Origin of the sequence: Subtercola sp. YIM 133946 (genome assembly GCF_036553535.1) — a bacterium.
Classification (GTDB): Bacteria; Actinomycetota; Actinomycetes; order Actinomycetales; family Microbacteriaceae; genus Subtercola.
This window is the reverse complement of sequence record NZ_JAZHPE010000015.1, coordinates 1-56,668: the sequence shown is the minus strand read 5'-3', so window position 1 is coordinate 56,668 and position 56,668 is coordinate 1. Positions and strand designations below refer to the sequence as shown.

General features: G+C 67.6%; 58 protein-coding genes (1 of these 58 cut by a window edge). 48 read left to right on the top strand and 10 right to left on the bottom strand.

What is annotated here, in order from left to right; all coding sequences use genetic code 11:
- Positions 1-246: the 5' portion of a 30S ribosomal protein S20 gene (gene rpsT, locus V3W46_RS04855; protein ID WP_331781962.1), read on the bottom strand. 15 nt of this gene lie to the left of the window's left edge; only the first 246 of its 261 coding nucleotides appear in the window; it begins with the start codon at positions 244-246; its stop codon lies beyond the left edge, outside the window.
- A gap of 145 nt (positions 247-391) precedes the next feature.
- Between rpsT and V3W46_RS04850 the strand changes: the two genes are divergently transcribed.
- Entirely contained in the window at positions 392-1,546 is a 1,155-nt protein-coding gene (locus V3W46_RS04850; protein WP_331781961.1) for a pyridoxal phosphate-dependent aminotransferase, read from the top strand.
- Between the two features lie 167 nt (positions 1,547-1,713).
- On the opposite strand, the gene V3W46_RS04845 is transcribed toward V3W46_RS04850, so the two are convergent.
- Positions 1,714-2,613 (bottom strand): NAD-dependent epimerase/dehydratase family protein, encoded by a 900-nt coding sequence (locus V3W46_RS04845; RefSeq protein WP_331781960.1) that lies wholly within the window; start codon positions 2,611-2,613, stop codon positions 1,714-1,716.
- Positions 2,614-2,719: 106 nt separating this feature from the next.
- Between V3W46_RS04845 and lepA the strand changes: the two genes are divergently transcribed.
- The gene (lepA, locus tag V3W46_RS04840; RefSeq protein ID WP_331781959.1) at positions 2,720-4,570 is read left to right on the top strand and encodes a translation elongation factor 4; all 1,851 of its coding nucleotides are present in this window, start codon (positions 2,720-2,722) and stop codon (positions 4,568-4,570) included.
- A gap of 7 nt (positions 4,571-4,577) precedes the next feature.
- On the opposite strand, the gene V3W46_RS04835 is transcribed toward lepA, so the two are convergent.
- Together V3W46_RS04835 and V3W46_RS04830 are read right to left on the bottom strand one after the other, a co-directional pair.
- Positions 4,578-5,762 (bottom strand): hypothetical protein, encoded by a 1,185-nt coding sequence (locus V3W46_RS04835; RefSeq protein ID WP_331781958.1) that lies wholly within the window; start codon positions 5,760-5,762, stop codon positions 4,578-4,580.
- Positions 5,752-6,291, bottom strand: a complete 540-nt coding sequence (locus V3W46_RS04830; protein WP_331781957.1) for an RNA polymerase sigma factor — start codon at positions 6,289-6,291, stop codon at positions 5,752-5,754. Before V3W46_RS04830 ends, V3W46_RS04835 begins: the two co-directional genes overlap by 11 nt.
- 114 nt (positions 6,292-6,405) lie before the next feature.
- Between V3W46_RS04830 and V3W46_RS04825 the strand changes: the two genes are divergently transcribed.
- Together V3W46_RS04825 and V3W46_RS04820 are read left to right on the top strand one after the other, a co-directional pair.
- Positions 6,406-7,071: a DUF1990 family protein gene (locus V3W46_RS04825; RefSeq protein WP_331781956.1), complete on the top strand. Its 666-nt coding sequence runs from the start codon at positions 6,406-6,408 to the stop codon at positions 7,069-7,071.
- 47 nt (positions 7,072-7,118) lie between these two features.
- Positions 7,119-8,408 (top strand): coproporphyrinogen-III oxidase family protein, encoded by a 1,290-nt coding sequence (locus V3W46_RS04820; RefSeq protein ID WP_331782044.1) that lies wholly within the window; start codon positions 7,119-7,121, stop codon positions 8,406-8,408.
- A gap of 54 nt (positions 8,409-8,462) precedes the next feature.
- Here the strand turns inward: V3W46_RS04820 and V3W46_RS04815 are convergent, their stop codons facing one another.
- Both V3W46_RS04815 and V3W46_RS04810 read right to left on the bottom strand, forming a co-directional pair.
- Complete coding sequence (locus V3W46_RS04815) at positions 8,463-8,921, bottom strand: DUF4870 domain-containing protein (protein ID WP_331781955.1); 459 nt, start codon at positions 8,919-8,921, stop codon at positions 8,463-8,465.
- Positions 8,922-8,936: 15 nt separating this feature from the next.
- Positions 8,937-9,356 carry a DUF4870 domain-containing protein gene (locus tag V3W46_RS04810; protein ID WP_331781954.1) on the bottom strand — a complete coding sequence of 140 codons (420 nt, stop codon included), beginning with the start codon at positions 9,354-9,356 and terminating at the stop codon, positions 8,937-8,939.
- 156 nt (positions 9,357-9,512) lie between these two features.
- On the opposite strand from V3W46_RS04810, the gene hrcA reads away from it, so the two are divergent.
- From hrcA to V3W46_RS04760, 10 genes are all read left to right on the top strand, one after another.
- The gene (gene hrcA, locus V3W46_RS04805) at positions 9,513-10,535 is read left to right on the top strand and encodes a heat-inducible transcriptional repressor HrcA (RefSeq protein WP_331781953.1); all 1,023 of its coding nucleotides are present in this window, start codon (positions 9,513-9,515) and stop codon (positions 10,533-10,535) included.
- A 77-nt stretch (positions 10,536-10,612) separates the two neighbouring features.
- Entirely contained in the window at positions 10,613-11,728 is a 1,116-nt protein-coding gene (gene dnaJ, locus V3W46_RS04800) for a molecular chaperone DnaJ (RefSeq protein WP_331781952.1), read from the top strand.
- Complete coding sequence (locus tag V3W46_RS04795) at positions 11,728-12,519, top strand: 16S rRNA (uracil(1498)-N(3))-methyltransferase (RefSeq protein ID WP_331781951.1); 792 nt, start codon at positions 11,728-11,730, stop codon at positions 12,517-12,519. The genes dnaJ and V3W46_RS04795 overlap by 1 nt, the downstream gene beginning before the upstream one ends.
- Positions 12,520-12,561: 42 nt before the next feature.
- Positions 12,562-12,942: an HIT domain-containing protein gene (locus tag V3W46_RS04790; protein WP_331781950.1), complete on the top strand. Its 381-nt coding sequence runs from the start codon at positions 12,562-12,564 to the stop codon at positions 12,940-12,942.
- Entirely contained in the window at positions 12,917-14,095 is a 1,179-nt protein-coding gene (locus V3W46_RS04785; RefSeq protein WP_443069932.1) for a PhoH family protein, read from the top strand. The genes V3W46_RS04790 and V3W46_RS04785 overlap by 26 nt, the downstream gene beginning before the upstream one ends.
- Entirely contained in the window at positions 14,092-14,559 is a 468-nt protein-coding gene (gene ybeY / locus V3W46_RS04780) for an rRNA maturation RNase YbeY (RefSeq protein ID WP_331781949.1), read from the top strand. Before V3W46_RS04785 ends, ybeY begins: the two co-directional genes overlap by 4 nt.
- Positions 14,556-15,926, top strand: a complete 1,371-nt coding sequence (locus V3W46_RS04775) for a hemolysin family protein (protein ID WP_331781948.1) — start codon at positions 14,556-14,558, stop codon at positions 15,924-15,926. The genes ybeY and V3W46_RS04775 overlap by 4 nt, the downstream gene beginning before the upstream one ends.
- Positions 15,923-16,837 carry a GTPase Era gene (era, locus tag V3W46_RS04770; RefSeq protein ID WP_331781947.1) on the top strand — a complete coding sequence of 305 codons (915 nt, stop codon included), beginning with the start codon at positions 15,923-15,925 and terminating at the stop codon, positions 16,835-16,837. Before V3W46_RS04775 ends, era begins: the two co-directional genes overlap by 4 nt.
- Before the next feature lie 259 nt (positions 16,838-17,096).
- Entirely contained in the window at positions 17,097-18,074 is a 978-nt protein-coding gene (gene dapA, locus V3W46_RS04765) for a 4-hydroxy-tetrahydrodipicolinate synthase (RefSeq protein ID WP_331782042.1), read from the top strand.
- Between the two features lie 43 nt (positions 18,075-18,117).
- Positions 18,118-19,794: a ribonuclease J gene (locus tag V3W46_RS04760; RefSeq protein WP_331781946.1), complete on the top strand. Its 1,677-nt coding sequence runs from the start codon at positions 18,118-18,120 to the stop codon at positions 19,792-19,794.
- Between the two features lie 229 nt (positions 19,795-20,023).
- Here the strand turns inward: V3W46_RS04760 and V3W46_RS04755 are convergent, their stop codons facing one another.
- On the bottom strand, positions 20,024-20,458 hold the full coding sequence (locus V3W46_RS04755) for a hypothetical protein (protein ID WP_331781945.1): 435 nt from the start codon (positions 20,456-20,458) through the stop codon (positions 20,024-20,026).
- A gap of 342 nt (positions 20,459-20,800) precedes the next feature.
- On the opposite strand from V3W46_RS04755, the gene V3W46_RS04750 reads away from it, so the two are divergent.
- The 12 genes from V3W46_RS04750 to dapF all read left to right on the top strand — a co-directional run bounded on the left by V3W46_RS04750 (position 20,801) and on the right by dapF (position 32,805).
- Positions 20,801-21,289: a hypothetical protein gene (locus V3W46_RS04750; protein WP_331781944.1), complete on the top strand. Its 489-nt coding sequence runs from the start codon at positions 20,801-20,803 to the stop codon at positions 21,287-21,289.
- A 73-nt stretch (positions 21,290-21,362) separates the two neighbouring features.
- Positions 21,363-21,848: a hypothetical protein gene (locus V3W46_RS04745; protein ID WP_331781943.1), complete on the top strand. Its 486-nt coding sequence runs from the start codon at positions 21,363-21,365 to the stop codon at positions 21,846-21,848.
- A 66-nt stretch (positions 21,849-21,914) separates the two neighbouring features.
- Positions 21,915-24,911: a DNA translocase FtsK gene (locus V3W46_RS04740; protein ID WP_331781942.1), complete on the top strand. Its 2,997-nt coding sequence runs from the start codon at positions 21,915-21,917 to the stop codon at positions 24,909-24,911.
- 5 nt (positions 24,912-24,916) lie between these two features.
- A complete protein-coding gene (gene pgsA / locus V3W46_RS04735; protein ID WP_331781941.1) occupies positions 24,917-25,573 on the top strand; it encodes a CDP-diacylglycerol--glycerol-3-phosphate 3-phosphatidyltransferase in 657 nt (218 codons plus the stop codon).
- On the top strand, positions 25,570-26,070 hold the full coding sequence (locus V3W46_RS04730) for a CinA family protein (protein ID WP_331781940.1): 501 nt from the start codon (positions 25,570-25,572) through the stop codon (positions 26,068-26,070). Before pgsA ends, V3W46_RS04730 begins: the two co-directional genes overlap by 4 nt.
- A gap of 173 nt (positions 26,071-26,243) precedes the next feature.
- Positions 26,244-26,549 (top strand): helix-turn-helix domain-containing protein, encoded by a 306-nt coding sequence (locus V3W46_RS04725; RefSeq protein WP_331781939.1) that lies wholly within the window; start codon positions 26,244-26,246, stop codon positions 26,547-26,549.
- 81 nt (positions 26,550-26,630) lie between these two features.
- Positions 26,631-26,855, top strand: coding sequence for a DUF3046 domain-containing protein (locus tag V3W46_RS04720; RefSeq protein ID WP_331781938.1), 225 nt, complete (start codon positions 26,631-26,633; stop codon positions 26,853-26,855).
- A 349-nt stretch (positions 26,856-27,204) separates the two neighbouring features.
- Positions 27,205-28,290, top strand: coding sequence for a recombinase RecA (recA, locus tag V3W46_RS04715; RefSeq protein WP_331781937.1), 1,086 nt, complete (start codon positions 27,205-27,207; stop codon positions 28,288-28,290).
- 3 nt (positions 28,291-28,293) lie between these two features.
- The gene (locus V3W46_RS04710) at positions 28,294-29,013 is read left to right on the top strand and encodes a regulatory protein RecX (protein ID WP_331781936.1); all 720 of its coding nucleotides are present in this window, start codon (positions 28,294-28,296) and stop codon (positions 29,011-29,013) included.
- Between the two features lie 149 nt (positions 29,014-29,162).
- On the top strand, positions 29,163-30,830 hold the full coding sequence (miaB, locus tag V3W46_RS04705) for a tRNA (N6-isopentenyl adenosine(37)-C2)-methylthiotransferase MiaB (protein WP_443069931.1): 1,668 nt from the start codon (positions 29,163-29,165) through the stop codon (positions 30,828-30,830).
- 124 nt (positions 30,831-30,954) lie between these two features.
- The gene (miaA, locus tag V3W46_RS04700; RefSeq protein ID WP_331782040.1) at positions 30,955-31,914 is read left to right on the top strand and encodes a tRNA (adenosine(37)-N6)-dimethylallyltransferase MiaA; all 960 of its coding nucleotides are present in this window, start codon (positions 30,955-30,957) and stop codon (positions 31,912-31,914) included.
- Positions 31,915-31,923: 9 nt separating this feature from the next.
- Positions 31,924-32,805: a diaminopimelate epimerase gene (dapF, locus tag V3W46_RS04695; protein ID WP_331781935.1), complete on the top strand. Its 882-nt coding sequence runs from the start codon at positions 31,924-31,926 to the stop codon at positions 32,803-32,805.
- A gap of 144 nt (positions 32,806-32,949) precedes the next feature.
- On the opposite strand, the gene V3W46_RS04690 is transcribed toward dapF, so the two are convergent.
- Complete coding sequence (locus V3W46_RS04690; RefSeq protein ID WP_331781934.1) at positions 32,950-33,567, bottom strand: class I SAM-dependent methyltransferase; 618 nt, start codon at positions 33,565-33,567, stop codon at positions 32,950-32,952.
- 40 nt (positions 33,568-33,607) lie between these two features.
- On the opposite strand from V3W46_RS04690, the gene hflX reads away from it, so the two are divergent.
- Positions 33,608-35,143, top strand: coding sequence for a GTPase HflX (gene hflX / locus V3W46_RS04685; protein ID WP_331781933.1), 1,536 nt, complete (start codon positions 33,608-33,610; stop codon positions 35,141-35,143).
- Positions 35,144-35,262: 119 nt separating this feature from the next.
- On the opposite strand, the gene lexA is transcribed toward hflX, so the two are convergent.
- On the bottom strand, positions 35,263-35,928 hold the full coding sequence (gene lexA, locus V3W46_RS04680; RefSeq protein ID WP_331781932.1) for a transcriptional repressor LexA: 666 nt from the start codon (positions 35,926-35,928) through the stop codon (positions 35,263-35,265).
- 279 nt (positions 35,929-36,207) lie between these two features.
- Between lexA and V3W46_RS04675 the strand changes: the two genes are divergently transcribed.
- The 6 genes from V3W46_RS04675 (at position 36,208) to V3W46_RS04650 (ending at position 40,609) form a co-directional block, all read left to right on the top strand.
- Complete coding sequence (locus tag V3W46_RS04675) at positions 36,208-36,534, top strand: LysM peptidoglycan-binding domain-containing protein (protein WP_331781931.1); 327 nt, start codon at positions 36,208-36,210, stop codon at positions 36,532-36,534.
- 28 nt (positions 36,535-36,562) lie between these two features.
- Complete coding sequence (locus tag V3W46_RS04670) at positions 36,563-37,645, top strand: histidinol-phosphate transaminase (RefSeq protein ID WP_331781930.1); 1,083 nt, start codon at positions 36,563-36,565, stop codon at positions 37,643-37,645.
- A 61-nt stretch (positions 37,646-37,706) separates the two neighbouring features.
- Positions 37,707-38,315 (top strand): imidazoleglycerol-phosphate dehydratase HisB, encoded by a 609-nt coding sequence (gene hisB / locus V3W46_RS04665; RefSeq protein ID WP_331781929.1) that lies wholly within the window; start codon positions 37,707-37,709, stop codon positions 38,313-38,315.
- Positions 38,312-38,944 (top strand): imidazole glycerol phosphate synthase subunit HisH, encoded by a 633-nt coding sequence (gene hisH, locus V3W46_RS04660; protein WP_331781928.1) that lies wholly within the window; start codon positions 38,312-38,314, stop codon positions 38,942-38,944. The genes hisB and hisH overlap by 4 nt, the downstream gene beginning before the upstream one ends.
- 61 nt (positions 38,945-39,005) lie before the next feature.
- Positions 39,006-39,743: a bifunctional 1-(5-phosphoribosyl)-5-((5-phosphoribosylamino)methylideneamino)imidazole-4-carboxamide isomerase/phosphoribosylanthranilate isomerase PriA gene (priA, locus tag V3W46_RS04655; RefSeq protein WP_331781927.1), complete on the top strand. Its 738-nt coding sequence runs from the start codon at positions 39,006-39,008 to the stop codon at positions 39,741-39,743.
- A 68-nt stretch (positions 39,744-39,811) separates the two neighbouring features.
- Positions 39,812-40,609, top strand: coding sequence for an SseB family protein (locus tag V3W46_RS04650; protein ID WP_331781926.1), 798 nt, complete (start codon positions 39,812-39,814; stop codon positions 40,607-40,609).
- Between the two features lie 84 nt (positions 40,610-40,693).
- Here V3W46_RS04650 and V3W46_RS04645 read toward each other — a convergent pair whose 3' ends face one another.
- A complete protein-coding gene (locus V3W46_RS04645) occupies positions 40,694-41,026 on the bottom strand; it encodes a DUF1844 domain-containing protein (protein ID WP_331781925.1) in 333 nt (110 codons plus the stop codon).
- Positions 41,027-41,319: 293 nt separating this feature from the next.
- Between V3W46_RS04645 and infC the strand changes: the two genes are divergently transcribed.
- The 15 genes from infC to tyrS all read left to right on the top strand — a co-directional run bounded on the left by infC (position 41,320) and on the right by tyrS (position 56,281).
- Positions 41,320-41,943, top strand: a complete 624-nt coding sequence (gene infC / locus V3W46_RS04640) for a translation initiation factor IF-3 (protein WP_331782039.1) — start codon at positions 41,320-41,322, stop codon at positions 41,941-41,943.
- Between the two features lie 29 nt (positions 41,944-41,972).
- On the top strand, positions 41,973-42,167 hold the full coding sequence (rpmI, locus tag V3W46_RS04635; protein WP_331781924.1) for a 50S ribosomal protein L35: 195 nt from the start codon (positions 41,973-41,975) through the stop codon (positions 42,165-42,167).
- A 32-nt stretch (positions 42,168-42,199) separates the two neighbouring features.
- Positions 42,200-42,592 (top strand): 50S ribosomal protein L20, encoded by a 393-nt coding sequence (gene rplT / locus V3W46_RS04630; RefSeq protein ID WP_331781923.1) that lies wholly within the window; start codon positions 42,200-42,202, stop codon positions 42,590-42,592.
- Positions 42,593-42,620: 28 nt separating this feature from the next.
- Positions 42,621-43,421 (top strand): TrmH family RNA methyltransferase, encoded by an 801-nt coding sequence (locus V3W46_RS04625; protein ID WP_331781922.1) that lies wholly within the window; start codon positions 42,621-42,623, stop codon positions 43,419-43,421.
- Positions 43,422-43,436: 15 nt separating this feature from the next.
- Complete coding sequence (gene pheS / locus V3W46_RS04620; protein ID WP_331781921.1) at positions 43,437-44,483, top strand: phenylalanine--tRNA ligase subunit alpha; 1,047 nt, start codon at positions 43,437-43,439, stop codon at positions 44,481-44,483.
- A gap of 2 nt (positions 44,484-44,485) precedes the next feature.
- Positions 44,486-47,023, top strand: coding sequence for a phenylalanine--tRNA ligase subunit beta (gene pheT, locus V3W46_RS04615; RefSeq protein ID WP_331781920.1), 2,538 nt, complete (start codon positions 44,486-44,488; stop codon positions 47,021-47,023).
- 122 nt (positions 47,024-47,145) lie between these two features.
- The gene (argC, locus tag V3W46_RS04610) at positions 47,146-48,192 is read left to right on the top strand and encodes an N-acetyl-gamma-glutamyl-phosphate reductase (protein ID WP_331781919.1); all 1,047 of its coding nucleotides are present in this window, start codon (positions 47,146-47,148) and stop codon (positions 48,190-48,192) included.
- Between the two features lie 28 nt (positions 48,193-48,220).
- Positions 48,221-49,378 (top strand): bifunctional glutamate N-acetyltransferase/amino-acid acetyltransferase ArgJ, encoded by a 1,158-nt coding sequence (argJ, locus tag V3W46_RS04605; protein ID WP_331781918.1) that lies wholly within the window; start codon positions 48,221-48,223, stop codon positions 49,376-49,378.
- Complete coding sequence (gene argB / locus V3W46_RS04600) at positions 49,378-50,298, top strand: acetylglutamate kinase (RefSeq protein WP_331781917.1); 921 nt, start codon at positions 49,378-49,380, stop codon at positions 50,296-50,298. Before argJ ends, argB begins: the two co-directional genes overlap by 1 nt.
- Positions 50,295-51,521 (top strand): acetylornithine transaminase, encoded by a 1,227-nt coding sequence (locus V3W46_RS04595; RefSeq protein ID WP_331781916.1) that lies wholly within the window; start codon positions 50,295-50,297, stop codon positions 51,519-51,521. The genes argB and V3W46_RS04595 overlap by 4 nt, the downstream gene beginning before the upstream one ends.
- 55 nt (positions 51,522-51,576) lie before the next feature.
- Positions 51,577-52,563 (top strand): ornithine carbamoyltransferase, encoded by a 987-nt coding sequence (gene argF / locus V3W46_RS04590; RefSeq protein ID WP_331781915.1) that lies wholly within the window; start codon positions 51,577-51,579, stop codon positions 52,561-52,563.
- A gap of 2 nt (positions 52,564-52,565) precedes the next feature.
- Positions 52,566-54,017 carry an argininosuccinate lyase gene (gene argH / locus V3W46_RS04585; protein WP_331781914.1) on the top strand — a complete coding sequence of 484 codons (1,452 nt, stop codon included), beginning with the start codon at positions 52,566-52,568 and terminating at the stop codon, positions 54,015-54,017.
- Positions 54,014-54,238: a hypothetical protein gene (locus V3W46_RS04580; protein WP_331781913.1), complete on the top strand. Its 225-nt coding sequence runs from the start codon at positions 54,014-54,016 to the stop codon at positions 54,236-54,238. Before argH ends, V3W46_RS04580 begins: the two co-directional genes overlap by 4 nt.
- Positions 54,239-54,294: 56 nt before the next feature.
- Positions 54,295-54,909, top strand: coding sequence for a DNA-3-methyladenine glycosylase (locus V3W46_RS04575; RefSeq protein ID WP_331781912.1), 615 nt, complete (start codon positions 54,295-54,297; stop codon positions 54,907-54,909).
- Positions 54,910-54,973: 64 nt separating this feature from the next.
- Positions 54,974-56,281 (top strand): tyrosine--tRNA ligase, encoded by a 1,308-nt coding sequence (tyrS, locus tag V3W46_RS04570; RefSeq protein WP_331781911.1) that lies wholly within the window; start codon positions 54,974-54,976, stop codon positions 56,279-56,281.
- Positions 56,282-56,668: the final 387 nt, after the last annotated feature.

The window sequence follows — 56,668 nt, the reverse complement described above, 5'->3', positions numbered from 1 at the left end:
GCTCTTCGCGATGGCCGACTTGCGGTTCGCTGCCTGGTTCTTGTGGATGACGCCCTTGCTGGCGGCCTTGTCGAGCTTCTTGCCCGCGAGCGCCAGAGCGGCGGTGGCCTTCTCCTTGTCACCAGCGGCAACGCTCGACTTCACCGAGCGGATGACCGTCTTGAGCTCGCTCTTGACGGCCTTGTTGCGCTCGTTGGCCTTCTTGTTGGTGCCGATTCGCTTGATCTGGGACTTGATGTTTGCCACTGAAATACCTTCTGTATCGATTGTGATGAAAACTGGGTGAAGTTTGTGATGGGTGGCGCGGTCAGATGCACGCAAGCCAACAGGCAACATTACCAGCTGACCGCCCGAACAACAATCTCGGCGCGTGTCGTCTAGCGTTTATCGCATGCCCAGTCTCGCACCGCACATGGATTCGGTTCCGCCGTCAGGCATCCGCCGCATCTTCGAGCTCGCCCAGTCGCTCGACGACGTCGTCTTCCTGGCGGTCGGTGAGCCAGATGTTCCGGTCGCAGAGCATATCCTGGCCGCGGCCGCCGAGGCCTGGCAGGCCGACCAGACGAACTACACACCCAACGGCGGCATACCCGAGCTGCGTGCGGCGATCGTCGACAAGCTGGCCACCCAGAACGGCATCACCGTCGACACCGAGCAGGTGTGGGTGACGAACGGGGGCATGCACGCCCTGTTCCTCGCCATGACGCTGGCCCTCGGGCCCGGTGATGAGGTACTGATTCCCGACCCGGGCTACTCGACGTTCGCCATGAACGCCCGCATGATCTCTGCCGTTCCGGTGCCGTACACACTGCGATCATCCGGTGGCTTCCTGCCCGACCTCGACGAACTCGAACGCCTGGTCACGGCCAGAACGCGCATGATCATCGTCAACTCACCGTCGAACCCGCTCGGCGCCATCTTTCCGAAGCCCGTCATCGAGAGCCTTCTGGCGTTCGCCAAGAAGCACGACCTGTGGATGCTCAGCGACGAGGTCTACGAATGCTTCACCTATGGCGCCCTGCACACCAGTGTCGCCTCGCTCGACACCGACGACCGGGTGTTCTCAGTGTTCTCGCTCTCGAAGACCTACGCTCTCACCGGGGCCCGCGTCGGCTACCTCGTCACCCCGCCCGGACTCGCGCCGCTGATGCGCACCACGCAGGAGGCGATCGTGAGCTGCATCAACACGCCCGCACAGCTCGCGGCGGTGGCCGCCATCACCGGCCCGCAAGACCACGTGCTGGCCGCCGCCACGCACTACCGCGAGAACCTCGCCGTGGCGACGGCCCTGCTCGACGAGCTCGGCATCGCCTACCTCGAGCCGTCGGGGGCGTTCTACCTGTGGGTCGACGTGTCGTACGCCACCGGTGGCGATGTGGCCGAGTGGGCCGAGCGTTTTCTGCTCGCGCAGCGGGTGGCTGTGGCGCCCGGCAGCGCATTCGGCCGGCACGGCGAGGGCTGGATTCGCCTGTGCGTGGCCGCCTCGCCCGAAACCATCGAGACGGGCATCCGTCGCCTGCCCCGCCCGCCGGTGCTGGGCACGTAGTGCTGCCCCCGCTGGTTGAGTAGCGCGAAGCGCGTATCGAAACCTGCGCGTCGAACGGTTTCGATACGCGCGGCTGCGCCCCGCTACTCAACCGGCGGCGCCGGCTGCGCCCCGCTACTCAACCGGCGGCGCCGGCCGCGCCCCGCTACTCAACCGGGGGGCGCGAGTCAGTGACCGGGGGCGTAGGAGCCGGTGCGCAGCTCGTCGATCAGCGAGGGGCCGTTCGGCTCCCAGCCGAGGTCGATGCGGGCGGCCGAACCGGTGGCCTGCTGGTCGAGCAGCAGCGCGTCGCCGAACGCCTCGCCGATGCGGGCGTGCACGTCGTCGACGCTCGAAGGCACGACGCGCCCATCGAGCCCCGCCGCAATGGATGCCGCGACACCCAGTTCGCGCGTCGACGGGTTCTCGCCACCGACGCCGAGGTACACGCTGCCCGCGGCGGCCAGGTCGAACGCCGCGACGTACAGGTCGGCGAGGTCGTCGACGTACACCGTGGTCCAGTGCGCGTCGCCCGACCCCACCAACTGCAGCGCCTCAAGCCCGTTGTCGCCGACAATGCGCGGGGCATCCACCACCACGTTCGGAATACCCGACCCGTACCCGTACACGATGCCCGGCATGATCACCGTCGTCTTGACGCCCTCGGCCTCAAGCACGCGCTTCTCGATCGCCGAACGCCAGGCGGTGAGCGCCGGCGGGTTCTGCGGCGATTCCTCGGTGATGGCGTCGCCGTCGCCGAACACCCAGATGCCGCCCGTGTGCACGTACGGCTTGTCGCTGCCCTCCAGCCCCGCGAAGATCGCCGTCACGAAGGCGTCGTCGAGCGAGGCGCTCGAGGCGTCGCCGGGGGAGGCCACGTGGATGACCCCGTCTGAGGCGATCGCCTGGGCGGTCAGCAGTTCGGTGTCGCTGAGCTCGCCGATCACGGCGACGGCGCCCAGCGCCTCGACCTCCTCGGCCTTCGAGGCGTTGCGCGCCAGCGCGGTCACCTCGCGGCCCTGCGCGCGCAGCGTGCGAAGAATGGATGATCCGACAAACCCGGTCGCGCCGGTCAGAAAGATGCTCATGCCACCAGTCAACACCCGCTTCGGCGCACCGATTCCCGTCGCGAGCCCGCGGCAGCGACAAGTCTCGTAAACTTGAAGGCACCATTGCCGAAACGACGAGGAACGCGTGAGCCCCAGAGCAGTACAGGAACTCCAGCCGGCGTCGACCGACCCCGCGTTCATCCGCAACTTCTGCATCATCGCGCACATCGACCACGGCAAGTCGACCCTGGCCGACCGCATGCTGCAGATCACCGGCGTCGTCAGCGACCGCGACATGCGCGCGCAGTACCTCGACCGCATGGACATCGAGCGCGAACGCGGCATCACCATCAAGAGCCAGGCCGTGCGCATGCCCTGGCAGCTCGACGGCACGACGTACGCCCTCAACATGATCGACACCCCCGGGCACGTCGACTTCACCTATGAGGTGAGCCGCTCGCTGGCGGCCTGCGAGGGCGCCATCCTGCTGGTGGATGCCGCACAGGGCATCGAGGCGCAGACCCTCGCCAACCTCTACCTGGCCCTCGACAACGACCTCACGATCATCCCGGTGCTGAACAAGATCGACCTGCCGGCGGCCGACCCCGACAAGTACGCCGAAGAGCTCGCGGGCCTCATCGGCGGCAGGGCCGAAGACGTTCTGCGGGTCAGCGGCAAGACAGGCATGGGCGTCGAAGAGCTGCTCGACCTGGTGGTGGCGAGCATCCCGGCACCGAAGGGCGACATCGACGCCCCTGCCCGCGCCATGATCTTCGATTCGGTGTACGACGCCTACCGCGGTGTCGTCACGTATGTGCGCATGATCGACGGCAAGCTCACGCCGCGCGAGAAGATCATGATGATGAGCACCAAGTCGACCCACGAGGTGCTCGAGATCGGCGTCAGCTCGCCCGAACCGACGCCGTCGAAGGGGCTCGCAGTCGGTGAGGTCGGCTACCTCATCACGGGCGTCAAAGACGTGAGGCTCAGCAAGGTGGGCGACACCGTCACCACGTTCAGCAAGCCCGCCACCGTCGCTCTGAAGGGCTACAGCGAGCCCAAGCCGATGGTGTTCTCCGGCCTCTACCCGATCGACGGCAGCGATTACCCGAACCTGCGCGAGGCCCTCGACAAGCTCAAGCTGTCGGATGCCGCACTCGTCTACGAGCCTGAGACCTCCGTTGCTCTCGGCTTCGGTTTTCGCTGCGGTTTTCTCGGCCTGCTGCACCTCGAGATCATCACCGAACGCCTCGAACGCGAGTTCGGCCTCGACCTCATCGCCACCGCGCCGAGCGTGATCTACGAGGTGACCACCGACGACAAGAAGAGCGTCACGGTCACCAACCCGAGCGAGTTTCCCGGCGGAAAGATCGCCAGTGTCAGCGAGCCGATGGTGAAGGCGTCGATCCTCGCGCCCAAAGACTACGTCGGCACCATCATGGAGCTCTGCCAGGGCCGCCGCGGCACCCTCGACGGCATGGAGTACGTGGGCACCGACCGCGTCGAGCTGCACTACAGGATGCCGCTGGGCGAGATCGTCTTCGATTTCTTCGACCACCTGAAGAGCCGCACGCAGGGCTACGCCAGCCTCGACTACGAGCCCATCGGCGAGCAGGTTGCCGACCTGGTCAAGGTCGACATTCTGCTGCAGGGTGAGGCCGTCGACGCGTTCAGCGCCATCGTGCACCGCGAGAAGGCCTACGCCTACGGCGTGCTGATGACCGAGCGGCTGAAGAAGCTCATTCCGCGCCAGCAGTTCGAGGTGCCCATCCAGGCCGCCATCGGCGCGCGCATCATCGCTCGCGAGTCGATCAGCGCCATGCGCAAAGACGTTCTGGCCAAGTGCTACGGCGGTGACATCACCCGCAAGCGCAAACTGCTCGAGAAGCAGAAGGAGGGCAAGAAGCGCATGAAGATGGTGGGCCGCGTCGAGGTCCCGCAGGAGGCGTTCATCGCCGCCCTGAGCGGCGACACCGAGAGCAAGAAAGACAAGTAGCCCCTCGTCAGCCGGCGGCGCACCCGCCGATCGTCACCGGCAGGGTACCGTCGTACTGACCGTCGGGCGGCGTGACCCTGAAGTTGGCCGACCAGGCGATCTGCCACACGCTCGGGGCGATCGCACTGGAGGGGGCGACGGGATACTCGGCGGTGTTTCCGTTCATGATGATCGTCGCGTGCCCTGAGTCGTCGGCAGCGCCGCGGCCGTCGAAGCTGTAGCCGGTTCCACCGTCGGTCTGCACACCGCGCAGCTCCACCCACTCGCCCGGCAGCAGTCCGGAGAATGTCACCGGCAGGCCGGCCTGCCCCGCAACCAGCTGCTCGGGCTCGACGCAGGCCTGCACGTCGGCCGTGACGTCGTCGATGGGCAGGAACGCGATCGACAGCGGCTCGCTCAGCGCCACGGGTTCGGCGATTCCGGTCGTCGAGCCGTCTGAGGGCGACTCCGGTGCCGGGCCGTCGCCGGCGTCGACCCTGAGGTAGCTGCCCAAGAGAAAGCCGCTCTCGCCGCTGTGTGTGAAGTTCTGCGGAAAGGTGTCGGGCGTGAAGGTGATCGACGCTCTGCCCGAGCCGTCTGTGGTCAGCGGTGCGGGCGAGCTGAGCACAGGGAAGTACCCGTCGGGAGTCGACGACTCACCTCTATACCGCGACTCGATCGACACCGCGTACCGCGTGTTCGGAGCAAGCCCCGACACATCCGCCGTCACCCCGGAGCCCCAGCTCGGCGCGGTGAACGTCTGCGGCGAGGTGGTGACGGCAGGAACAGACGGTGCCGGCGGCGCCGACGATGCGGGCGCGGTCGGTGTCGAACTCGGGGAAGGGGTGTCGCTGGGGGTCGCGGTCGCGATCGGAGCGCCCACGTTCCACAGCGAGGTACCCAGCCCGAGCGCCAGCGCGGTGCCGGCCGTGCCCACGCCGAGCAGCACGAGAACCACCACGACCGCGGCCCGCAGCCCGACCCGGCGGCGAGGCACGTCTGTCGGGCGGGGCACCGCCGTCGTCGCCGGCCCGGGTGCGGTTGCCGATCCCGCCGACCCCGCCGTCGTCGCCGGCCGGGCGGCAGCCTCGGTCGCCGGCCCCGGCAGTAGCGCCGCGTCCTGCGGCGTGACGATCGCTTCGGCCATCACGGCATCGGTGATGCGGCCGATGATCCTATCGAAGTCGTCGCCGGTGGGAGGGTCAGTTCTCATTCTCGGTCACCGCCTTTCGCAGCCGGGTGCGCGATCGTGCCACCCGTTGTCGCACGGCTCCGACGCTGATGCCGGTCGCCTGCGCGGCCTCGGCGTAGCTGCGGCCCTCAATCAGGCACAGCTCGCAGATGCGCCGGTCGAGGGGCGAGAGGGCCTCCATCTCGGCCATCACCCACCTCAGCCGGTCGCGTGATTCGTCGTCGCTCTCTGGCGCGGCGATCTCATCGGGCAGCGGGCCGGCCGCGTGCCGCAGCCTCGACCGGTTGAGGTTCAGCGCCGTGTTGCGGCACGTGACGAGCAGCCAGGGCAACAGCGAACGGTCGGCCAGAACGATCGTGGCGGCTTTGCGCCAGCAGGTCACGAAGGTGTCTTGCACGACCTCCTCGACATCGGTTGCGTTCGCCACCAGAGCCCAGGCGTAGCGCGTGACGGCGGGGGCGTGCCGCCGCAGAATGGCGCGCAGGGCCTCGGCGTCGCCGCCGGCAGACAGCGCCAACAACTCGGCGTCTGGCGAATCGACTGCAGTCATGTGCACCCCCTCACCTTCGTAATGTCTGCAGACCGCAGACAATCACATCACCGACGAACATTCGCTCAAGACGGCCGGTGCGCCATCGGCGGCGCCGTCGTCGATAATGGAACGATGGCAGGCGAACAGATTCGAACGCGCGAGACGCACAGCGGCCAGGCGCTGACGTACGCGGCGATCGGCGCGAGCCAGGCCGACGACCTGATGTACTACCCGCCGAAGGGCTTCCGTCCGTTCGAGGCTACCGTGCGGCTCGGCTCGGGCGTCGAACGGTTCGATTCGGCCGCCGAAGCCGTGCTCACCTGGGGAATCCAGCGCGGCAGCGGCCTGGCCGTCGAGAACATCGAGCTGCCGCCGTCGAGCGAGTCCGACTACGCCGGGCTGGTCTACGACGTCGACGGCAACCCGGTCGGCCCGCGCGAGTTCGACGAGGGGCACGTCTACACCGAAGACGGCACTCCTCACGTGGCGCCGGGGGTCACCGCCGAGCTCGTGGTGCACGTCGTCGGGGTGCGGTTCGTCGCCCCGGTGCGCGTGGTCTCGGTGACCAGCGACGAGCACCGCGTGGGTTTCGCCTACGGCACCCTGCCCGGGCATCCCGAGATCGGCGAAGAGAGCTTCATGGTCGAACATCGGCCCGACGACTCGGTGTGGGTGACCATCCGCAGCTTCTCGAAGCCGAGCACGTGGTACTACCGCCTGGCCGGCCCCCTCGTGCGCTGGCAGCAACGCAAGACCACCAAGCTCTACCTGCGTGCGCTGCTTCCCGCCCGTGCCTGACGCGGCGACCGCTGTGCCGCGTCGAATGGATGCCCGGGGCCGTCGCCGTGGGTAGCGCCCTGCCGCTCGGCGACCCCGCCCCGCCCGACGGTCTGCTGCCGGCCGGTACGGCCGAGCTCTCGCACGGGCATCCGTTCGGCGTGTACCTGCACGTTCCGTTCTGCCGGGTGCGTTGCGGATACTGCGACTTCAACACCTACACCTCGACCGAGCTGCGTGGCGCGAAACAGCTCGACTACGCGGGCCAGGCCATCCGCGAGGTCGGCTTCGCCGCGGGCGTGCTCGAAGGGTCAGGCGTCGATGCGCGCCCCGTCTCGACCGTGTTCTTCGGCGGCGGAACCCCCACCCTGCTGCCCGCCCACCAGCTCGTCTCGATGCTGCACGCGGTCGCCGACACCTGGGGCCTGGCCCCTGGGGCCGAGGTCACCACCGAGGCGAACCCCGACTCGGTCGACGCCCGGTATCTCGCCGACCTCGCCGCCGCCGGGTTCACCCGTGTCAGCTTCGGCATGCAGTCGGCCGTGCCGCGCGTGCTGCAGACCCTCGACCGCACCCACGACCCCGAGCGGGTGCCGCAGGTCGTCGGCTGGGCGCGGGATGCCGGGCTGCAGGTCAGCGTCGATCTCATCTACGGCACCCCGGGCGAGAGCCTCGACGACTGGAGCCGCTCGGTCGACGCCGCCATCGCCATGCAGCCCGACCATCTCTCTGCCTACGCGCTGATCGTCGAAGAGGGCACCAAACTCGCCCGCCAGATCAGGTCGGGCGTCTACCCCGAACCCGACGACGACCTCGAGGCCGACATGTACGAGCTGGTGGATGCCCGCCTCGGGGCCGCGGGCTACGAGTGGTATGAGGTGAGCAACTGGTCGCGCGCCTCGGCGGCACCGATCCCGCGCGTGGCCGCCCCGCCCGCCGACGCGCTCACCGGCCCGGCCACCCCCGCGACGGAGTACCGTTCGCGCCACAACCTCGCCTACTGGCAGGGCCACGACTGGTGGGGCGTCGGCCCCGGCGCCCACAGCCACGTGGGCGGAACCCGCTGGTGGAACGTGAAGCACCCGGCCGCCTACGCCGACCGCATCTTCGCCGGAGTGTCGCCGGCTGCGGGCCGCGAGACGCCCGACGCCGGCTCGCGCGAGATCGAGCGGGTTCTGCTGCTGGCGCGCATCCGTTCGGGGTTGCCGATCGCCTCGCTCGGGCCCGAGGCGAGCCGCGAGGTCGCCGGCCTGATCGCCGACGGCCTGGTGAACGCGAAAGCCGCCTTCGCCGGGTCGATTGAACTGACCCTGCGAGGGCGGCTTCTGGCCGATGCGGTGGTGCGTCGCCTCACCTGAGTGCGGCGACGCGGCCCGGGCGTCGCGCGGTGGCGCCGCCGGGCATCCGCAGCGCTACTTGATGAACTGGATCGTGCACCACTTCGGGTAGTAGTACAGCTCGCCCTTGTTGGCGGCGATGGCGGCGATGATGCTGAAGACCAGCACGATGATTCCCGCGGCGATGATGATGAAGATGCCGATGATGAGGAACGTCAGAATGCTGCCCACGACGTAGGCGATGAGCATCGTGAGCTGGAAGTTCAGCGCCGTCTTGGTGTGTTCGAGAATGAACTCGCCGCGGTCTTTCAGCACGAGGTAGCCGATCAGCGCCGGCAGGAAGCCGAAGATGATGCCGCCGACGTGGATGAGCGTGGCCCAGAGCCGCTGGTCTGAGGGGCTCATGGGCGGCTGGGCCGCGTAGCCGCCGACGGGCGGAGGGCCTGCGGGCGGGGGCCCCTGGGGTGGCACCGGTGGCCCGACGGGCGGCTGCCCGGGCGGGGGCGGAGGCGGGGTGGGAGGTACGTTCGTCATGTCAGTGCCTTTCGATTACTTGATCCACCGGTAGTTGAACGGATAGCGATAGGTGCCGCCGCCATTGACCCGTACTCCACCGATGATGGCGAACACGAGATTGACAATCAAGACCGCGACCCACACGAGCGTCAGCAGCAGGCCGAGAACGAACCCCAGAATCGGGATCACGCCGAGGATGGCCGAGAGGATGTTGACGATGACGATCACGCCGGTGACGTTGATCGTCCAGTTCAGGGCCTCCTTGCTCTCCTGGTTCACCAGCGGCCCGCGGTCTTTGAACACGAGGTAGATGATGAGGGCCGGAACGAGCAGGATGATGTTGCCGAAGTGGGCCAGACTCGCCCAGAGCTTGTCGTCGGCGGCCGAGAGGGGCGCGCCCGCGGCCGGCGCAGGGCCGGGCTGGTAGGGCGGCGGTTCGTTGGGGTCAGACATGGTCACAAGATAATGCCGACCTGTGACCTGAGGCAATGATATTTGCTCAGCGTGTCGGATACTCGGCGAAAGTCGTACGCCGTGGTGGCCGATATATAATTGGCACTCTGAACACTGGAGTGCTAAGCACCGGCACGAGGAAGGCAGGCAACGGCAGTGGTCTCTGAACGCAGCCTCGAAGTGCTTCGCGTGATCGTGCACGACTATGTGGCCTCCCGCGAGCCCGTCGGCTCGAAGTCGATCGTCGACAGGCACTCCTTCGGGGTGTCGGCCGCCACGATTCGCAACGACATGGCCCTGCTCGAAGAAGAAGAGTTGATCGTGGCCCCGCACACCTCGTCGGGCCGCATTCCCACCGACAAGGGCTACCGCCTCTTCGTCGACCACCTGGCCGACCTGAAACCGCTGTCGCCCGCCCAGCGGCAGGCCATCGAGACCTTTCTCGGCTCTTCGGTCGACCTCGACGACGTGCTCGCCCGCACTGTTCGGCTGCTCTCGCAGCTCACCCAGCAGGTCGCGCTGGTGCAGTACCCCTCGCTGTCGCAGGCGAAGGTGCGCCACATCGAACTCGTCGCACTGACCTCCACCCGCCTGCTGACCGTGGTGATCACCGACACCGGCCACGTCGAACAGCGCATCGTCGAGCTTCCGGTTGCTGCCGACGACGACTTCCTCGCGGATGTGCGGGCGCGCGTCAATGCGTCGGTCTCCGGCCTGGGGCTCGACGAGGCGGCCGCGAGGCTCGCCGTCTTCACCGAGCAGTTCGTGGCCGATCGCCGGGTATCCGTCGCCGTCATCGCGGCCACCCTGGCCGAGCAGGTCACCGCCAACCGGCAGGAGAAGCTCATCATCGCGGGGGCCGCAAACCTCGTGCGCACTGAGGGCGACTTCGCCGGCAGCATCCTTCCGGTGCTCGAGGCGGTCGAAGAGCAGGTTGTTCTGCTGCGGCTGTTCAGCGAGATGCAGGCCGACGAGCACGGCATCTCGATCAGCATCGGCCGTGAGAACGCTCCGTTCGGCCTCGCCGAGACCTCGGTGCTGGCCAGCGGTTACAGCTCGGCGGGCGGCGCGGTCGCCCGGCTCGGCGTGCTCGGCCCCACCCGCATGGACTACTCCAGCAACATCGCGGCCGTTCGCGCGGTCGCCCGCTATCTCTCGAAGAGCCTCGGCGAATCGTGATCATCTCGTGGTCGAAACAGCAGCGGTGATCCGCTTTCGGCCCGGCAACCCACCCAAACGCAAAGGAGAGGCCCTTCGTGGCTGACCACTACGACGTACTCGGTGTCGAACGCGACGCGAGTGCTGATGAAATCAAGAAGGCGTACCGTCGCCTCGCGCGCGAGCTGCACCCCGACGTGAACTCGAGCCCGGATGCCGAAGAGCGCTTCAAGGCGGTGACGCACGCCTATGACGTGCTGAGCGACCCCGGGCAGCGCCAGAGCTACGATCGCGGCCCGCAGGCCGGTTTCGGGGGCGGTGGCGCAGGCGCCCAGGGATTCGGCGGCTTCGGCGACATCTTCGAGACGTTCTTCGGCGGCCAGCAGGGCGGCCAGCGCGGCCCGCGCTCGCGTGCCGAACGCGGGCAGGACGCCCTGCTGCGCGTCGAGGTCGACCTCGGCGAGGTCATCTTCGGCACCCACCGCGACCTCGAGGTCGACACAGCGGTCATCTGCGAGACCTGCCACGGCTCGTGCGCGCAGCCGGGCACCTCTGAGGTCACCTGCGACATCTGCCACGGCACCGGCCAGATCTCGCGCACCGTGCGCTCGCTGCTCGGCAATGTGATGACCAGCTCGCCGTGCGGCACCTGCCGCGGCTTCGGCACGATCATCCCCGCGCCCTGCGTCACCTGCCAGGGCCAGGGTCGCGTCCGCGCGCGACGCATCATTCCCGTCGACATCCCCGCCGGCGTCGACACCGGCCTGCGCCTGCAGATGCCCGGCCAGGGCGAGGTCGGCCCCGCGGGCGGCCCGCAGGGCGACCTCTACCTCGAGGTGAAGGTGCGGCACCACGACGTGTTCAGCCGCAACGGCGACGACATCCTCTGCACCCTCGAGGTGCAGATGTGGGACGCGGTGCTCGGCACCACGACCACCGTCAACGCGCTCGACGGCGACGTCGAGATCGAGCTGAAGGCGGGCATCCAGAGCTCTGAGGTGGTCACGGTCAAGTCGCGCGGTGTGACCAAGCTGCGCGGCGGCGGCCGGGGCGACCTGAAGATCGGCATCCAGGTGGTGACGCCGACGAAGCTCGACCACAAGCAGAAAGAGCTGGTCAAGCAGCTGGCAGCCGCCCACAAGTACCCGGCCCCGTCGCTCGGGCAGTTCCAGCAGGGGCTGTTCTCGAAGCTGCGCGACCGTTTTCTGAACTGATGGCCTCGCTGTACCTGCGCGAAGACCTGCGCGACATTCCGCACGACGTCTCTGACGTCGTCTCGCTGCACGGCGACGAGCAGAAGCACGCCGTGAAGGTGAACCGGCTGCGCGTCGGCGAGGAGACCTCCATCGGCGACGGCCGCGGGCTGATGGTCACCGGGCCCGTCATCGCGGTCTCGAGCACCGTGCTGAGCATCGCGGTGACGCACGTGCTCGACGTTCCGGTGCCCGAGCTCTCGATCTGGCTCGTGCAGGCGCTCGCCAAGGGCGACCGCGACGAACTGGCCATCCAGGCGGCCACCGAGCTCGGCATCGACGGCGTGGTGCCCTGGGCGGCCGAACGGTCGGTGTCGCGCTGGGTGGGCGACAAGGTCGCGAAGGGCATCGACCGCTGGCGCAGTGTCGTGCGCGAGGCGACGAAACAGTCGATCCGTGCGTGGGTGCCCGAGGTGAGCGGGCTGCACACGACGAAAGAGCTCGTCGCCCTCGCCGAGCGCACCCGGGTGCTCATTCTCGAGCCCACCGCCGAGCATCCGATCAGCTCTGTCGACCTCGCCGCCGTCGCGCAGAGCGACATCGCGGGGGAGGGCGTCGCCCAGAACCCCGACAGCACCCTGCCCGACCTCGTGCTGGTCGTGGGCCCCGAGGGCGGCATCGCCGAACGTGAGCTCGACGACCTGACGAAGGCCGGCGCCACCGCCGTGCGGCTCGGGCCCGGCATCCTGCGCACCTCGTCGGCGGGGCCCGCGGGGCTCGCCGCGCTGAACGTGCTGCTGGGCCGGTGGTGACGACCGGGCGGTCTGTCAGCTGCTCACCTTAAGATGGACGACATGCCAGCTTCAACCGAGCCCTCCATCTTCAGCCGCATCGTCGCGCGTCAGATTCCGGCGACCATCGTGGCCGAGACCGAGCGCGTGATCGCGTTCGCCGACGTGGCACCCAAGGCGCCGGTGCACCTGCTGGTGGTGCCGAAGACCGAACAGTATGCGAACGTCGTCGAGCTGGCCGCGGGCGACCCCGGGCTGCTCGCCGAGGTGGTCGCCATAGCGAACGATGTCGCCGCCGAACACGCGGGCAGCGACTTCCGGCTCATCTTCAACACGGGCGAGGGGGCCGGGCAGACCGTCTTCCACGTGCACGCCCACGTTCTCGCCTGGCCCGACGGCGGCAGCACCACCGCGAGCGATGAGGGTTCACTTGCCACGTTCTGAGTCGTTAGCGAACGGTCGTGGCGCCGCTGCGCGCGCCGGCGCAGACCCGAGCGGCGGCGGCGCGCTCTCCGACGCGGTCATCCACGTCGACGGGCTCGCCATGGTGCGCCTGCTCGGCCCGCAAGACCGGCTGGTCACCCTCGTCGAGAAGCAGTACCCCACGGTGGGGCTGCACGTGCGGGGCAACGAGATCACCCTGCAGGGCCCCGAGGCCGATGTCGAGTCGGCGCACCGTCTGATCGACGAGCTCGTCGAGATGGTGCGAAACGGCAACGACGAGCTCACCGAGATCGAGGTGACGGCGTCGGCGCGGATGCTCGACTCCGGCAGCACGACCAGCCCGTCTGACGCGCTCGGCCAGCCCATCCTGAGCGCCCGAGGCCGAACGGTTCGGGCCAAGACGCTCGGGCAGAAGCAGTACATCGACGCGATCGATGAGAACACCATCGTGTTCGGCATCGGCCCGGCGGGAACCGGCAAGACGTACCTCGCCATGGCGAAGGCCGTGCAGGCCCTGCAGCGCAAAGAGGTCAACCGCATCATCCTGACCCGGCCCGCGGTCGAGGCCGGCGAGCGGCTGGGCTATCTGCCCGGTTCGCTGACCGACAAGATCGACCCGTACCTGCGGCCGCTCTTCGACGCCCTCAACGAGATGCTCGATCCCGAGGTGGTGCCGAAGCTCCTCGCGACGGGCACCATCGAGGTGGCGCCGCTGGCCTACATGCGTGGCCGCACCCTCAACGACTCGTTCATCGTGCTCGACGAGGCGCAGAACACGACGCCCGAGCAGATGAAGATGTTCCTGACCCGCCTGGGCTTCGGCTCGCACATGGTCGTCACGGGCGACATCACGCAGGTCGACCTGCCGGTCGGCACCAGCGGTCTGCAGGTCGTGCGAGGGGTGCTCGACGGCATCGACGACATCCACTTCGCCACGCTGACCAGCGCCGACGTGGTGCGGCACTCGCTCGTCGGCCAGATCGTCGACGCCTACACCGGGTACGAGCAGACGCAGCTGGCCAACCGGGCGCAGGCGGCTGCCCGCCGGGCGGCCGCGCAGGCCGCGCCCGCCGCCCCGACCGCCGCGCAGGCCGCGCCGGCCGCCCCGACCACCGCGCCATCCGCGGCCACCACCCAGGGAGACCCCGCATGAGCATCGAAGTCAACAACGAGTCGTCGATCCCGGTCGACGAGCAGGCGCTGTTGCGGTTGTCGACCTACGCCCTCGACCAGCTGCACGTGCATCCCGACGCCGAACTGGCGATCGTGCTGGTCGACGAGGCCGCGATGGAGCAGCTGCACGTGCAGTGGATGGACGAACCCGGCCCCACCGACGTGCTCAGCTTCCCGATGGACGAACTGCGGCCCGGTACGGAGGAGGCTCCCACGCCCCCCGGCCTGCTCGGTGACATCGTGCTCTGCCCGCAGGTGGCCGAGGCGCAGGCCCAGACCGCCGGCCACTCCACCCTCGAAGAGCTGCTGCTCCTCACCACCCACGGCCTGCTGCACCTGCTCGGCTTCGACCACGCCGAGCCCGCCGAAGAGAAAGAGATGTTCGGCATCCAGGGCGACATCCTGGTCGGCTTCGCCCTGACGGAGCGTCGCCGCCGAACATGAACTCCCTCTCGCTCGTCGGCCCGTTCATCGCAGTCGCCTTCGTTCTCGTCGTTTTCGGCGGCCTGTTCGCGGCGGCAGACTCGGCGATGGCCTCGCTGTCGAGGGCAGACATCCTCGAGCTGGCCGAGAACTCGCGCGCGCCCCGGTCGCTGCGTGCCATCGCCGAAGACACCGGCGCCCACATCAACGTGGTCAACTTCGTGCGCGTCGTCGTCGAGACCTCGGCCGCCGTGCTGGTCACCATCGCGCTGGCGTTCAGCCTCGACGAGATCTGGCTCGCGCTGGTGCTGTCGATCCTCATCATGACGGGTGTCTCGTTCGTGCTCGTCGGCTCGAGCCCGCGCAGCGTGGGGCGCGTGCACTCGCGCATCGTGTTGCGGCTCACCGCCGTTCTGGTGCACCTGCTGCGCGTTCTGCTCGGGCCTGTAGCGAACGCCCTCGTCGCCATCGGCAACCGCGTCACGCCGGGCCGCCCGCGCTCGGCCACCTTCTCGTCTGAAGAGCAGCTGCTCAGCATGGTCGACGAGGCCACCGAGCTCGACGTGCTCGAAGAAGACGACCGCGAACTGATCCACTCGATCATCGAGTTCAACGACACCGTCGTGCGCGAGGTGATGATTCCGCGCACCGACATGGTCACGGTCGAGCAGGGCGCCACCGTCGGCCAGAGCATGGGCCTCTTTCTCAGCCGCGGGGTGAGCCGGATGCCCGTGGTGGCCGACGACGTCGACGAGATCACGGGCATCCTGTACCTGCGCGATGCCGCGCGGCTCAGCCATGAGAAGCCGAAGAAGGTCGACGTGGTCACGGTGGCAGAGCTGGCCAAGCCGGCCCTGTTCATCCCGGAGTCGAAGAAGGTCGACGACACACTGCGCCAGATGCAGCTCGAATCGAACCACCTGGCCATGGTCGTCGACGAGTACGGCGGAATCGCCGGTCTCGTCACCCTCGAAGACCTCATCGAAGAGCTGGTCGGCGACATCTCCGACGAATACGACCGAGAGGTCGTCGAGGTCGAAGAGCTGTCGTTCGGCGTCTACCGGGTCAGCGCCCGGCTGCCGGTCGACGAGCTCGGCGAGCTGTTCGGCCTCGAGCTCGACGACGACGACGTCGACTCGGTCGGCGGTCTGCTCGGCAAGGCGCTCGGCCGGCTGCCGGTGCAGGGTTCGGTCGCCCACACCGCCGGGCTCACCCTCACGGCCGAGCGAACCGACGGCCGCCGCAAGCGAATCAGTACAGTGATCGTGCAGCGTGACGCGACCACGGCGGCGCCCGAGAACGTGAGCACCGACACCCGGCCGCAGACCCTGGCCGCGCCGAAGCGCCAACCCGAACCACGGAAACAGCCCGAAAAGGGGTCAGTATGACCGGCTCAGACTTCATCTCAGCACCCGGCTTCCGAGCCGGCTTCATCTCGTTCGTCGGCCGGCCCAACGTGGGCAAGTCGACGCTCACCAACGCGCTGGTCGGCGAGAAGGTCGCCATCACCAGCTCGAAACCGCAGACCACCAGGCGGGCGATCCGCGGTATCGTGCACCGCCCCGACGGCCAGCTCATCCTGGTCGACACCCCGGGTATGCACCGCCCGCGCACGCTCCTCGGCGAGCGGCTGAACTCGGTGGTGCAAGACACGCTCGGCGATGTCGACGTGATCGGCTTCTGCGTGCCCGCCGACGAGAAGCTCGGCCCGGGCGACAAGTTCATCAACGAGCAGCTCGACAACTTTCCCCGCGCGAAGAAGGTCGCCATCGTCACGAAGATCGATGCCGCCTCACGCCCCGCCGTGGCGGAGGCCCTGCTGGCGGTGTCGCAGCTGCGCGACTGGGAGGCGATCATCCCGATCTCGTCGACCAGCAACCTGCAGCTCGACATTCTGACGGCCGAACTGATCAGGCTGCTGCCCGAGTCAGACAAGCTGTACCCCGACGACCAGAAGACCGATGAGGGCCTCGAGTCGCGGGTGTCAGAACTCATCCGCGAGGCCGCGCTCGAAGGCGTGCAAGACGAGCTGCCGCACTCCATCGCCGTCACCATCGACGACATGATCGAGCGTGACGACCGCGACCTGGTCGAGATCTACGCGAACCTGTTCGTCGAGCGCGACAGCCAGAAGGGCATCATCATCGGCAAGTCGGGGGCCCGGCTCGGCGAGGTGGGGGCCAGGGCGAGGGCGTCGATCGAGCCGCTCGTCGGCAAGCAGGTGTTTCTGAGCATCCGGGTCAAGGTGGCCAAAGACTGGCAGCGCGATGCGAAGCAGTTGGGCAGGCTCGGGTTCTGATCGGATTCGGCGACGGTCGGTCGGCGCCCTGGTTTCGATACGCGACTTCGTCGCTACTCAACCCGCGGGCACGCCGGTTGAGTAGCGCAGCGTATCGAAACCGGACTTCGTCGCTCCTGGGCCCGCGGGCTCGCCGGTTGAGTAGCGCAGCGTATCGAAACCGCACTTCGCCGCTCCGGGCTCGCCGGTTGAGTAGCGCAGCGTATCGAAACCGGACTTCGCTCACGACTTTCACCGCTACCCTGTAATCGTGGCTTCAATGACTATCGACAACCCTTTCGGGCAGGTGCTCGTCGCCCTGGTGACTCCGTTCACCGCCGACGGCGAGGTCGACTGGGCCAGTGTCGAGAAGCACATCGACACAGTCATCACCGACGGGGCCGACGGCATCGTCGTGTCGGGCACGACCGGCGAGACGTCGACGCTCACCGACGCCGAGAAGATCCGGCTCGTCGAGGTCGGCAAGTCGGTCGCCGACGGCCGCGCCAAGATCATCACGGGCGGCGGCTCGAACGAGACCGCGCACGCCATGCAGCTCGCGAAGCAGAGCGAGAAGGCGGGCGCCGACGGCAACCTCGTCGTCACGCCGTACTACAACAAGCCCACGCAGGCGGGGGTGCTCACGCACTTCCGCATGATCGCCGACGCGACCGACCTGCCGGTCATCCTGTACGACATCCCCGGTCGCACGGGCATCCCGATCAGCTACGACACCATTCTGCGCGCCGCGAAGCACCCGAACATCATCGCCATCAAAGACGCCAAGGGCGACTTCAGCGAGGTGAGCCGGGTGCTCAACCAGACCGACCTGATGTACTTCTCGGGCGACGACTCCAACGTGCTGCCGCACCTGTCGATCGGCGCGACGGGGCTGATCGGCGTCACCAACAACATCGCCGCCCGCCCCTACCGCATCATGATCGACGCGGTGAATGCGGGCGACCTCGCCACTGCGACCGCCATGCACCAGACGCTCGAGCCGCTCGTTCGCGCCACCATGACCCATGTGCCCGGAACGGTCGCGGCCAAGTACATCCTGCACGGCCTCGGGCGCATCTCGAGCCCGCGCGTCAGGCTCCCGCTCGTCGGCCCCGAAGAGTGGGAGGCGGCGAAGATCGAAGACGAAATCGACCTCGTGCGCAGCATCCCCGGGGTCTCTTTCAAGAACTTCCGCCCTGATCGCAACGCTGCTGCCGGTGGCGCGCTGCCGAAAATTCCGGGCACCACGCGCGAATGACGCGCGCTGGTCCAGACACCGAATTTGTGAAATAGGAGGGCATATGCCCAACGCCGTATACGAACCACAGAAACTCACCAGCGATACGCTGCGCATCATCCCCATCGGCGGTCTCGGCGAGATCGGTCGCAACATGACCGTCTTCGAGATCAACGGCAAGCTGCTCATCGTCGACTGCGGGGTGCTCTTCCCCGAAGAGACCCAGCCGGGCGTCGACCTCATCCTGCCCGACTTCTCGCTGGTGCGGGGGCGCCTGAACGACGTCGTCGGCATCGTGCTCACGCACGGCCACGAAGACCACATCGGAGCGGTGCCGTACCTGCTGCGCCTGAAGAACGACATCCCGCTGATCGGGTCGGGGCTCACCCTCGCGCTCGTCGAGGCCAAGCTCAAAGAGCACCGCATCAAGCCCTACACCTTCCAGGTCGAAGAGGGCCAGACCGAGCACCTCGGCCCGTTCGAGCTCGAGTTCGTCGCGGTGAACCACTCGATTCCGGATGCTCTGGCTGTCGCCATCAAGACCGCCGCAGGTGTCGTGCTGCACACCGGCGACTTCAAGATGGACCAGCTGCCCCTCGACGACCGCATCACCGACCTGCGCGCCTTCGCCCGCCTCGGCGAGGCCGGCGTCGACCTGTTCCTCGTCGACTCGACCAACGCCGACGTGCCCGGCTTCACGCCGTCAGAGCGCACCATCGGCCCCGTGCTCGAGAACGTCATCGCACACGCTCCGCGCCGTGTCATCGTCGCGAGCTTCTCCTCGCACGTGCACCGGGTGCAGCAGGTTCTGGATGCCGCACAAGCCAACGGCCGCCGAGTGGCCCTGCTCGGCCGCTCCATGGTGCGCAACATGACCATCGCCGCCGAGCTCGGCTACCTCAAGGTGCCCGAGGGAGTGCTGGTCGATTTCAAGAAAGCCGGCGACATCCCCGACGACAAGATCGTGTACATGTCGACCGGTTCGCAGGGTGAGCCCATGGCGGTGCTGTCGCGCATGGCCAACCTCGAGCACCAGATCGAGGTCGGGCCCGGTGACACGGTCATCCTCGCCTCCTCGCTCATCCCGGGCAACGAGAACGCGGTCTACCGCGTGATCAACGGCCTCACCAAGCTGGGCGCGACGGTCGTGCACAAGGGCAACGCCAAGGTGCATGTCTCCGGCCACGCCGCGGCCGGTGAGCTGCTCTACTGCTACAACATCCTGCAGCCGAAGAATGTGATGCCGGTGCACGGCGAATACCGGCACCTGGTCGCCAACCAGAAGCTCGCCATCGAGACGGGTGTGCCCGAGCAGAACACGATCATCGCCGAAGACGGCACCGTCGTCGACCTGCGCAACGGCGTGGCACGGGTCGTGGGCCAGTACGACCTCGGTTTCGTCTACGTCGACGGCACCAGCGTCGGCGAGATCACCGACGACGACCTCAAAGACCGCCGCATCCTCGGCGAAGAGGGTTTCATCTCGATCATCGTCGTCGTCGAGGCCGGCACCGGCCGCATCGTCGTCGGCCCCGAGATCCACGCCAAGGGCTTCGCCGAAGACGAGTCGGTCTTCGACAAGGTGAAGCCGAAGATCGCGGCAGCCCTCATGGAGGCCGTGGGCAACGGCACCAACGACACGCATGCGCTGCAGCAGGTCGTTCGCCGCACCGTCGGGCGCTGGGTCAACACCTCCTTCCGTCGTCGCCCCATGATCGTGCCGGTCGTCATTGAGGCCTGACCGAATACGCGTTCAGTCTGGCGAAGTGGCTGGGTGCGAGGACTCCGAATCGTCAACCGCGGTGCTCGCCGCGGAATCCAGCGGCGGGTTCGGAACGGTGTCAGTTCAGACAACTGTTTCGAATCCGCGGATGAATTCGGCTCCCTTCACGCATCCGTTGGTGGTCATCGGGGCCTGATCGAATCTGTGTCGGATGTCGCGTAATGAATGGACCTGATTCGATTGTCTGTCAGTAGAGGCTTTCGAAGGGGGTTCTCATGACAGTCAGAAGTCGCACCCGGATCGGTTTTGTCGGATTGGCGACATCAGCCGCCGTCGGTCTCTGGTTCGGCTCAGCGTCGAGCTCAGGGGCGTCGACGTCGTCGACCACGCCGCTCTCACGTTCACGGTGCCGAGTGATCCCTACGGTCATGGGATCGACCTCTACGGTTATTCCATCACCAACATCGGAACTCTCCAGTTGTCGGACTTCTCGTTCGAGACGGTGTGCAGCGACGGCACGAGCTGCCCAGTGGCCGGTCGGGCGGGCGCCGATCCCGGCCAAATCACCTTTCGCGATAGCATCCCCGACTCTGAAATCGGAAGGACGTGCACGCTTTTCGTCACGGTCGATCAGGTCTACCGCGCGATCCAGCTCACCAATCTCGGCTCTTTCGCGCTTCACACCCCGAATGTGCACATCTCCGGAGCACTGGTCACCGTAGTTCCGCCCGGACGCGGTCAGCAGTACTGACGCGGTGCGAGCTGACGCGGAGGCGAGCGTCCCGTGGGGGGTGCGGCTGCGTGACGGGGTGCGGCTGTGTGACGGGGTGCGGTCGGCGTCGCTGTAGTCGCGTAATGAATGCGGCCGTCGCCCCTCTCTCTGTGTAGACGATCCTTCACAGAAAGAGCCCCCATGTACCCACCGCCCTCCGCGTTCCCACACCTCACCGCGCTCGGTTCCGCTGACAAGCCAGGACGCGCCTCACGCCACGCGGGCGCGGTTGTTCGAGGGCGCGCCCGCGTCGTGGCCGCATCAGCTCTGCTGGGTCTCGTCGCGGTTACTGGCAGCCAGGTCGTCGCCGGCACGGCCCTCGCCGACCCAGCCACGCCGCCGAGCACCGTCATCAACACGACGCTGCCGACGTGGGGCAACCCCCAGGCGCACTACCTCAACATCTACGGAGCCATCGGGGGATTGCGGGCATCCGACAGCCTTGCCGGCTACGCCATCTTCGTGACCTGCGACGATCTCAACAGCTACTCGGTCTCGCTGCAGCGCGTGTCCAGCCCGCCGCTGCCCGACGGCTCGACGGCGATCAGCACCCTCCTGTCGATCCCGCCCGTCGAAGAAGGCCACACCTGCCGCATCCAGACCACCGCACCCCTGGGCCGCGAGGTGCGCCTCAGTACTACCGGCTGGTCGCCTGCCGCCTACGGCTACTGGTCGCTCGCGCTCTCGGGCTCAGTGCTCGCGGTGCCAGTCGTCGTGCCGCCGCGCGGCGGTGCGTACTGACAGTGTGAGGAACTCGCGTAATGGATTCAATTGATCTGTATCTCTCAGGTAAGACCTCCTGAAAGGACAAATTATGACCTCCGCACTTCGCAAACGAATTACAGCTGTTAGCCTCACGGGTGTGGCGGCGATCGCGCTCGCTTTCGGCGGCGCAGCTGCCGCTCACGCCGATGGTGCGCCGACAACGGGCTACCCCAATCTCGGCTACGTCACGTTTTCCGTTCCCGACCCAGGTGCCGATGATCGCACCTATGCCTCGCTCGAGGCAGACATATTCGTCCGCAACGCGTCCAGCATCGACATTTCTGCTCATATTTCCTGCAACGACGAGATTTCCTATCCGGTCAGTGTGCGCGCCAGCTCTGGCGCCCTCACCTTGCTGGCGCATCTCCCATTGCCCGAAGTCGGCCATGTCTGCTTCCTGTCGGCGAACACCCGAGACGGCCGAACTGTCGCGTTCAGTCAGGCTCAGGTGACCCGGCTCGACGACCACAGGATGGGAAGCTTGATCTGGGGCCAGTTGGTGACGGTCGTGCGGCCGCGAGGCGGTGCGTACTGAGCGGCAATCGGCGGCCAGCCGGAGCGGCTACCGCCCGAACGGGTGCGGCGACAGTAGCGTAGGCGCATGGCTACGAGTACCAGGTCGAACTCACGCGCCCGCGGCGCGGGAGCGGCGAAGAGCGGTGCCGCGGCGGGTGGTGGCGCCAGCGCGCGCAAACCCGCGAACCGAACTGCGCCGACCACTGTGCAGAAGACGCTGAAGTATCCGGTCGAAGAGCAAGGCCCCGGCCCGTTCGGCGCCATGTACCTCGGCCTCGCGCACCTGGTGGGCGGCGCCGCACGCGCCTTCGGGCACGAGAAGCTCGCCAAGGAGGAGCGCCGCGACGGCTTCCCGTTTCTGCTGGTGCTGCTGGCGATCGCGGGCGCGGTCGTCGAGTGGTTCTTGGTGGCGAACCCGGTGGCGAACCTGCTCGACGCCTACACGTTCGGCGGCCTCTTCGGCAAGGTCGCGTATGCGCTGCCGGTCGTCATGTTCCTGCTCGCCATCTGGCTGTTCCGGCATCCGAACTCCGTTAACGACAACGGCCGCATCGGCATCGGCCTGGGCATCCTGCTGCTCAGCGTGTCGGGGCTCTGTCACGTGTTCAGCGCCCAGCCCTCGCCGGCCGACGGCATGGAGGCCCTCGCCGACGCCGGGGGAGTGCTCGGCTGGGTGATCGCCGCCCCGCTGGTGCTGATCACGACGTCGATCGGCGCAACCATCCTCATCTCGCTGCTGCTGATTCTCTCGCTCTTCATCATCACGAAGACGCCGCCGAACAAGCTCGGGTCGCGCATCCGCGAGCTGTACACGTACCTCTTCGGCGCAGCGTTCGGCGAGGCTCCTCAGCCGCGCGAACCCCGCGATGCCGCAGAGGCGAAGGCTGCCCGATCGGCGAAGGCCGACAAGAACACGTCGACGGATGACCTGCAGCTCGACTTCGAAGACGTCGACGATTCGCTGCCGTGGTGGCGCCGCAACAAGAGCGGTCGCGAAGAAGACCCGGCCTTCGACAGCCCGATCATTCCGACGACCGCGGTCGACAACACCGTCGTCGACCGTACGTTCGTCGAAGACCGCACTCCGGCAACCGAGGTCATCGACAGCACGGCGAGCTTCGGCGCGTCGGTGCTCGACGACATGGAGGCGGCCGAGAACGCCGTGAAGCGGTTCACGGGCGAGATCCTGCCGGGCTCGAAGACTGCCACGGGCATCCGCGACGACTCGGCGACCGACACCACGGCCTCATTCACCGGCGTGCTCTTCGGGTCTGGCGCGGCAGCTGGCGCTGGCGCGGCCGCTGGTTCGGCGACCGCCGCCGGTTCGGGCGTGGGCGCGGCCGCCACCCTGCCCGGCATGGGCGCCGACCAGAGCGCCACTGGCGTCGTGGATGACCGCTTCCTCTCCCTCTCCGAGGTGAAGGAGCAGGAGGCGCAGAACTACTCGCTGCCCCCGGCCGCCTCCCTGTCGCTCGGCGAGCCCTCGAAGGCGCGCTCCCAGGCGAACGATGACATCGTGGCCGCGATCACGAACGTACTGCAGCAGTTCCAGGTCGACGCCAAGGTCACCGGGTTCTCGCGCGGCCCGACCGTCACGCGCTACGAGATCGAGCTCGGCCCGGGCGTGAAGGTCGAGCGGGTCACGGCGCTCAGCAAGAACCTCTCCTACGCGGTCGCCAGCAACGAAGTGCGCATCCTGTCGCCCATCCCGGGCCGCAGCGCCATCGGCGTCGAGATTCCGAACACCGACCGCGAGATCGTCGTGCTCGGCGACGTGCTGCGCTCGGCGAAGGCGACCAACGACCTGCACCCGATGACCATCGGTGTCGGCAAAGACGTCGAGGGCAAGTTCATCATCGCGAACCTCGCCAAGATGCCCCACCTCCTGGTGGCCGGCTCGACCGGCTCGGGCAAGTCGAGCTTCGTCAACTCGATGGTCACGAGCATCCTGATGCGCGCCAAGCCCTCCGAGGTGCGCATGGTGCTCATCGACCCGAAGCGCGTCGAGCTCACGGCCTATCAGGGCGTACCGCACCTCATCACGCCCATCATCACGAACCCGAAGAAGGCCGCCGAAGCGCTGGCCTGGGTCGTGAAGGAGATGGACATGCGCTACGACGACCTCGAGAGCTTCGGCTTCAGGCACATCGACGACTTCAACCGCGCCGTTGTGAACAACGAGATCATCCTGCCCGTCGGCAGCCATCGCGTGCTCAAGCCGTACCCGTACCTGCTGGTCGTGGTCGACGAGCTCGCCGACCTCATGATGGTGGCGCCGAGAGATGTCGAAGACTCGATCGTGCGCATCACACAGCTGGCCCGGGCATCCGGAATCCACCTCGTGCTCGCCACGCAGCGCCCGTCGGTCGACGTCGTGACGGGGCTCATCAAGGCAAACGTGCCCTCGCGGCTCGCGTTCGCGGTGACGAGCGTCACCGACTCGCGGGTCATCCTCGACCAGCCGGGTGCCGACAAGCTCATCGGGCAGGGCGACGCGCTCTTCCTGCCGATGGGCGCGTCGAAGTCGATCCGCGTGCAGGGCGCGTGGGTGAGCGAGAGCGAGATCGAGAAGGTCGTTCAGCACGTCACCCGGCAGGCGCGGCCCGAGTACCGCAATGACGTGACCGTCGCGGCGGTCAGCAAGCAGATCGACTCCGACATCGGCGACGATCTCGAGGTGCTGCTGCAGGCCGCCGAGCTCGTCGTGAACACGCAGTTCGGTTCGACGTCGATGCTGCAGCGCAAGCTGAAGGTCGGCTTCGCCAAGGCGGGGCGCCTGATGGATCTCATGGAGTCGCGCGAGATCGTCGGCCCCTCCGAGGGTTCGAAGGCCCGTGACGTGCTTGTGAAGCCCGACCAGCTGCCCGAGGTGCTCGCCATGCTGCGGGGGTCGGATGCCGTGAGCCCCGGTGCTGGCGGTGCCGGCGGTTCGGCACAGCACTCCGCTCCGTCACAGGCCGCCGTCTCTGCGGAGTCTGCACAGATGTCGTACTCCGACCCTCTCGCCGAGCCCGGCCCCGGCTATCCTGAAGAAGAGGCGGCATCTGACGAAGACGCGTGGGGCCTCACCGGCAGAGAGTAGTACCCATGACCGTTCCAGGCGATCCCGGCGCTTCGGCGCCCACCCCGGCGTCCACTCCAGCGAAGAACAGCAACTGGAACCTGCCGAATGCCATCACCATCGTGCGCATCCTGTTGGCACCGGTGTTCTTCATCATGCTGCTGGCCGACAACGGCTCCGACGGCCTGCTGCGCTACCTCGCCGCCATCCTCTTCGTGGTGGCCATCGCCACCGACGGCGTCGACGGCCACCTCGCGCGCAAGAACAACCAGGTGACCGACCTCGGCAAGATTCTCGACCCGATCGCCGACAAGGTGCTCACGGGGGCCGCGCTGGTGGGCCTGTCGATTCTGAACGAACTGCCGTGGTGGGTGACCATCATCATCCTGATCCGCGAGATCGGCATCACGGTGTGGCGGTTCGCGGTCATCAAGCGGAGGGTCATCCCGGCCTCGCGCGGCGGCAAGCTGAAGACGCTGGCGCAGTCGTTCGCGATCTCGTTCGCCCTGTTCCCGTTCTCCACGTTGTTCGGCGGGTCTGACCCGGTCGTGATCACGTTCAACGTGATCAACATCGTGCTCATGTCGATCGCGTTCATCCTGACCGTCATCACCGGCATCGACTACCTGATCCAAGACCGCAAGCTCAACAAGGGCACTCCCGCGGGCACCGCTGCCGCATGAGTGAGACTGACGACGACGGCGTCGACCTCACGGCGCGCCTCATCGCCGATCTCACCCGCCGCGGTGAGACGGTCGCCGTCGCCGAATCGCTGACCGGCGGCCTGCTCGTGGCCGAGCTGATTCGTGTGCCCGGCGCGTCGACCGTCGTCTGGGGCGGGGTCGTTGCGTACAACACGGCGATCAAGGCGTCGGTGCTGGGCGTCGACTCGAACCTGTTGCGCAGTCACGGCGCCGTGCATCCGACGGTCGCGGTTCAGATGGCCGAGGGGGTTCGCCACGCCCTCGCCATCGACGGATCGCCGGCCAGCATCGGTATCGCGACGACGGGCGTGGCCGGCCCCGACCCGCAAGACGGGCAGGCGCCCGGAATCGTGTACATCGGCCTTGCGATCGGTGACGACTCGTGGAGCTTTGACCTGCATCTCGAGGGCAGCAGAGACCAGATCAGGGCCGCAGCGGTCAGCGAGGCCGTGCGAATTCTGCGCACGAAGTTCTGAGATTCGAGGCCCCGATGTTGCGTGGGAATGACTCAGGTTTCAATCTCGTTACACCTGGTGTCATTAACAAGCAAAGTCCAGTCTTCGTCGTTTAGAGTTTGTGCAACGGGCGAGTAGTGTTACTAACCCGATTCATCACCGTTCGACTGAGATAGACACGCAAGGAGGCTCCAATGATTTTAGTTCGTCAAGAGATCGGCGACGTGCTGCGGGACTTCCGTCTTCAGAAGGGCAGAACCCTTCGCCAGGTGGCCAGCAAGGCCAGCGTCGCACTCGGGTACCTCAGTGAGGTCGAGCGTGGCCAGAAAGAAGCCTCGAGCGAAATCCTCGCCTCTGTCGCAGAAGCACTCGACACCCCTATCTCGGTCATCATGCGCGAGGTCGGCGATCGACTCGCCGTCATCGAAGGCATCGACACGATTCCTGACACCGTGCCCGACGACTTCGTCGCAGGTTTCGACGCGCTCGCTGCCCGCTGACCCCGGTTTCATCTCGTCTCGTATGCTCGCCGATTCGTCGGCGAGCATACGTCTTTCACACAGTTAGGTTCTGCTGCATCCGTGCGCCTCAGTGAATTCCGTCAGGCCGTGGCCGATGAGTTCGGCCCCTCGTACGGGCGGGTGGTGACCGGCGACCTCGTTCTCGACGAGTTCTCGGGCCACACCGCCGAACAGGCCCTCGCGGCCGGTGAAGACATCCGCGGTGTCTGGCTCGCGCTGTGTCGTGCGGCCGACGTGCCGCAGAGTCGCTGGTACGGCGTCGGGCTGCCGCAGCCCCGGCAGTAGCGGCGCCCCTCTTCGTCTTTATCTTCGAATCGGGCGACACGCCGCACGTTTCTCTCGAATGTATGTTCGGGTCTTGCTAGTGTGCTCCACAGCAGAGTTTTTCGTGCGTTCTCCACAGAATGGATGCCCGTCGGCAGCAGTGTCGGTGGTGATTCCTATCGTGGTGAGGGTAAGAAACACAAAGCGAATATGCCTTGTCGTCAGCCGCATCGAGACATGACCACGAACCCGTGGCGTGACTCGAGGGCAGGCGCGACAGCCTATAGGCGCACCGAACCGCGGCGCAGGGTCGACGAGGGCTGACAGCCTCTTCGAACCAAGGCGAGCACCTGATTGAAGGAGACCAGCAATGCCCTCAGACGCTACTCGTGAGAAGGCTCTCGAAACAGCTCTCGCCCAGATCGACCGCCAGTTCGGCAAGGGTTCGGTGATGCGCCTCGGCAGCGACGAGCGCGCGCCCGTCGAAACCATCTCGACCGGCTCGATCGCCCTCGACGTGGCGCTCGGCATCGGCGGGCTTCCCCGGGGCCGCATCGTCGAGATCTACGGCCCTGAGTCGTCGGGTAAGACCACGCTCACCCTGCACGCCATCGCCAACGCCCAGCGAAACGGTGGCATCGCCGCCTTCATCGACGCTGAGCACGCGCTCGACCCCGAGTACGCAAAGAAGCTCGGCGTCGACATCGACTCGCTGCTCGTGTCGCAGCCCGACACCGGTGAGCAGGCGCTCGAGATCGCCGACATGCTGGTGCGCTCGGGCTCCATCGACCTCATCGTCATCGACTCGGTGGCCGCGCTCGTACCCCGCGCCGAGATCGAGGGCGAGATGGGTGACTCCCACGTCGGCCTGCAGGCCCGCCTGATGTCGCAGGCGCTGCGCAAGCTGACCGGTGGTCTCAACCAGACCAACACCACGATGATCTTCATCAACCAGCTGCGCGAGAAGATCGGTGTGTTCTTCGGCAGCCCCGAGACCACCGCCGGTGGCAAGGCGCTGAAGTTCTACGCATCGGTGCGCCTCGACATCCGCCGCATCGAGACCCTGAAAGAGGGCACCGAGGCCGTGGGTAACCGCACCCGCGTCAAGGTCGTCAAGAACAAGATGGCGCCGCCCTTCAAGCAGGCCGAGTTCGACATCATCTACGGCATCGGCATCTCGCGCGAGGGCAGCCTCATCGACTTCGGCGTCGAGCACGAGATCGTGCGCAAGTCGGGCGCCTGGTACACCTACGACGGCGAACAGCTCGGCCAGGGTAAGGAGAACTCGCGCCGGTTCCTGAAAGACAACCCCGAGGTCGCCGTCGAGATCGAGAACAAGATCAAGACGAAGCTCGGCCTGCTCGAAGACCCGAACGCCCCGAAGCTGGCTGCAGCCGAGATGGGTGGCACTGTCGAAGCGCTGGCCCCGAAGATCGCCGCACGAAAAGGGGCGTAGGCCATGACGGCGAAGGTCACGTACCTTCCCGGCGTGGTGGGTGCCACCACGCCGGCCGGCGGCGCCGATGGTGTCGATTTGAGTCGTCTCGTTGCCGATCGAGCCTCGAATCGGGCCGGGATCGATCGAGCCTCGAATCGGGCGGGTATCGATCGAGCCTCGAATCGGGCCGGTATCGATCATGTCGAGGTCGACGATGACATCGATGATCTCGGCGGTGACCCGCCCATGACCGAAGGCGAGCGCGCGGCGCACCTTGAGAACATCGTGGTGCGCGCGCTCGCCCGCAAGTCGCTCTCCGAGTGGGAGGTGACTCGGCTGCTCGCGGCGAACGGTGTCGACGAGAGCGAATTCGAGATCTTCCTCGACCGCTACCGCGAGAACCGCTATGTCGACGACTACGACCTCGCCGAGACGCTCGTCGAGTCGCTGCACCGTCGCAAGGGCCTCGGCCGGTCGCAACTCAAGTACGAGCTCGCGACCCGGCACATCCAGCCCGAGATCATCAGTGCGGCGCTCGAGTCGCTCGACGACGACGATGAGCTGCAGCGCGCCATCGAGCTGGCAGAGAAGCGGGCACCCTCTCTCGCCCGGCTCGATGCCGAGACAGCGGAGCGCCGTCTCACGTCGTTCCTGATGCGAAAGGGCTACCCGTCGGGCGTCATCCGCACCGCCGTCACGACGGCCCTCACCCCCCAGCCCCGCGGCGTTCGCTTCCGCTGAGCCTCCGCAGCGGGCCGGCCGGCAGCGGCCGGTGCGGTTCCGCTGCCGTCTACCTGACAATCGCCACGACGGCCAGTCGCAACCACCACGGCGGCCGATCGCGGTCGTACGGCACTCCAGCAGCGGGCCGACCGTAGACTAGAGCCACTATGAGCAGCATCAGCACACGCACGGGCAGCACCGCGAGCAGCACGACTCACCTGGGTGTGGGTTCGTTGGGTTCGGGTGTGCTGACGGCCGGCACCCGCCGCACCGGCGCTGAAGCCGTACCCATCTCTGTCGAGGCGCCCACCATCATCGCCCCCTCGCCGGCTGCACGCGAAGAGTCCGGCCGCGTGCGAACGTACGAGGTGCGCACCTACGGCTGCCAGATGAACGTGCACGACTCCGAACGCCTGAGCGGCTCGCTCGAGGCCGCCGGGTACGTGCGTGACGAGTCGGGCGAGCCCGACGTGGTCGTCATCAACACCTGTGCGGTGCGCGAGAACGCCGACAACAAGCTGTACGGCAACCTCGGCTACCTCGGTTCGGTGAAGAAGCGCCACGAGGGCATGCAGATCGCCGTGGGCGGCTGCCTGGCCCAGAAAGACAAGTCGGTCATCCTGTCGAAGGCGCCGTGGGTCGACGTGGTGTTCGGCACCCACAACATGGGTGCGTTGCCCAGCCTGCTCGAACGCGCACGGCACAACGGCGAGGCCCAGCTCGAGATCCTCGATTCGCTCGAAACGTTTCCCTCAACGCTGCCGACCAAGCGCGATTCGAGCTACGCCGGCTGGGTGTCGATCTCTGTCGGCTGCAACAACACCTGCACGTTCTGCATCGTGCCCGCCCTGCGCGGCAAGGAGAAAGACCGCCGCCCGGGCGAGGTTCTGCGTGAGATCCAGACGCTCGTCGACGACGGCGCCATCGAGGTCACACTGCTCGGCCAGAACGTCAACTCCTATGGGGTCGAGTTCGGCGACCGCCAGGCCTTCAGCAAGCTGCTGCGCTCTGCCGGCCAGATCGAGGGCCTGGAGCGCATCCGCTTCACCAGCCCCCACCCCGCGGCCTTCACCGATGACGTGATCGACGCCATGGCCGAGACCCCCTCGGTGATGCCGCAGCTGCACATGCCGCTGCAATCGGGCTCCGACCGCATCCTTCGGGCGATGAAGCGCTCCTACCGGTCAGAGAAGTTCCTCGGCATCCTCGACCGAGTGCGAGCACGCATGCCGCACGCCGCCATCAGCACCGACATCATCGTGGGTTTCCCCGGCGAGACTGAAGAAGACTTCCAGGAGACGTTGCGGGTGGTCGAGCAGGCACGGTTCGCCACGGCCTTCACCTTCCAGTACTCGATCCGCCCCGGCACGCCGGCCGCGACGATGGCCGACCAGGTTCCGAAGGAGGTCGTGCAAGAGCGGTACGAACGTCTCGTCGCTCTGCAAGACCGCATCGCCTGGGAGGAGAACGAGAAGATCGTCGGCCGCCAGGTCGAGCTGCTGGTCGCCAATGGTGAGGGCCGGAAAGACGCCGACACGAAGCGCCTGAGCGGCCGGGCCGAAGACAGCCGGCTGGTGCACTTCGAGGTTCCCGACGGCGAAACCCCGCCCCGCCCAGGCGACATCGTCTCTGTCGTGGTCACCAGCGCCAAGCCGTACTACCTCATCGCCGACGCCACCGGCACGTTCAGCGTGCGGCGCACGCGGGCCGGCGATGCGTGGGAACGCGAGCAGAGCGACTCCTGTGCGGTGCCCACGACGAGCGGCTCGGCGTCGGGATCCGCCGTGGGCCCGGTGAACCTCGGCCTGCCGTCGCTGCGCGTCGTCTCCGCCTGAGTCAGTGACGCGCGATCCGGTGTCGTCCGATCCGGCGTCACCTGAGCACGTGTCGCCTGAGCCGGCAGCACTCGAGATAGCGTCGGCCGGGCCGGTGTCGCACGAGCCGGTGTCGCCCGACCCCATGCGACGCTCCGCTTCTGACGCGGGCATCCTCACCATCGTCGGGGCCACCGGCACCGGCAAGTCCGACCTGTCGCTCGATCTCGCCGAACGCCTGGCCGCCGAGGGCCGGCCCGCCGAGATCGTGAACGCCGACGCCATGCAGCTCTACCGCGGCATGGACATCGGAACGGCGAAGCTGGCGCCAGACGAGCGGCGCGGCATCCCGCACCATCTGCTCGACGTTCTCGACCCGAGCGACGAGGGTTCGGTCGCGGCCTACCAGGTCGAGGCCCGGGCCGCCATCGACGACATCATCGGCCGGGGCGCGGTGCCGATTCTGGTGGGCGGCTCTGGGCTCTACATCAGTTCTGTCATCTTCGACTTCCGGTTTCCGGTTCGCGATGCGGCGGTTCGTCAGGCGCTCGAAGACGAGCTCGAACGTCTCGGAGTCGGCATGCTCTACCGACGGCTCGCCGAGGCCGATCCGACCTCGGCCGCGGCCATCGGTGCGCACAACGGCCGACGAATCGTACGGGCGCTCGAGGTGATCGAACTCACTGGTGTGCCCCTCAGCGGACAGTTGCCCGACAAACCGGCGCCGTGGCGCCCGTCGACCATCATCGCGCTCGAGCACCCACGCGACCTGCTCGTCGAACGGCTCGACGCCCGCGTCGAGCGCATGTGGTCGGCAGGCCTCGTGGCCGAGGTGGAGGGCCTCGTGCCGCTCGGGCTCGAACACGGAGTCACCGCTCGCCGCGCCATCGGGTACGCACAGGCCCTGGCGCAGGTGCACGGCACCGCCACCCAGGCCGAGGCCGTCGCCGAGGCACAGGCCCTCACCCGTCGGTACGCCCGGCGTCAGGTGAGCTGGTTCCGGCGCTACCGAGACGCGCAGTGGATGCCCGCGGCCGGCCCGCACCTGGCCGACACCGCCCTCGCCGCCTTCCACGCCGCAGTACCCCCACCGCCGAGCCCCTAGGCTTGAACCATGGCGATCGATCTGCACTTCACCAAGGGCCAGGGCACCGGCAACGACTTCGTTCTGTTCGCCGACCCCGACGGGCTGGTCTCGCTCACCCCCGAGCAGATCGCCTCGCTCTGCGACCGTAACTTCGGTATCGGAGCCAACGGGCTCATCCGTGCGGTGAAGTCGGCCAACCTGCCCGAGGGTGCCGCTTCGCTCGCCGAAGATCCGGCCGCCGAGTGGTTCATGGACTACCACAACGCCGACGGTTCACCGGCCGAGATGTGCGGCAACGGCATCCGGGTGTTCGTGAAGTACCTCATCGAGAACGGTCTCGCCGAGCTCGTTCAGGGCGACACCTTCGTCGTCGCAACCCGTGCGGGCGTCATCGACGTGCAGCGCAACCTCACCGGTTTCCAGGCCGACCTGGGTCGTTGGCGCCTTGAGGGCGGCGAGCCGCTGGTGCGCGCGAAGAACCTGCAGGTCGCCCGCCCCGGTCTCGGCGTGAACGTGGGCAATCCGCACGTCGTCGTCGCGCTTGCCGACGAAGACGAACTCGAGTCTGCCGACCTCAGCTTCATTCCACACCTCGACCCCGCACCGGCCGACGGCGCGAACGTGGAGTTCGTGGTGCCGCTCGAGCCGCTCGTGCGAAACGGCGTCGGGCACATCCGCATGCGCGTGCACGAGCGCGGTAGCGGTGAGACCCTGTCGTGCGGCACGGGTGCGGCCGCGGCCGCGCTGGCCATCCGGTACTGGGCCGGTGCCGGTGCTCCGAATCAGTGGCGCGTCGAGGTGCCGGGCGGCGCCGTCGGCGTGCGCATGTATGCGACAGAAGACGGCGAGCACGTGGCGCTGTCGGGCCCCGCCGAGCTCGTCTTCGAGGGCGACGTCACGCTCACCTGACGTTGCTACTCAGTCGGCTCAGTCTGCTCGTTCTGCTCGAAGCTCAGCCCGGCCTCGTCTGAACCCGGAGCTCAGCCGCGCCCCGTCCGAACCCGAAGCTCAGCCGCGTCGAGCTCGGCCGCGCGGAGTTCAACCGCGTGCACCTCAGCCCCGCAGCCGCGCCCGCAGCACCCGATACCCCTTGCTCGTCGCCGACCGCGACACGCTGAACCCACTCGGCAGCGCCCCCTCGAGCCAGCGGTGCAGCGAGTCTGAACCGAGGTTGCGCTGCACCACGAGCCACGCGTCAGAGCCGGGGTCGAGTCGCGGCAACCATGTCAGCAGCAGATTGTGCAGCTCGTCTTTGCCGACCCTGATCGGCGGGTTCGACCAGATGGTCATGAACAGTATGTCGTCGGGAACATCTGACGGCAGAACCGCGTTGACATTGTCGAGGCCGAGCTTGGCGGCATTGGCCCGCACCAGATCGAGAGCACGTTCGTTGACGTCGACAGCCCACACGGTGGCGTGGGGTGACAACAGAGCGAGAGCGAGCGAGATGGGTCCCCAGCCGCAGCCCACATCGAGCAGATTGCCCCCGGGCGGCGGCGCAGGGGTGTTCGACAGCAACACCTGGGTTCCGGCATCCACCCGGTCAGGGCTGAACACGCCGCCCGCGGTCGTCGCCTGGAACGATCTGCCCGCGATGGTCACCGGTATCTCTTTGAGCCGGAGTTCCGTTGATGGACGCGCTGAAAAGTAGTGCCCATTGTCGGAAGCCATAGAGGGAATGTAGCAAATGAGAGGGTTAGTCTTTACCTAAATGTCTGAACACGATTCACTTTCGACCGACGAGTCGACACCCACCACTTCTGTCGACCGCATCCTTGCGCGCGCCGAGGCACGCTCCTCCGGTTACGCCCTGTTCTCCTCCGGCGCCGCACAGGCGGTCGGCCGCAACACAGTGGATGCTCGGCAGGGCCAGAACCACGACGGAGACCAGTTCGACCTCGCCGATCGCCAGGCCCTGCGCCGGGTGGCGGGTCTCTCGACCGAGCTCGAAGACGTCACCGAGGTCGAGTACCGCCAGCTGCGACTGGAGAACGTCGTGCTGATCGGCGTCTACACCCAGGGCAACCTGGCTGACGCCGAGAACTCCCTGCACGAGCTCGCCGCCCTCGCCGAGACGGCCGGAGCGGTCGTGCTCGACGGGCTCATGCAGCGCCGCGCCACCCCCGACCCGAGCACCTACTTCGGCAAGGGCAAGGCCGCAGAGCTGGCCGGCATCGTGAAGGCGCTCGGCGCCGACACCGTGATCGCCGACAGCGAGCTCGCCCCGAGTCAGCGGCGTGCGCTCGAAGATGTGGTGAAGGTCAAGGTCATCGACCGCACGGCCGTCATTCTCGACATCTTCAGCCAGCACGCCAAGAGCCGCGAGGGCAAGGCGCAGGTCGAACTGGCACAGCTCGAGTACCTGCTGCCGCGACTCCGCGGCTGGGGTGACTCGATGTCGCGCCAGGCCGGTGGCCAGGTGGGTGGCGCCGGAGCGGGCATGGGCTCGCGTGGCCCCGGTGAGACCAAGATCGAGCTCGATCGTCGGCGCATCCACACCCGCATGGCCCGGCTGCGCAAGCAGATCGCGGCGATGAAGCCGGCCCGCGACGCCAAGCGTGCCAACCGCAAGCGCAACACCGTGCCCTCGGTGGCGATCGCGGGCTACACGAACGCCGGCAAGTCGTCGCTGCTGAACCGCATCACCGGGGCCGGGCTGCTCGTCGAGAATGCGTTGTTCGCGACACTCGACGCGACCGTGCGCCGCACGCAGACCTCTGACGGCCGTGAGTTCACCCTTGTCGACACCGTCGGGTTCGTGCGCAGCCTGCCGACGCAGCTCGTCGAGGCGTTCCGGTCGACGCTCGAAGAGGTCGCCGACGCCGACGTCATCGTGCACGTCGTCGACGCCTCGCACCCCGACCCGGCGAGCCAGCTCACCACGGTGCGCGAGGTCATCGGTGAGGCGGGGGCTCGGGGCATCCCCGAACTCGTCGTCTTCAACAAGGCCGACCTGGTGACCGAGAACGACCGCATCGTGCTGCGCGGCCTCGAGCCGAACTCGGTGTTCGTCTCGGCGCGCACGGGCGAGGGCATCGACGAACTTCTCGAGACACTCGACCACATGCTGCCCACACCGTCGATCGAGGTCGACGTGCTCGTGCCCTACGACCGTGGCGACCTCGTCTCGCAGATGCACCAGCACAGCACCGTGCTGAGCACCGACTACGAGGAGGGCGGCACGCGCGTGCGCGCCCTCGTCAACGCCGAGTTCGAGGCACAGCTCGTGGAGTACACCGCCCACTGACCGAGTGGGTGCCCGGCGGCGCCCATTTACACCGAGTGGATGCCCGGCGGCGCCCATCTACACCGAGTGGATGCCCGGCGCCGCCTACCCGCGACGCGGGTCGCCCGGCCACCTGGGCGTCACACCGAGCGCAGCACCGCCACGACCTTGCCCAGCACCGTGGCGTAGTCGCCGAGGATGGGCTCGAAGTTCGAGTTGCGCGGCAGCAGCCATGTGTGGCCGTCGCGCTGCCGGAACACCTTGACGGTCGCCTCGTCGTCGAGCATGGCCGCCACGATGTCGCCGTTCTCGGCCGTGTGCTGCGTTCGAACCACGACCCAGTCGCCGTCGCAGATGGCGGCGTCGATCATCGACTCGCCGACGACCTTGAGCATGAACAGCTCGCCCTTGCCGACCAGTTGCCGGGGGAGAGGGAACACCTCTTCGACCTGCTGCTCGGCCGTGATCGGAATACCGGCGGCGATACGGCCGACCAGGGGTACCAGGGCGACGTCGCCGTGGGGTGTCGGTGAGTCGGTGTTGACCGAGTCGCTCTTCGGAATGTCGATGAGCACTTCGAGAGCCCGGGGCCGATTCGGGTCGCGGCGCAGGTAGCCGCTCAGTTCGAGCTGGTTCAGCTGGTGGGTGACGCTCGACAGCGAGGCGAGGCCGACCGCGTCGCCGATCTCGCGCATGCTCGGCGGATACCCCTGCTGATTCACCGCCTCAGAGATCACCTCGAGAATCGCCAGCTGCTTCTCGCTCAACGACTTGCGTCGCCTTGTTCCGCCACGCTCACTGGGCACGGTGTCTCTCGCTTTCGCTGGGGTTTCGACCCGATGTCAGTGGCTTGCTGTTCACTGTCATCAGTGGCCGGTTCGGTTCGATGTCGACTATCGAAACTGTATCGAACACAGCAAGAAGAACAAACACATGTTCGAGTGTGTCGTCATAATCGTCTGCATATTCGACTTGTACATTCGAACGTTCGAAGATATATTCGGAACACAGCTTCGTACCAGGCGCTCCCGGCCGAGCGCCTGGTACGAAATCCCTGAGAGGGCCACATCATGACTGCACTAGAAATGACTGCTCCATCGGTTCGCCTGCGCCTCACGCGTCGTGGGCGCCTCGTACTCGCGACGCTCGTCTCGCTGCCGCTCATCGCCGCCCTCGTGGCGTTCGCGATCCTGGGCGGTTCGCAGGCCATGGCAACGGGCGAGGGCACCGCGGTCACCTACAGCTATGTCACCGTGCAGCCCGGCGAAAGCCTCTGGGGCATCGCCCAGACTCTCGACCCCTCGGCCGACCCGCGCGATGTCATCGCCGACATCGTCAACCTCAACCAGCTGCAGTCGTCTGACGTGCACTCGGGCCAGCGCCTGGCCCTGCCGCCGCAGTACGCCAAGTAGCAAGCGCGGGCGCACTACCATTGACTGGGTGAGTTCCCTAGCCGATCTGCCCATCCGCGACGATCTTCGTGGCCTGCACCCGTATGGTGCTCCCGAACTGAAGGTCGCCGTTCAGCTCAACGTCAACGAGAACACACACCCCATCCCCGAAGACGTCGCCCGCTCGATCATCGAAGCTCTCGCCCGCGAACTGCTCTCGGTGAACCGGTACCCCGACCGCGAGTTCCTGGCCCTGCGCGACAGTCTCGCCGGCTACCTGGGCGGCGGTCTCACCCGCGACAACCTCTGGGCGGCCAACGGATCGAACGAGATCCTGCAGCAGATCCTTCAGGCCTTCGGCGGGCCGGGCCGTTCGGTGCTTGGCTTTCCGCCCACGTATTCGATGCACCCGATCATCGCGGCCGGCACCGGCACCGAGTGGATTCCGGGCGTTCGCGACGCCGAATACGAGATCTCGCCGGCGACGGCCGTCGACTGGGTCGAACGCACGAACCCCGACCTCGTGTTCTTCTGTTCGCCCAACAACCCCACCGGCACCGCACTGTCGCTCGAGACCATCGCCGCCGCCTACGACGCCACGCCGGGCATCGTGGTCGTCGACGAGGCCTACGCCGAGTTCGGTCACGCCGACGAGCCGACCGCCTTGTCGCTGCTCGAGGGTCGTGAGCGCCTCATCGTCACGCGCACCATGAGCAAGGCGTTCGCCTTCGCCGGTGCGCGGCTGGGCTACCTCGCGGCAGACCCCGCCGTCAGCGACGCCCTGCGGCTCGTTCGCCTGCCGTACCATCTCTCGTCACTCACTCAGGCAGCCGCCGTCGCGGCTCTCGCCCACGCGCCCGAGATGCTCGCCATGGTCGACGACATCAAGACGCAGCGCGACCGCATCGAGGTGACGCTGCGCGAACTCGGCTATCACCCGTACCCGAGCGCGTCGAACTTCGTGCTGTTCGGCGGGGTGCCCGACGCACACCGGATGTTCGAGCAGCTGCTCGAGCGCGACATCATCATTCGCGACCTGGGCATCCCCGGCCACCTGCGGGTCAGCGCAGGCACCGAGGCAGAGACCACCGCGTTCCTCAGCGCGATGAGCGAGCTGACGGAGCAAGCCTGACCGAGCGCTCGCGACCGAACGGGCCCGGCCGGGCATCCTGGCGCCCGGTAGACTTTCGGGCATGCCGATCGAACCCCGCACCGCCAGCCTCACGCGCGAGACCAGCGAATCGAGCATCGAGCTCTCGCTGAACCTCGACGGCACCGGCGTCTCGCACATCGACACTTCTGTGCCCTTCTACAACCACATGCTCACCGCCTTCGCCAAGCACTCGCTGACCGATCTGACGGTGAAGGCCAGCGGAGACACCGACATCGATGTGCACCACACCGTCGAAGACGTCGGCATCGTGCTCGGCCAGGCCATTCGCCAGGCCCTGGGCGACAAGAGCGGCATCTCGCGCTTCGGCGACGCCCTCGTGCCGCTCGATGAGGCCCTGGTGCAGGCCGTCGTCGACATCTCGGGGCGCCCCTTTCTCGTGCACACCGGTGAGCCCGCCGGCTTCGAGCTGCACCTCATCGGCGGCCACTTCACCGGCTCGATGGTGCGGCACGTCTTCGAGGCGATCACCTTCAACGCCGGTCTGACCGTGCACATCACCGTGCTGGGCGGCCGCGATCCCCACCACATCGCCGAGGCCGAGTTCAAGGCGTTTGCCCGCGCGTTCCGGTTCGCCAAGCAGCTCGACCCGAGCGTGTCGGGCATCCCATCGACGAAGGGCGCGCTGTGACCAGGCCCACCGTCGTCGTGCTCGACTATGGCTCGGGCAACGTGCACTCCGCGGTCAAGGCCCTCGAGAAGGTCGGTGCTGACGTCGAACTCACTGCCGACCGCCGTTCGGTCGCCGAGGCCGACGGCCTGCTGGTGCCGGGTGTCGGTGCCTTCAGCGCCGTCATGTCGGCGCTCGACTCCGTGCGCGGCGGCGAACTCATCGACAAGCGTCTCGCCGGCGGCCGGCCGGTGCTCGGCATCTGCGTCGGCATGCAGGTGCTGTTCGGCCGGGGCATCGAGCGCGGCGTCGACACCGAAGGTCTCGGCGAATGGCCGGGCACCGTCGACGAACTGAAGGCGGATGTTCTGCCGCACATGGGCTGGAACACGGTATCTGCTCCCGACGACTCGCGGCTCTTCGCCGGCCTGCACGACGAGCGCTTCTACTTCGTGCACTCCTACGGCGCCCAGCAGTGGGAACTCGATGCGCAACCGCCCCTGCCCGCGGCCGCGGTGACCTGGGCCGACCACGGCGGCGGATTCATCGCCGCCGTCGAGAACGGCCCCCTGTCGGCCACCCAGTTTCACCCCGAGAAGTCGGGCGACGCCGGCCTGCGGCTGCTCGCGAACTGGCTCGAGACGCTCTGACCCGCCTCAAACCACCAACAGCGTCACCACCGCCCCCACCACCCGAAGGATCGCCCGCTCCATGACCGACCAGCCCGCACTCGTTCTGCTGCCCGCCGTCGACATCGCAGACGGCCAGGCCGTGCGCCTCACTCAGGGCCAGGCCGGCACCGAGACCAACCACGGCGACCCGGCCGACGCGGCGGCCGACTGGGTGGCCCAGGGTGCCGAATGGATTCACCTCGTCGACCTCGATGCCGCCTTCGGCCGGGGCAGCAACGTCGACGTCATCAAACGCGTCATCGCCCAGGCCGACAGCATCAAGATCGAGCTCTCGGGCGGCATCCGCGACGACGCCTCGCTCGAGAACGCCCTTGAGAGTGGTGCGACCCGCGTCAACCTCGGCACGGCGGCTCTCGAGAACCCCGAGTGGGCGGCCTCGGCCATCGAGCGGTTCGGCGACGCGATCGCCGTCGGCCTCGACGTTCGCGGCACCACCCTCGCTGCCCGCGGCTGGACCAAGGAGGGCGGCGACCTCTGGGAGGTTCTCGCCCGGCTCGAAGACGCCGGCTGCGCCCGCTACGTGGTCACCGACGTCACCAAAGACGGCACGCTCAAGGGCCCGAATGTCGACCTGTTGATGCAGGTCATGCAGCGCACCGACAAGCCGGTCGTCGCCTCGGGCGGCATCTCGAGCCTCGACGACCTCGTTGAGTTGCGCGCCCTCGTTCCGGCCGGCCTCGAGGGCGCGATCGTGGGCCGGGCGCTGTACGCCGGGGCCTTCACGCTGGTCGAGGCGCTGGCCGTCGCGTCGAACTGACGTGGTGACTGACCTGCGAACTGACGTGGCGAACTGACCTGGCGATAGAAGAACGGAGCGGCGTAGTCGTGCACGACGAGCATCCGGAGCCGCATGCAGGCGCCGCAGATTCTGCCGGCCGGCCCTTTGCCGGCCGCCACTTCGAGGCGAGCACCAGTGCCTTCGAGGGTGATGACGGAACCGCCTCGCCGCAGCTTCTCGACACGATGAGGCGGTTCGGCGCCGGCGAAGCATCGCAGGCCGACGTCGTCGATGCGCTGCGCGAGGTGCGGTTACTCGTTCCGCTGGTCGCTCATGCGGGTGAGACCGGTGTCGACGATCACGGGCACCTCGTCGACAAGACGCAGGAGCTCTCGATCGTCACGGTGACGACGCCCGATGGCCGCTCGGCCCTGCCCGCCTTCACGTCGACCGCGGCCATGACTGCCTGGAATCCGAAGGCCCGGCCGATTCCCACCGAGGCTCGACGCGTCGCGCTGGCTGCGGCGGGCGAGAACACCGACATCGTCATCATCGATGCCACCTCGCCGACCGAGTTCGTCGTGCGGCGACCTGCGGTCTGGGCGATGGCGCAGGGCATCCCATGGCGTGCGCCGGCCGACGATGCCGAGGTTCTGGCCGTCTTCAGCGCATCGGTGGCAGCCGAACCGGCGGTTGCTGCGGTCTCGCTTCAGAACGGTGACCCCACGAGCCGGATGCTCGGGGCCGAACTCGTGGTCAGGCTCGAACTGCGGCCGGGGCTCGACCAGGGTGCGTTGACCACCCTTTTGGCGCGTCTGCACGAGCGCTGGTCGCAGAGCCCCATCGTGGCGGATCGAGTCGATTCGCTCGCCGTGACCCTCGTGGCGGCCCCGAGCTGGGTCTGACCCGTTTTCGCGCCCTTTCGGCACAACCGCACCCCTTCGAAGGGGTGCGGTTGTGCCGAACAGGCGCAGATGTGTCGCGCAGGCTCAGGCGTAGACCGGGCCGGTCAGCTTCTCGCCGGGGCCCTGCCCGATGGGATCGGGGTACGGCGACGCCTCGCGGAAGGCGAGCTGCAGCGACCGCAGTCCGTCGCGCAGGCTGCGGGCGTGCATGTCGCCGATCTCGGGGGCGCCGGCGGTGACGAGACCGGCCAGGGCGATGATCAGCTTGCGGGCCTCATCGAGGTCGAGCTGGTTCTCGGGGTCGTCGGCCAGGCCGACCTTCACCGCGGCCGCGCTCATCAGGTGAACGGCCGTCGTGGTGATGACCTCCACCGCCTGAACGTCGGCGATGTCGCGGGCTTCGTCACTCATTTGCATCCGATCTCACTGTGGGGCGAAGTCTCTGCTAGACTTCTAGGCGGCTCTGGCACCGAGAGGTGTCAGATCGAAAGTGGAGATTCTCCCACCCGCGCTTGACCGCTTGGCTCAACAGCCTCAAGGTTACCGGGTCGATTGCACTCCGCCCGACCTTCACAGAAGGCCGGGCAGGCAGGGTGTGGTGCGTTTTGACAGGTGTGATTCCTGTCGGTGCGTGGTGAACGTTCAGTTTCGTGAGCGCTGGTTGACGCCAGAGGCCCAGCCGAACATCCACCCAGCAGAAGGAGCAACGCATCAGCGATCCCCGTACAAACGACCGTATACGAGTACCCGAGGTTCGCCTCGTGGGTCCGGCCGGTGAGCAGGTTGGCGTCGTGAGCATCGACGTCGCACTCAGACTCGCACAAGAGGCAGACCTTGACTTAGTTGAGGTGGCCCCGAACTCGAAGCCGCCCGTCGCCAAGATCATGGACTACGGAAAGTTCAAGTACGAAGCCGCGCAGAAGGCCAAGGAGGCCCGGCGCAACCAGGCGAACACGATTCTCAAAGAGGTTCGCTTTCGCCTGAAGATCGATGTGCACGACTACGAGACCAAGCGCAAGCGCGCCGAAGGCTTCCTCAAGGCGGGTGACAAGGTCAAAGCGATGATCTTGTTCCGTGGCCGTGAGCAGTCGCGCCCCGACCAGGGAGTCAGACTCCTGCAGAGATTTGCCGAAGACGTGTCGGAGTTCGGTTCTGTCGAATCGAGCCCGACCATCGACGGTCGCAACATGGTCATGGTCATCGGCCCTCTGAAGAACAAAGCAGAGGCCAAGGCCGAGGCCAACGCACACCGCGCCGCAGCGAAACCGCCACGGGAGGCACCCGCCGCCCCCGCTGAATCTCCAGCACCGGTCGACGCCGCTCCGGCCGAATAACGAACCACTACCCACACGAGGAGAGAACTATGCCCAAGCAGAAGACCCATTCCGGGGCCAAGAAGCGCTTCAAGGTCACCGGCAGCGGCAAGATCATGAAGCAGCAGGCCGGCATGCGCCACAACCTGGAAGTGAAGTCGGGCCAGCGCAAGCGTCGCCTGAACACCGACCAGGTTCTTGCCCCGCAAGACGCCAAGGTCGTCAAGAAGCTCCTCGGCCTCTAGAACCGCAGACGTTAGAAAAGGACTGATACAAAATGGCAAGAGTAAAGAGGGCGGTCAACGCCCACAAGAAGCGTCGCGTCATCCTGGAGCGTGCCGAGGGCTACCGCGGCCAGCGTTCGCGCCTGTACCGCAAGGCCAAAGAGCAGGTCACCCACTCGCTCGTCTACTCGTACCGCGACCGCCGTGCGCGCAAGGGTGACTTCCGCCGCCTGTGGATCCAGCGCATCAACGCCGCTGCCCGCCTCAACGGCCTGACCTACAACCGCCTCATCCAGGGCCTGAACCTGGCCGGCATCGAGGTCGACCGTCGTATTCTCGCCGACCTGGCCGTCACCGAGCCCGCCACCTTCGCCGCCCTCGTGCAGAGCGCCAAGGCAGCACTGCCCGCCGACACCTCGGCTGCAAAGGCCGGCGCCGTCGCGTAGTTCGTCGTAAGTCTGGTTGACTTGGCACATGCTTGATAATCCGCGTTCTCCGCGTGTTCGGGCCGTTGCCAAACTTGCCAAGAAGGGGGCCCGGTCTGAGACCGGGCTCTTTCTCTTGGAGGGGCCGCAGGCGGTGGCCGAGGCACTGCTGTTCAGCCCGCAGCTGGTCGTCGAGCTGTACGCCACGCCGACGGCCCTCGAGCGCTACACCGACATCGCCCAGACGGCGGTGGATGCGGGCGTCGACGTCGAGTTCGTCTCCGAGCACGTTCTGGAGGTGATGTCAGATACGGTCACCCCCCAGGGGTTCATCGCCGTCTGTCACCAGTTTCCGACCGCCGTGAAAGACATCTTCGCGGCCGGCCCCCGGCTGATCGCCATCCTCGAAGAGGTTCGTGACCCGGGCAACGCCGGAACGATCATCCGTGCCGCCGACGCGGCCGGGGCCGACGCCGTCATTCTGACGGGCCGCTCGGTCGACCTCTACAACCCCAAGGTGGTGCGCTCGACCACCGGCTCTCTGTTCCACCTGCCGGTGGCGATGGATGCGAACCTCCTCGACGTGAAGGCCCGGGCGGTCGAGGCCGGCCTGCAGATCCTGGCCGCCGACATCAAGGGCGACGACCTGCTCATCGTGCGGTCGACCGGACTGCTCGAACAGCCGACGGCCTGGCTCTTCGGCAACGAGGCGCGCGGTCTCACCGACGAGAACCTCGCGCTGGCCGACCGCGCCGTCTCGGTGCCGATCTATGGCAAGGCCGAGTCGATGAACCTCGCCACGGCCGCCTCGGTGTGCCTCTACGAGAGCGCGTTCGCCCAGCACGCCTGACTAAGCTTGGTTCTCGTGTCTGACTCCAACTCCCTCGCCATCTCCGACGAATCCGTCGCCGCCGCGGTGGCCGCCGCCCTCGCTGCCATCGACGCCGTCAGCGACTCGGCGTCGTTCAAGGCCGCCCGGTCGCAACACGCGGGTGAGGCGTCTGCGCTGGCCCGGCTGAACGGCCAGCTGCGGTCGTTGCCCAACGATCAGAAGGCTGCTGCGGGCAAGCTCGTCGGGCAGGCACGGGCCCGGGTCAACCAGGCTCTCGCTGCGAAGGAGGCCGACGTCGTCGCCCTCGAGAACGCGGCGCAGCTCGCCGCCGAGACGCTCGACGTCACGGCCCTGCCGGTTCGCAAGAAGCTGGGCGCGAGGCATCCTCTCTCGCTGCTGCAAGACAAGGTGGCCGACATCTTCGTGAGCATGGGGTGGGAGGTCGCCGAGGGGCCAGAACTCGAGAACGAGTGGTTCAACTTCGACGCGCTCAACTTCGACGCCGATCATCCGGCCCGCGCCATGCAAGACACCTTCTTCGTCGAGCCGGTGCAGTCGCACCTGCTGCTGCGCACCCACACCTCGCCCGTTCAGGTGCGCTCGCTGCTGAGCCGCGAGCTGCCGGTGTACGTCATCGCGCCCGGCCGCACGTACCGCACCGACGAGCTCGACGCCACGCACACGCCTGTGTTCAGCCAGGTCGAGGGCATCGCCGTCGACAAGGGGCTCACCATGGCCCACCTGCGCGGAACGCTCGAGCTGTTCGCGCGCCAGATGTTCGGCGACGAGGCGAAGATCCGCCTGCGCCCCAACTACTTTCCGTTCACCGAACCGAGCGCCGAGATGGATGTCTGGCAGCCCCGGGCGAAGGGCGGCGCGCGCTGGGTCGAATGGGGTGGCTGCGGCATGGTGAACCCGAACGTGCTGCTCTCGGCCGGCATCGATCCCGATGTCTACTCAGGCTTCGCGTTCGGCATGGGCATCGAACGCACCCTGCAGTTCCGCAACAATCTCAATGACATGCGCGACATGGTCGAGGGCGACGTGCGGTTCAGCCAGCAGTTCGGGATGGTGGTCTGACGATGAGAATTCCCATCAGCTGGCTCGCCGAGTTCGTCGAGCTCCCGGTCGGCACCACCGTCGACGACATCCACGCAGCGCTCGTCAGCGTCGGCCTCGAAGAAGAGGGGTCGCACGACTTCGACCTCGAGGGCCCGATCGTCGTCGGCGAGGTGCTCGAATTCGGCGACGAACCGCAGAGCAATGGCAAGACCATCCGGTGGTGCAGCGTGCGCGTCGCACTTCCCGGGCGGCTCGCCGCCGACGGCGGGGCGGATGTTCGGGGCATCGTCTGCGGCGCCCACAACTTCTTCGTGGGCGACAAGGTGGTCGTGACGCTGCCCGGTGCCGTTCTGCCCGGTGGTTTCGCCATCGCTGCGCGCAAGACCTACGGCCACGTCTCCGACGGCATGATCGCGTCGGCGCGCGAGCTCGGCCTGGGCGACGACCACGACGGCATCCTGCGCCTGGCCACCCTGGGGCTCGATCCGGAGGTCGGCACCGACGCGCTCGCCCTGCTGTCGCTCGACGACGCCGCCGTCGAGGTGAACGTGACGCCCGACCGCGGGTACGCCTTCTCCATCCGCGGCATCGCGCGCGAGTACGCCCACGCGACGGGGGCGGTCTTCCGCGACCCGGCCGCCGGGCTCGACGCACCCGACGACCTCGACGGCTTCTCGGTGGTGATCGACGACGAGGCGCCCATCCGCGGGCGCGTCGGTGCGAGCGTCTTCGTCACGCGTGTGGTGCGCGGCGTCGACCCGACCCTGCCGAGCCCCGCCTGGCTCGTCTCGCGGCTCAAACTGGCGGGCATCCGGTCGATCTCGCTGATCGTCGACATCACCAACTACGTCATGATCGAACTCGGCCAGCCCATCCACGGCTACGACCTCGACCGGCTGACCGGCGGCATCGTGGTTCGCCGGCCGCGCGCGGGCGAGACCCTGAAGACCCTCGACGGCCAGACCCGCACCCTCGACCCCGAAGACCTGGTGATCGCCGACGATTCGGGTGCGATCGGGCTCGCCGGTGTGATGGGCGGGTTCACGACCGAGATCAGCGACGAGACGACGAACGTGCTCGTCGAGGCTGCCAACTTCGATCCGGTGAGCATCGCCCGCACCGCTCGGCGTCACAAGCTGCCGAGCGAGGCGTCAAAGCGATTCGAACGGGGGGTGGATCCCGAGGTGGCCGCGGCTGCCGCGGCACGCGTCGTGCAGCTGCTCGAAGAACTCGCCGGCGGCCGCGCCGACACGCTCGGTTCGGTGCACCACGCCCACACCGCGCTCGAGCCGATCTTTCTGCCCGACTCGTACATCTCCGGGCTCGTCGGTGTGAACTACACCGACGACGAGATCACGTCGTCGCTCATCGAGATCGGCGCCACGCTCGAGTACGCCCACGACGGCCTGCTGGTGACGCCGCCGTCGTGGCGACCCGACCTCACCCACAAGTCGACGCTCGCCGAAGAGGTCGCCCGCATCGTGGGCTACTCGCGCATTCCGAGCGAGGTGCCCGTCGCGCCGCCCGGTCGCGGGCTCACCCGCGAGCAGAGGCTCCGCCGCTTGGCGGGCGAGACACTGGCTTCCGCCGGGTCGACCGAGGTGCTCGCGTACCCGTTCGTCTCGAGCGCGTCGAACGAGCTGTTCGGCTCGCCCGACGGCTCGCCTGTCGCTGCCGTGAAGCTGGCGAATCCGCTCGACGCCGAGGTGCCCTACCTGCGGGTGACCCTGCTGCCCGGGCTGGTCGACATCGCCCGCCGCAACCTCTCGCGCGGCCTCACCGACCTCGCCCTGTTCGAGATAGGCGCGGTCTTCCAGCCGGTCGCCGGCACCCGGTACGGCGTCGAAGAGGTTCCCGCGGGCGCACTGCTGCCGGATGCCGACACCCTCGCCCGGCTCGATGCGAGCATTCCGCCCCAGCCCTGGCACGTCGGCCTGCTCGCGCTCGGCAACGCCATCGACAAGCAGCCGGGCCAGCCCGCGGTGCCGGTCGGCATCGCCGATGTGCTCGACACCGTGCGCGTGCTCGCGGCGGCCCTCGACGTTCCGATCGTCGTGCGGCAGTCGTCGCACGCCGCTCTGCACCCGGGCCGCACGGCCGAGATCGTCGTGCCCATCGAGGGCGCCAACACGGTGAGCGTCGGTTACGTGGGCGAGCTGCTGCCCGCCCTCGCCGGCGACCTCGACCTGCCCCGCGTCGTCGCCGTGTCCGAGCTCGATCTCGGCGCTCTGATCGAACTGGCGGCGCGAACAGTCGAGGCGACCCCGCTCGCCGGCTATCCGGCCGCCACGCAAGACGTGTCGCTCGTCGTGGCCGCCGATGTGCCCGCCGCCGACGTTCTGAACGCGGTACGTCTCGGGTCGGGCGAGCTGCTCGAGAGCATCCGGCTCGTCGACGACTACCGCGGTTCGGGCATTGAGCCCGGGTCGAAGTCGCTGACCTTCGCTCTGCGCTTCAGGGCTCCCGACCGCACCCTCACCGCCGCCGAGGCCAGTGAGGCGCGCATCGCGGGCGCCGCCGAGGCCGAACGACGATTCGGCGCGATCGTTCGCGAGTAGTCGAACGATCGTTCGCCGCCCGCTGGGCGGCACGGCCGACCGAGAGGCGCCCGGCTGGGCGGCACGGCCGACCGAGAGGCGGCCCGCACGGCGGCGCCGGTGACGAAGGGTAGATTTGAGACATGGCGTATTCGGTGGCAGTGGCGGGAGCGAGCGGCTACGCCGGCGGTGAACTGCTGCGACTGCTTGCGGCTCATCCCGAGTTCGAGGTGCGAACGGTCACCGCGAACAACAACGCCGGGCAGCCGCTGGTCGCCGTGCATCCGCACCTGCGCTCCTATGCCGACCTGGTATTGAGCGACACCACGACAGAGGCGCTCGCGGGGCACGACATCGTCTTCCTGGCCCTGCCGCACGGCAAGTCGGGTGCCATCACCGAGACGCTCGACGACAACACGCTGGTCATCGACTGCGGCGCCGACCACCGCCTCGTCAGCGAGGCCGACTGGGCCGCGTTCTACGGCGGCGAGTTCTACGGGGCCTGGCCGTACGGCCTGCCCGAGCTGCTCATCGAGGGTCACCAGAAGCAGCGCACGCGGCTCGCCGGGGTCAGCCGCATCGCCGTGCCCGGCTGCAACGTCACCGCCATCAGCCTCGGGCTGGCTCCTGGACTGCAGGCGGGCGTCATCCAGCCGGTCGATCTCGTCGCTGTTCTCGCCGTCGGGCCGTCGGGCGCGGGCAAGAGCCTGCGCACGAACCTGCTCGCCTCCGAGATCCTCGGCTCGGCCAGCGCCTACGGTGTCGGCGGCAGCCACCGGCACAACCCCGAGATCGTGCAGAACCTGTCGGCCTCGGCCGGTTCACCGGTCACCGTGTCATTCACGCCGGTGCTCGTGCCGATGGCGCGCGGAATCCTCGCGACGTCGACCGCACGTCTCGCGGCGGGCATCACGGCACACGACGTGCGGTCGGCCTGGGTCGACGCCTACGCCGACGAGCCGTTCGTGCACGTTCTGCCCGAGGGGCAGTTTCCGACCGTGTCTGACGTGACAGGCGCCAATACCGCCCTGATCGGCCTCGCCGTCGACGAGGCCGCGGGCCGCGTCGTCACCGTCACCGCCATCGACAACCTCGTGAAGGGCACGGCGGGAGCGGCCATCCAGTCGGCGAACATCGCCCTCGGCCTGCCCGAGACACTCGGCCTGCCCATCGACGGGGTCGCGCCGTGACCCAGCCCAGCACCCCAGGAGCCATCCAGTGAGCGTCACCACCCCCGCCGGTTTCGAAGCGGCCGGCATCGCGCGCGGTCTGAAGTCGAGTGGCGACCTCGACCTGGCCCTGGTGTTCAACCGCGGGCCGAGCGCGGCGGCGGCTGCGGTGTTCACGTCGAACCGTTGCAAGGCCAACCCGGTGCTGTGGTCAGAGCAGGTCATCGCCGACGGGGTGGTGTCGGCGGTCATCCTGAACTCGGGCGGCGCCAACTGCTACACCGGCTCGTTCGGATTCCAGACCACACACCAGACGGCCGAGGCGGTCGCCGCCAGCCTCGGTGTCTCGGCGGGCGACGTCATCGTCTGCTCGACCGGGCTGATCGGCACCGGCGACGAGGTCTTCCGCGACAAGGTGGTCGGCGGTGTTCCGGCCGTCACGGCCGCGCTGTCGGCAGACGGCGGCTCTGCAGCGGCGCACGCCATCATGACCACCGACACCAGGGCCAAGCAGTCGGTCGCGGTGGGCGACGGATGGTCGATCGGCGGTATGGCGAAGGGCGCCGGCATGCTCGCGCCCGGGCTCGCCACCATGCTCGTCGTCATCACCACCGACGCAGACCTGCCCGCCGAGTCGCTCGACGCCGCCCTGCGCGCAGCCACCCGTGTCACGTTCGACCGGGTCGACTCCGACGGCTGCATGTCGACCAACGACACTGTCACGCTGATGGCGAGCGGAGCATCCGGAGTCACCCCCGACGTCGACGACTTCACCGTGGCTCTCACCGGGCTGTGCCACGACCTCGCTCTGCAGTTGCAGGGCGACGCCGAGGGCGCGAGCCACGACATCACCATCACGGCTCTGAACGCGCGCACCGAAGACGACGCCGTCACCGTTGCGCGAGCGGTGTCACGCAGCAACCTCTTCAAGGCAGCGATCTTCGGCAACGATCCCAACTGGGGTCGCGTGCTGGCCGCGGTGGGCACGACCGACGCCGAGTTCGACCCCTACAACATCGACGTCACCATCAACGGCGTGAAGATCTGCAAGGCGGGTGAGCCGTTCGAAGACCGCGACCTCATCGACCTCGCCCCTCGCGCGGTGAGCGTGCTGATCGACCTGCACGTCGGCGACGCCACGGCCGAGATCTACACGAACGACCTCACCCACGACTACGTTCACGAGAACAGCGCGTACGCCAGCTGATGACCGACACCGCCCACGATCTCGCCGCTGTGAAGGCCGCGACCCTCATCGAGTCGCTGCCCTGGCTGAAGACCTTCCACGACCAGGTCATGGTCATCAAGTTCGGCGGCAACGCCATGGTCGACCCCGACCTGCAGCGAACCTTCGCCGAAGACATCGTCTACCTGCGCTACGCCGGCATCAAGCCGGTGGTCGTGCACGGCGGTGGTCCGCAGATCTCACGGATGCTCGACCGACTCGGCATCGAGAGCGAATTCCGCGGCGGCTATCGTGTCACGAGCCCCGAGGCGATGGATGTCGTTCGCATGGTGCTCACCGGCCAGATCAGTCGCGACATCGTCGGGCACATCAACGAGCACGGCCCCCTGGCCACCGCGCTGTCGGGCGAAGACGCCGGGCTCTTCGAGGGCCGGCGGCGCCTGCTCGAGGTCGACGGCGAGACCGTCGACCTCGGCCTCGTGGGCGACGTCGTCGGGGTCAACCCGGGGGCGGTGTTCGAGCACCTCGCCGCGGGGCGCATCCCGGTGGTCTCGTCGATCGCGCCCGACCGCGACGAGCCCGGCCAGGTGCTGAACATCAACGCCGACGCTGCGGCCGCGGCGCTCGCGGTGGCCCTCGGTGCGGCGAAGCTCGTCATTCTCACCGACGTGGCCGGGCTGTACTCAGACTGGCCGAACCGCGATTCGCTCGTCTCGGTCATCGAGGCGGGCGCGTTGCGCGACCTGTTGCCCGGCCTCGAGTCGGGCATGATTCCGAAGATGTCGGCCTGCCTCGAGGCGGTCGACGGGGGAGTGCCGAAGGCCGCGATCATCGACGGCCGCACCCCGCACTCGATTCTGCTGGAGGTCTTCACGCAGAGCGGCGTCGGCACCGAAGTGGTCGCCGACGCCCGAACGGCACTCGCAGAGGAGAATTCATGAGCGACGTCAACACCGAACATACCTGGGTCGACACCTTTAACGAGTCGCTCATGCGAACCATGGGCCAGCCCCTCGCCCTGCTCACCCACGGGCGCGGCGCCTTCGTGTGGGATGAGAACGAGAAGGAGTACCTCGACTTCCTCGCCGGCATCGCCGTGAACTCGCTCGGCCATGCGCATCCGGTGGTCGTCGAGGCGGTCACTCGCCAGGTCAGCACGCTCGCCCATGTCTCGAACTACTTCTCGACGAGGCCGCAGCTCGAACTCGCCGAACGCCTGAAACGCATCACCGGCGCGGGCCCCGCCGGCCGAGCCTACTTCTGCAATTCGGGCGCCGAGGCCAACGAGGCCGCCTTCAAACTCGCCCGCCTCAACACGAGGGGCGGCCGCTCGACCATCGTCTCGCTGAAGAACTCCTTCCACGGCCGCACCATGGGCTCGCTCGCGCTCACCGGCAAGCGCGAGATGCAAGAACCGTTCGAGCCCCTGCCGGGCGGGGTGATCCACATCGACTCCACCATCGAGGCCCTCGAGGCGACCATCGACGACAGCGTCGCCGCCCTGTTCCTCGAGCCCATCAAGGGCGAGGCCGGGGTCATCGACCTGCCCGAGGGCTATCTCCAGCGCGCCCGCGAGCTCACCGAGCAGCACGGCGTTCTGCTGATTCTCGACGAGATCCAGACCGGCATCGGCCGCACCGGCCGCTGGTTCGCGTATGAGCTCGCCGGCATCAAGCCCGACGCGGTCACCATCGCGAAGGGCATGGCCGGTGGGGTGCCGATCGGCTCGCTCGTGACGTTCGGCTGGGCATCCGACCTGTTTCAGCGCGGGATGCACGGCAGCACCTTCGGCGGAAACCCCCTCGCCACGGCCACCGCCAACGCGGTGCTCGAAGAGATCGAGTCGGCCGGCCTCATCGACAACGCCGAGCGCAAGGGAGTGCTGCTGCGCGACCGCATCGCCGCCCTGAACTCCCCGCTGATCGACGAGATCCGCGGCCACGGCCTGCTGATCGGGTTGGGGCTCAGCGAGCCGATCGCGCTCAAGTTGTCGGCCGCGGCGATGGATGCAGGGCTGATCATCAACGCCGCGAACGAGTCGAGCATCCGCATGGCCCCGCCCCTGATCATCCGTGAGCTCGAGGTCGACATCTTCATCACACGGTTCTCGGCCGCGCTGACGGCGGTCGGCTTTCCGCCGCAGCCCCCGACCCCCGAGGCCTAGTGCCCCCGGCCGCTATCCTTGTAGTCTCCACCCGTACCTCACCTCGAAGGCCCCGATGACCCGCCACTTCCTCCGCGACGACGACCTGACTCCTGCCGAGCAGGCAGAGATCCTCGACCTGGCGGCAGAGTTGAAGCGCGACCGATTCGGCACCAAGCCGCTGGCCGGCCCGCAGACCGTGGCGGTCATCTTCGACAAGTCGTCGACCCGCACCCGCGTCTCGTTCGCCGTCGGGATCGCCGACCTCGGCGGCAGCCCCCTCATCATCAGCACGGCCAACAGCCAGCTGAGCGGCAAAGAGACCGCCTCCGACACGGCCCGGGTGCTCGAACGTCAGGTCGCGGCCATCGTCTGGCGCACCTACGCCCAGAGCGGCCTCGAAGAGATGGCTGCCGGCACCACCGTGCCCGTCGTCAACGCCCTCTCTGACGACTTCCACCCCTGCCAGCTGCTCGCCGACCTGCTGACCATCCGCGAGCACCGCGGCGACCCTGCCGGACTCACCGTCACCTTCCTCGGCGACGGCGCCAGCAACATGGGCCAGTCATACCTGCTGGCCTGCGCCACCGCGGGCATGCACGTGCGCATCGCCGCCCCGGCCGACTATTCGCCGGCCGCCGACGTGGTTCAGGATGCCCAGGCCATCGCCGCCCGCACCGGTGGTTCGGCGACCGTGCTCGTCGACCCGGTCGACGCGGTCACCGGTGCTGACATCGTCGTCACCGACACCTGGGTGTCGATGGGCAAAGAAGATGAGAAGGCCGCGCGCGTGAAGGTGTTCGGCGGCTACCAGGTCGACCGGGCTCTGATGGCGCACGCCAAGCCCGATGCCCTCTTTCTACACTGCCTGCCCGCAGATCGCGGCTACGAGGTCGCGGCCGACGTCATCGACGGCCCGCAGAGTGTCATCTGGGACGAGGCCGAGAACCGCCTGCACGCCCAGAAGGCGCTGCTCGTCTGGCTCCTGCAGCAGCAGGGTGCCGCACCGTCGGCCGCCACGCAACACGATGCCGCCCTCGCGACGTCTGCCCAGGGGGCCTGACCGTGGCCGAGAGCACCAGCCGGGCCGGCGAGGCCGGTGCCCTGTGGGGCGGCCGCTTCGCGAGCGGCCCCTCACCCGAGCTGCAGGCTCTCAGTAAGTCGACCCAGTTCGACTGGCAGCTCTGGCCCTACGACATCCAGGGCTCCCGAGCGCATGCTAAGGCCCTCACAGCCGCCGGCTATCTCACCGACGACGAACTCGTGGCCATGCTCGAAGCGTTCGACCGCCTCGCCGAGCACATCGCCGACGGCTCGTTCGCGGCGGCAGAGAGCGACGAAGACGTGCACTCGGCGCTCGAGCGGGGCCTGATCATCGAGGCCGGCCCCGAGTTGGGCGGCAAGCTGCGCGCCGGCCGCAGCCGCAACGACCAGATCGCCACGCTCATCCGGCTCTACCTGCTCGACCACTCCCGTCACATCGGCCACCTCGTCGTGCAACTCATCGACGCCATCGCCTCGCAGGCCTCGGCGCATATGGATGCCCCGATGCCGGGCCGCACGCACCTGCAGCACGCGCAACCCGTGCTCCTCTCGCACCACCTGCTCGCGCACGCGTGGCCCCTGGTTCGCGATCTCGAGCGACTGCGTGACTGGAGTGGCCGGGCATCCGCTTCGCCCTACGGCGCCGGGGCCCTCGCGGGCAGCTCGCTGGGGCTCGACCCGGCCCTCGTCGCGAGCGAGCTCGGGCTCGCCCAGGGCCCCATGCTCAACTCGATCGACGCCACCGCGAGCCGTGACGTCGTCGCCGAGTTCGCCTTCATCGCCAGCCTGATCGGCATCAACCTCTCGCGTTTCGCCGAGGAGATCATCGTGTGGGCGACCCGCGAGTTCGGCTTCGTGAAGCTGCACGACGGCTACTCCACCGGATCGTCGATCATGCCGCAGAAGAAGAATCCCGACATCGCCGAGCTGGCGCGCGGCAAGTCGGGCCGCCTGATCGGCAACGTGACCGGCCTGCTGGCCACCCTGAAGGGCCTCCCGCTCGCCTACAATCGTGACCTGCAAGAAGACAAAGAGCCGGTGTTCGACTCGGTCGAGCAGCTCGAAGTGCTGCTGCCCGCCTTCACCGGCATGGTCGCCTCGCTCACCTTCAACACCGAACGCATGGCAGAGCTCGCCCCCCAGGGCTTCTCGCTCGCGACCGACGTCGCCGAGTGGCTGGTGAAGCAGGGCGTCGTCTTCCGCGACGCGCACGAGATCAGCGGCGACCTCGTACGGTTCTGCGAAGAGCACGGCCTCGAGCTGCACGAACCGACAGACGAGCAGCTGGCAGACGTGTCACCGCACCTGACTCCGGATGTTCGCTCTGTCGTCACCGTCACCGGATCGATCGCGAGCCGCGACGGCATCGGCGGCACTGCGGGCGTGCGTGTCACCGAGCAGCTCGCTGCTCTCACCCAGCAGGTTCGCCTGCTGCAGAACGCTCTACTGAACGCCCCAGGGGGTACCGCGTGACACTCAGCAGCCAGAACCTGCCCGAACCGCTCGGCCCCAACGGCCCGAACGGAAAGAAGCCGAAGGTCGACCGCGACATTCGCAACCACCCCGACTACAAGACTCCGTGGTGGCGCAAGCCGATGAAGAACTGGCTCTACTGGACGGTGTTCGCCGGCGCCGCCATCGTCGTGATCGCCGCCGTCGTCATCACTCTCTCGCTCGGCGTCAAGCTCTTCTGACCGCATCGACGCCGAACGATGACGAGTCGACCCCGAACCATGACGAGGCCGTGCCGGTGACCGACGCGTCGTGGGCCGCGGTCTTCGAGCGCCCGTCGACCGAAGTCGCGCCGCTGCTGCTCGGCGGCATCCTGAGCCGTACCGCACCCGAGGGTACGACCTCGCTGCGCATCACCGAGGTCGAGGCCTACCTCGGCGTGGGTGACGACCCCGGGTCGCACTCGTTCCGCGGCAAGACGAAGTCGAATTCGGTCATGTTCGGTGAGCCACTGCACCTGTACACGTACTTCACCTACGGCATGCACACCTGTGCCAACGTCGTCTGCTCTCCCGCCGGTACTGCCAGCGGGGTGCTGCTGCGCGCCGGTGAGATCGTCGAAGGCGTCGAGCTCGCCTGGCAGCGCAGGGGAGCCGCGGTACCCTTCCGCGATCTGGCCCGGGGCCCGGCTCGACTCACGAAGGCGCTCGGCATTCCGCTGGCCGACGGGGGAGCCCCGCTCACGGAGTTGCCCTACGAACTGCGGATGCCCGAGCATCCGTCGCCCGTCGAGACGAGCCTGCGCACCGGCCTCGGCGGCCCCGGCGGGGGCAGCGCGTACCCCTGGCGCTTCTTCATTCCCGGCGACCCCACCGTCTCGCCCTACAAACGCCACCCCAAACTGCTGCCCTGACCTCGTTACACGCCCTAGAAATGCCTGCGAGGAATGGTTGGCCGGGCGCTGGTACCCTTGCGGAGTGTCACAGCCAGCGTCGGCAGCCTTAGCTGCCCAACAGAACGACCCGTCGTTCGTCTCCGTGTGGGACGAACTGAAGTGGCGCGGTCTCATTCACGTCTCGACCGATGAGCCCGAGCTGAAGGCCGCCCTCGACGGCGACCCCATCACGTTCTACTGCGGGTTCGACCCGACAGCGCCGAGCCTGCACCTCGGCAACCTGGTGCAGCTGCTGGTGATGCGCCGGCTGCAGCTGGCCGGGCACCGGCCGCTCGCCCTCGTCGGCGGGTCGACCGGCCTGATCGGCGACCCGCGGCCGACGGCCGAACGTACACTGACCGCCCGCGACACCGTGGCGGAGTGGGTGGGGTACCTGCAGGCACAGATCTCGCGCTTCCTGAGCTTCGACGATGACAACGCGGCTCGGCTGGTCAACAACCTCGACTGGACGGCGCCGCTCAGCGCCATCGACTTCCTGCGCGACATCGGCAAGTACTTCCGTGTGGGCACGATGCTGAAGAAAGACGCGGTGAGTGCGCGGCTGAACTCCGACGCCGGCATCAGCTACACCGAGTTCAGCTACCAGATTCTGCAGGGCCTCGACTTCCTCGAGCTGTACCGCAGTTACGATTGCGTGCTGCAGACCGGTGGAAGCGACCAGTGGGGCAATCTCACGAGTGGCACCGATCTCATCCGCCGGGCCGAACAGGCTACGGTGCACGCCATCGGCACGCCCCTCATCACGAACTCCGACGGAACCAAGTTCGGCAAGAGCGAGGGCAACGCGGTGTGGCTGGATGACCGGCTCACCAGTCCCTACGCCTTCTACCAGTTCTGGCTCAACACCGACGACGCCGACGTGATCGAGCGGCTGAAGATCTTCACGTTCCTCACGCGCGACGAACTCGAGCGCCTCGGGGCGGCCGTCGCGGCCGAACCCTTCCGGCGTGAGGCCCAGCGCGCCCTCGCCTACGAGGTGACGGCGCTGGTTCACGGCGCCGAGGCGACGGATGCTGCCATCGCGGCTGCGGCGGCACTCTTCGGCCAGGGTGACCTGGCTGGGCTTCCCGAACTGACCCTCCGCCAGGCGTTAGGGGAGTTGGTCACGGTCGAGGCCCGGCAGAACACGCCGCTCGTGCAGCTGTTGGTCGACACCAAGCTCACCACGTCGGCGAGCGAGGCCCGAAGGGCGATCGCCCAGGGTGGGGTCTACGCCAACAATGTGAAGGTCGAAACCGACGCGGCGACCGCCGGCGAGGTTGCTCTGCCCGGTGGCATCGTGGTTCTTCGACGCGGCAAGAAGACGCTGGCGGGCGTCTTCGTGAGCTAGTCGCGCGCTGGAGCTGGGTGAATCGCGCAGCGATTCTGCGACGCCAGCGCCGCGGCAGCTGTGCTGGCGCGGTCTTCCGGGGGTGTCGCAGCGCGACACGCCCGGGAAGTATCTGTAACTTGCCAGCCATGAAACATGACCGTAATGTTGTCTCTTGTCACCCCAAAGGTTCGGAAAGCGGAAGAGCTTACCGGCCTCAAGCGGGGCCATCAGAACGGCAGAGAAAACCTCGAACGCTGTGTTGCTAAACACAAAGGTTCTGAGCGTTTGGGCTCCGATCGTGAGATGAAGATGTACAGTAGTGAAGTTGCCCCTTTCGGCTCCCGTTCTTTGTAACGGTCAAGCGGGTGGGTGCGTCCGATCTTTGAGAACTCAACAGCGTGCACA

Excerpts from the sequence above, each read along its gene's own strand:
- V3W46_RS04845 (WP_331781960.1), bottom strand. The coding sequence starts at position 2,613 with ATGAGCATCTTTCTGACCGGCGCGACCGGGTTTGTCGGATCATCCATT.
- pgsA (WP_331781941.1), top strand. The coding sequence starts at position 24,917 with ATGACCGTTCCAGGCGATCCCGGCGCTTCGGCGCCCACCCCGGCGTCC.
- dapF (WP_331781935.1), top strand. The coding sequence starts at position 31,924 with ATGGCGATCGATCTGCACTTCACCAAGGGCCAGGGCACCGGCAACGAC.
- V3W46_RS04785 (WP_443069932.1), top strand. The coding sequence starts at position 12,917 with ATGAGGGTTCACTTGCCACGTTCTGAGTCGTTAGCGAACGGTCGTGGC.
- V3W46_RS04795 (WP_331781951.1), top strand. The coding sequence starts at position 11,728 with ATGGCCTCGCTGTACCTGCGCGAAGACCTGCGCGACATTCCGCACGAC.
- V3W46_RS04835 (WP_331781958.1), bottom strand. The coding sequence starts at position 5,762 with ATGAGAACTGACCCTCCCACCGGCGACGACTTCGATAGGATCATCGGC.
- V3W46_RS04790 (WP_331781950.1), top strand. The coding sequence starts at position 12,562 with ATGCCAGCTTCAACCGAGCCCTCCATCTTCAGCCGCATCGTCGCGCGT.
- priA (WP_331781927.1), top strand. The coding sequence starts at position 39,006 with ATGACCGACCAGCCCGCACTCGTTCTGCTGCCCGCCGTCGACATCGCA.
- V3W46_RS04775 (WP_331781948.1), top strand. The coding sequence starts at position 14,556 with ATGAACTCCCTCTCGCTCGTCGGCCCGTTCATCGCAGTCGCCTTCGTT.
- argB (WP_331781917.1), top strand. The coding sequence starts at position 49,378 with ATGACCGACACCGCCCACGATCTCGCCGCTGTGAAGGCCGCGACCCTC.
- V3W46_RS04810 (WP_331781954.1), bottom strand. The coding sequence starts at position 9,356 with ATGTCTGACCCCAACGAACCGCCGCCCTACCAGCCCGGCCCTGCGCCG.
- argC (WP_331781919.1), top strand. The coding sequence starts at position 47,146 with ATGGCGTATTCGGTGGCAGTGGCGGGAGCGAGCGGCTACGCCGGCGGT.
- V3W46_RS04730 (WP_331781940.1), top strand. The coding sequence starts at position 25,570 with ATGAGTGAGACTGACGACGACGGCGTCGACCTCACGGCGCGCCTCATC.
- V3W46_RS04830 (WP_331781957.1), bottom strand. The coding sequence starts at position 6,291 with ATGACTGCAGTCGATTCGCCAGACGCCGAGTTGTTGGCGCTGTCTGCC.
- recA (WP_331781937.1), top strand. The coding sequence starts at position 27,205 with ATGCCCTCAGACGCTACTCGTGAGAAGGCTCTCGAAACAGCTCTCGCC.
- argF (WP_331781915.1), top strand. The coding sequence starts at position 51,577 with ATGACCCGCCACTTCCTCCGCGACGACGACCTGACTCCTGCCGAGCAG.
- era (WP_331781947.1), top strand. The coding sequence starts at position 15,923 with ATGACCGGCTCAGACTTCATCTCAGCACCCGGCTTCCGAGCCGGCTTC.
- V3W46_RS04675 (WP_331781931.1), top strand. The coding sequence starts at position 36,208 with ATGACTGCTCCATCGGTTCGCCTGCGCCTCACGCGTCGTGGGCGCCTC.
- hflX (WP_331781933.1), top strand. The coding sequence starts at position 33,608 with ATGTCTGAACACGATTCACTTTCGACCGACGAGTCGACACCCACCACT.
- rpmI (WP_331781924.1), top strand. The coding sequence starts at position 41,973 with ATGCCCAAGCAGAAGACCCATTCCGGGGCCAAGAAGCGCTTCAAGGTC.
- dapA (WP_331782042.1), top strand. The coding sequence starts at position 17,097 with ATGACTATCGACAACCCTTTCGGGCAGGTGCTCGTCGCCCTGGTGACT.
- ybeY (WP_331781949.1), top strand. The coding sequence starts at position 14,092 with ATGAGCATCGAAGTCAACAACGAGTCGTCGATCCCGGTCGACGAGCAG.
- rplT (WP_331781923.1), top strand. The coding sequence starts at position 42,200 with ATGGCAAGAGTAAAGAGGGCGGTCAACGCCCACAAGAAGCGTCGCGTC.
- V3W46_RS04690 (WP_331781934.1), bottom strand. The coding sequence starts at position 33,567 with ATGGCTTCCGACAATGGGCACTACTTTTCAGCGCGTCCATCAACGGAA.
- V3W46_RS04745 (WP_331781943.1), top strand. The coding sequence starts at position 21,363 with ATGACCTCCGCACTTCGCAAACGAATTACAGCTGTTAGCCTCACGGGT.
- V3W46_RS04850 (WP_331781961.1), top strand. The coding sequence starts at position 392 with ATGCCCAGTCTCGCACCGCACATGGATTCGGTTCCGCCGTCAGGCATC.
- V3W46_RS04625 (WP_331781922.1), top strand. The coding sequence starts at position 42,621 with ATGCTTGATAATCCGCGTTCTCCGCGTGTTCGGGCCGTTGCCAAACTT.
- V3W46_RS04710 (WP_331781936.1), top strand. The coding sequence starts at position 28,294 with ATGACGGCGAAGGTCACGTACCTTCCCGGCGTGGTGGGTGCCACCACG.
- V3W46_RS04825 (WP_331781956.1), top strand. The coding sequence starts at position 6,406 with ATGGCAGGCGAACAGATTCGAACGCGCGAGACGCACAGCGGCCAGGCG.
- V3W46_RS04725 (WP_331781939.1), top strand. The coding sequence starts at position 26,244 with ATGATTTTAGTTCGTCAAGAGATCGGCGACGTGCTGCGGGACTTCCGT.
- miaA (WP_331782040.1), top strand. The coding sequence starts at position 30,955 with ATGCGACGCTCCGCTTCTGACGCGGGCATCCTCACCATCGTCGGGGCC.
- V3W46_RS04645 (WP_331781925.1), bottom strand. The coding sequence starts at position 41,026 with ATGCAAATGAGTGACGAAGCCCGCGACATCGCCGACGTTCAGGCGGTG.
- V3W46_RS04595 (WP_331781916.1), top strand. The coding sequence starts at position 50,295 with ATGAGCGACGTCAACACCGAACATACCTGGGTCGACACCTTTAACGAG.
- miaB (WP_443069931.1), top strand. The coding sequence starts at position 29,163 with ATGAGCAGCATCAGCACACGCACGGGCAGCACCGCGAGCAGCACGACT.
- pheT (WP_331781920.1), top strand. The coding sequence starts at position 44,486 with ATGAGAATTCCCATCAGCTGGCTCGCCGAGTTCGTCGAGCTCCCGGTC.
- V3W46_RS04815 (WP_331781955.1), bottom strand. The coding sequence starts at position 8,921 with ATGACGAACGTACCTCCCACCCCGCCTCCGCCCCCGCCCGGGCAGCCG.
- hisB (WP_331781929.1), top strand. The coding sequence starts at position 37,707 with ATGCCGATCGAACCCCGCACCGCCAGCCTCACGCGCGAGACCAGCGAA.
- V3W46_RS04740 (WP_331781942.1), top strand. The coding sequence starts at position 21,915 with ATGGCTACGAGTACCAGGTCGAACTCACGCGCCCGCGGCGCGGGAGCG.
- V3W46_RS04760 (WP_331781946.1), top strand. The coding sequence starts at position 18,118 with ATGCCCAACGCCGTATACGAACCACAGAAACTCACCAGCGATACGCTG.